This is a genomic window from Anabaena sp. PCC 7938, from assembly GCF_049315035.1.
Taxonomy (GTDB): Bacteria; Cyanobacteriota; Cyanobacteriia; order Cyanobacteriales; family Nostocaceae; genus Anabaena; species Anabaena cylindrica.
This window is the reverse complement of sequence record NZ_CP186034.1, coordinates 229792-287462: the sequence shown is the minus strand read 5'-3', so window position 1 is coordinate 287462 and position 57671 is coordinate 229792. Positions and strand designations below refer to the sequence as shown.

Below are 57671 nucleotides of genomic sequence, written 5' to 3'. Positions count from 1 at the left end.
TTCTGCTTTCCTGTTTCTTTCCTACTCTACAATGAGTGAAAAACTCTTTGCTCGGTACTCTTTCCTCAGTACTCAGTTTCGTCTGCCTGCTAATTCGCGTTACTATGCAGTTTTCAAGGTTCTGGCTGGTTTTAATCCAGCAGTCTGACAAATAGTCAGTTGCTGTCTCTTTTCCAATGTGGAGGTTAGCGGACTCGAACCGCTGACATCCTGCTTGCAAAGCAGGCGCTCTACCAACTGAGCTAAACCCCCATCCAATAATTTGTAATCCTTTATTTCCTAATTCATAATTTTTTGATTACAAATTAAAAATTAGTAATTACTAATTATCTTCAGGTGGGCCATCCTGGACTCGAACCAGGGACCTCACCCTTATCAGGGGTGCGCTCTAACCACCTGAGCTAATAGCCCTTAATGAACCAAATCATAGTTTGAAAGCCATACTTCAATGATTGTGACCGACCTAGGATAGACCAATTAAGAATCTAATTACTGATTGTTTTCGATTTCTCAATGGATTAGGTCTCCCTAAAAAGGAGGTGATCCAGCCACACCTTCCGGTACGGCTACCTTGTTACGACTTCACCCCAGTCACCAGTCCTACCTTAGGCATCCCCCTCCTTTCGGTTGGGGTAATGACTTCGGGCGTGACCAACTTCCATGGTGTGACGGGCGGTGTGTACAAGGCCCGGGAACGAATTCACTGCAGTATGCTGACCTGCAATTACTAGCGATTCCTCCTTCACGCAGGCGAGTTGCAGCCTGCGATCTGAACTGAGCTACGGTTTATGAGATTAGCATCACATCGCTGTGTAGCTGCCCTTTGTCCGTAGCATTGTAGTACGTGTGTAGCCCAAGACGTAAGGGGCATGCTGACTTGACGTCATCCTCACCTTCCTCCGGTTTGTCACCGGCAGTCTCTCTAGAGTGCCCAACTTAATGCTGGCAACTAAAAACGAGGGTTGCGCTCGTTGCGGGACTTAACCCAACATCTCACGACACGAGCTGACGACAGCCATGCACCACCTGTGTTCGCGCTCCCGAAGGCACTCTCTCCTTTCAGAAAGATTCGCGACATGTCAAGCCTTGGTAAGGTTCTTCGCGTTGCATCGAATTAAACCACATACTCCACCGCTTGTGCGGGCCCCCGTCAATTCCTTTGAGTTTCACACTTGCGTGCGTACTCCCCAGGCGGGATACTTAACGCGTTAGCTACGGCACGGCTCGGGTCGATACAAGCCACGCCTAGTATCCATCGTTTACGGCTAGGACTACTGGGGTATCTAATCCCATTCGCTCCCCTAGCTTTCGTCCCTCAGTGTCAGTTACGGCCTAGCAGAGCGCTTTCGCCCACCGGTGTTCTTCCTGATATCTACGCATTTCACCGCTACACCAGGAATTCCCTCTGCCCCGAACGTACTCTAGCTCTGTAGTTTCCACTGCTTTTATCATGTTAAGCATGACTCTTTAACAGCAGACTTACATGGCCACCTGCGGACGCTTTACGCCCAATCATTCCGGATAACGCTTGCATCCTCCGTATTACCGCGGCTGCTGGCACGGAGTTAGCCGATGCTTATTCCTCAGGTACCGTCATTTTTTTCTTCCCTGAGAAAAGAGGTTTACGACCCAAGAGCCTTCCTCCCTCACGCGGTATTGCTCCGTCAGGCTTTCGCCCATTGCGGAAAATTCCCCACTGCTGCCTCCCGTAGGAGTCTGGGCGTGTCTCAGTCCCAGTGTGGCTGATCATCCTCTCAGACCAGCTACTGATCGTCGCCTTGGTAGGCTCTTACCCCACCAACTAGCTAATCAGACGCGAGCTCATCTCCAGGCAATTAATCTTTCACCTCTCGGCATATCCGGTATTAGCAGTCGTTTCCAACTGTTGTCCCCGACCTGAAGCCAGATTCTCACGCGTTACTCACCCGTCCGCCACTAAATCCCTAAGGATTCCGTTCGACTTGCATGTGTTAAGCATACCGCCAGCGTTCATCCTGAGCCAGGATCAAACTCTCCATTTTGGTTCGTTCTTCTTAAGCTCTTTCGACCGTTTTACAACCACGGTCAGGTTATTTTCTTTACTGACACAATCTCTTGTTGTATACTGGCTTTCAAACTATAATATTTTCAAGGTTCGGTGTCCCTCCGAGTCCCGCTCTCTCGCGGCTCTCTCTTTGGCACTTATTCAATATATCGAACCTTCTTTAGTTTGTCAACTACTTTGGCAAAAAATCTTTTGGGCTTTTTTCTATTCAGCTAAAATCCCTATGGAATATGGATTTTAGGCTATAGTTTTAATTTGAAGTCAAGCATAAATAATGAAGTTGTGAATAATGTGGGTGTTTTGCCGCCTTGGCTAGTGTTAGATCCGCTGTTACATGGTTGGTTATTAGAAGATATTGGTAGAGGCGATCGCACAACTGAATCTCTTTTATCTGAAAATGCAACGCCAGGACAAGCTCAGTGGATAGCGAAAGCGCCGGGAATTATTGCTGGTTTACCAATTGCGTCCAGGGTGTTCCAGCTTTTGAATGATCAAGTGAGCTTTGTAGGTCTTGTTCCTGAAGGAGCAAAATGTGAACCAGGACAGATGATAGCCCAAATTAACGGTTCCCTGGATGCGTTACTTATGGGGGAAAGGGTGGCGCTGAATTTAGCGATGAGGTTGAGTGGAATTGCAACTCTTACTAATATATATGTGGAAAAAATAGCAGATTTACCAGTTCAGTTGGTGGATACGCGCAAAACAACTCCAGGCTTGAGACTCTTGGAAAAGTACGCAACTGTCGTGGGAGGTGGGACTAATCATCGGATGGGATTAGATGATGCAGTGATGATTAAGGATAATCACATTGCTGCGGTTGGAGGTATTGGGGAAGCAGTGATTCAAATTCGTTCCCGGATTCCTTATCCTCTGACAATTGAAGTCGAGACGGAAAATTTAGGGCAAGTACAAGAAGCTTTGCAGCACAAAGCTGACATAATTATGTTGGATAATATGCCTTTAAATATGATATTGGAAGCGGTGCAGTTAATTCGCAGCCAGGATAACCGCGTAAAAATTGAAGCTTCTGGGAATGTGACTTTGGAAACTATTCGCACTGTCGCTGAAACTGGTGTTGATTACATTTCTACTAGTGCGCCAATTACTCAGTCAAGGTGGTTGGATTTGAGTATGAGAATCAAGTGATAGTTAGGCGGTGAAGATAGACAAAATTCGTATCAATTCAAATCCGACTATAGATGAGGAGTGATTATTATTTGCTGTAATCACTCCTAAAATTTAACTTTCTGAACTTTCCTGGGAAAATTTCTTATGGATAGTTCTAGTCTGTTCTCCATTAATAGAAGTTGCAGTTAACAGATAGTTAAGTAAGCGATCTGAGAAGGGAACACGAAACTGGAAAGTACCATCAGATTGAGGTTTAATGATATGACCATCAATAGTCACTGTTGCACCTGGTTCCGTTGCTCCATGAATAACTAGCTCAGTATCTGCTACAAACCAGAAATCGGCGCTAGGGCGCTGAAAAATACGAACAGTTCCAGAACGAGCTAGACACAACCAAGTATTATTGGTGACGTAACCAATTTCAGTTATGTAGTCACGATTGCTGATGGGAATAGCTACATAACAATCATGGGTTGCTTCTTCGCATTCATACTGCTGCACTAGTTGGGGAATTTGATAACTTAGATCAATACCAGTAGTATCATAAAGTCGGACTGCCAAGAGAGTAGCTCCTTTTTTCCGCAGTACTTCTTGTTGAGACTCAGAAACATACCAAGAAACATAAGCCCACTTGGGAGTACGAGGTGTGAAAACAATACTACTGTTTTCATTGATATCTGACAAACTAGGAGTTTCTAGGAAGTTAGTTTGCTCTTGTAAATCTTCTAACAAACTAGCAGTTTCTGGGATGTTAGTTTGCTCTTGTAAATCTGATGAAGCATAGTCTTGAATACTATCAGTACTAGCTAGGTCTTCTATCTCTGCGCTTGTATTCAAGGCGGACTGTTCAGTTGTGAGTTGAGGGAGATGAGATGGAATAGATAAACCTGAAGATACTTCTGCTGACACATTAGCCTTGATTTCAGCCTCATCTGCTAAAATATTGAAGATATCACCTAACTCATCTGATAACTCAAGTTCTGAATGTGTGGACTCCTCTGTTACTGGTTCTAGCTCTAATTCTGCTGGTAGTAAACCTAGCAATTCTGACAGTGAAGTACTAAACTCTTTATTTGATTTACCTGCTGTGGTAGACAATGAATTTAAGAGCGAAGTGTTAGACTCAGCATTGGGTGAATTTACTAGGACATCAAGTAATTCTGATAGTGAGGTGCTGGATTCAGTATCAGATGAATCTATGACTTCTGAGAATAAAGTTGTGCCATTTTGATTAGAAGTTGATTCTGGTTCATCAAGTAATTCTGACAGTGAGGTGCTGGACTCTTGATGAGATAGTAAGGCTGGTTCATTGAGCAATTCTGATAAAGAACCAGTGAATTCATCTGTTGGTAGTTCTATATCGAATGGTATTTCTGGAAAATTGGGGACTGAGGGATAAGGAGTATTAACAACTGCTACAGGCGCTTCTGTATCCCATACTACTTCGCCACAGTCAAGAGCTATTGTTTCAGCCAAGGTATCAAGGTTATTTGTATTACCTGCTGTAGTATTTGTTTCTTTTGCAGTTAGGGTTGCTAGACTACCTATAAAAGTTTCTGCTTCAGTAAAATTTTCTTCTGTATTCGATATGATTGTGGTCGTATTTTGAGCCAGGTGAGATTTGCCATTAGTGCTGGCGGTATTATTGATAGGGGGAATAATGGTGTATTCTGCCGATGTGGTTGGTGGAATAGTTGTGCTGGAAGTTGATGTTTCCAAGCTATCTTTTGATTGCTTTCTTCCTCGTAACCACCAGGCTAAAAAGCCTCCTAAACCAATAACTGGCAGCAATAATAACAGCATCAAAAAGATTACATTTCTGTCACCAACAGGATTATTTTCCACCGGATTCACAAACTGCTGCTCGTTACCTGCATTAGCTGTAGTAGGTAGAGTAGTGGGTGCAGGTGTAGCCTCTGGTGTGACAGTTGTAGGAGTTTCTGTTGTCAACATTTGTAATGCACTAGCTGCGATCGCAGATGCTTCTGCATCTCTAGCTGCATCTATTGTTTTTTGACCTACAGGTGCATTGGTAAAGCCGAGAAAGCTGGCTACCCCTGGACTGGGATTTTGCTTGTAAACATATACTAAAGGCTGGGAAAAGGGATATTTAGAACTATCTGGTGAGATTTCCTGTACTTTTAAAGTTCGCACATCTTGCAATTGTGAAACTTGATTAGCTATCACATAACTGATGCCATCTGTACCCAATTGTTTAATAATTTGGGCAGCTTTATCTTCGCTTACTTGGATAGCATTAGTACCCGTGGAAAATTCGCCGGATTTAAAAACTGGATAGTCACGAAAGGAATTACGAGTATCACTCGTTGAGGGATGATCAATAAACCGAATTTTACCAGATTTCCCTCCTAGTTCTGACCAGTCAGTAATTTCTCCCCGGAAAATTTTGGCGAATTGTTCACTAGTCAAACTTCCTTGAAAGGGATTGTTTGCACCAACTATAATTGCAATTTTTTCTCGGCGTAAACGCACTTGCTCTAAACCTTGCAGTTTTTCTTCTGGGGTTAGTCCGCGTGCGATCGCAGCTATATCAATTTTACCATCTAGTAAAGCTTTGAGTGCAGCATCAGTACCATTGACTCCCAATTCTACCTGCGTACCAGAAAACTGTTTTTCAAAGTTATCTTTCAGGCTTTGGTTGATCATCGCCAAGTTTATAGAACCATCAATCCGTACTATGGTTCCATTCTCTACTGTTTGCGGTTGAGGGAAAGTGGTAACATCAGGTGCTGATTCTGCCGATACAGGTGCTGACACCAATAGATTTGCTGTCAGTGGGGTGGTAGCTAAAGCCAGCGATAACGCCAGACGAATGATTACACTATCTTTTTTTTCTTCTTGCCACATATGCCCCTTATCAAGGTAAAAGAAATTGTCAAGCAGGCTATTACTCAAGATGTTCTTTTTTATAGAGGAGACGGGCTAATTATACATCCTTGTTATCGCTTTCCCCAGTAACTATAGCAGAGTGCTGATTCCTGTGAGCGGTAGCGGGGCATTTAGCCAGTGCTGAGTATAAAGTTATTTTTTGTAAGGCTTTGAGTAACAAACACTGTTCTAGCATTTAGTGACTACAGCTACAAGTTTACTTAAATGAATCTATACTGCTGTCTATGTGATTTAATATGACAGCAATATTCTACGTTGATGATTTTTAATCACCATTTAAAGTCTACACTTAGGTTCTCAAAAAGGATGAGGTTTAATTTTCAACTTTACCATGAGGACGCTGAATAATAGTTTCCACTACTCGTCGCTTCACCTTGGGATCAACTCCTACTAAGCGCACATATTCACCACTGTATTCAGTTAAACAAGATTCTAAAGTAGAAATAGCATCTGATTCAGCATCAATCTGAACATTACCACAACTTTGCCAAGAACCAGTGCGAAAGCGGCGTTCATCTACGTGTTCAATGCCAATTTTATAGCCCTGGGCTAAAATTTGACGGACTTGTGCTTGTGTGTCTAAGGTTAAATGGGTGATTGATGTTGCTGCTTGGGGAATTGGTGGTTGAATAGGAGGTGTTTCTGTGAAATTTGACCCTGGTTGAGAAGCTTTACCTCGGTTTAAACGATTATATTCATCAACCAAATGAGAAGTTTCGACTCGTTTTTGTTCACCTACCATCAATTTACCGGACTCGATTAAATGCGATAGGTTGAAATTAGGCTTTTTAAACTCAGGTGGCCCTTCCAAACTGTTAACCACCCGCTTGGATATTTGCTCAAAACCAACTTGATGAATAAAATTGCGAATTTGTTGATCATAAATGCGCGATCGCAAAGAACTAAAAAAATCAATGGCTTGATTTGCAAAAGTATCAACTAACTCTTCAATTTCCCGCTGCGAAAATCCATCAGGTGCAAAAATTCCCCCCACTATCCCTACTTTGTCATCACGGTTGGGTTCCCAGTAGAATTTCTCCATTCGTCCATCACGAATTAATGGAGCATAAAGGGTGCTAAAGTCATTACCTGTGACAATAATCGGTACACGATGCAAAGGAGTTGAATCATAACTTCCAGGCAACTGCACATCTGTGGGATTATCAGCAATATTCATCAGTGTGGCATTTACTAACTGCGTATTAACGGTATATTGAGTACCTTCGTCAAAACGTCCAGCACCTGCATCTAAATCATTAATCATCAATACACACATTTTTCCACGTACTTTGATTAATTCTGCTGTTTCTCGATAACGCAGACGAATTAACCGTGCTGGATCTCCTGCATCTGGACTTTCCAATTCTCCTCCAGATATCAGCGTCACCTCAATCCCCATTTTTTCAAAGGCTAACTCACACTGGAAAGTCTTTCCCTCTCCTTTGCGTCCGTGAATGCCTAAAATTAAGGGAACTCGCACACCAGGAAGATGTAAGAAATTTTTGGTAATGTGAACAGCAAGTTTATCAAGAAAGCTGGGAGCGATATAGTAACTCATAAAAATTATCACTAGAGATGGCTTATGAGAATCATCGTAAGTTTTTTTGGCACATATTGCTTATTTATCTTCAGCAGGGTCGGGAATTTGTACAAATATAAGTTTCCCCGATTTGTATAATTAAGTCCAATTTTTATGCTTTTAATTGGGTGGTGGAACAAAATACTGATATTGGCTGATGCTGCCATAATTGGATAACAAATGCTGATATCATCCAAGAATAATCAATTTTAACTATATGTCTTTTTTTCCTTACAAAATGCTGTAATGTAATTAATAACACTTTTACAACAGAGAGAAATGGTTATTAATATGCAGATAAATAAACTGGTGATTGCATCTTCTATCTTAATAACTAGTCTGACTTTACCTAATAGTGCGCTTGCACAAAATCGTGGTACTCCAGGTAAATTTGATTTTTATGTACTAGCTTTATCTTGGTCTCCTGATTATTGCGCTAAAAATGGTAGTCGTGATCCACAACAGTGCAACCCAGGGAAGAAGTATGGTTTTGTCTTGCATGGTCTTTGGCCACAGTACCAAAAAGGTTATCCTGCTAACTGTTCAACTGAAAAATTACCCCCATTAGTTAAGCAAAAGTTTAGAGGTTTGTTTCCTAATGAAAGACTTTTTGAGCATGAATGGGAAAAACATGGAACTTGTTCAGGTCAAAAACCTTTAGAATATTTAAATTTATCTAAAAAGTTAAAATATTCTCTTGCCATTCCTACAGCTTATAATCGTCCTGACAAACCTTTTCGTACTACAGTTCAAGATTTAAAAATTGCCTTTGTGAGTGCTAATAAGAATAAATTTACTGCTAATGGAGTAGCACCTTATTGTTCTGATTCAGGTAGGTTTTTGCAAGAAGTTTTCTTTTGCTATTCTAAAGATGGTAAACCTGGAATTTGTAGCGAAGAGATTTTGAGACGTTCTCGGAGAAGTTGTGGACAAGCTAATTTTTTGGTGAGAAATGTTAGGTAAAATCGAGGGTGGAATTTCCCCACCCCTACAGGTTTTGTAATTTACTGACTTTATAGCCTTTCCCACTCTAGTTAGATGCAAAATTACCCCTCCCCAACCCTCCCCTTGGTAAGGGGAGGGTGCGCGACAGCGCGGGTGGGGTGTATTTCATGAGCTTGGGAATTGCTATATCTAATTGATACAAGGGACTTACAAATAAAAAATATAGCGGTTATCGGTTGAATGAAATACAAGAACCCCTCCCCGCAAGCGATGAGGGGGCTATGATGTAACTCATTCAAATACCTACCGCTATATCCCAAAAATAATGCAAAATAATCTTAATTATTACGAAATATTACAATTATGTCCTATATTGAGATTTGCACCCGTGTTTTGGGTGTCTATCTGCGTACAACTGTAAAATTATTGTCACCCATGAGTCAAATAATCTGGATAGCACGACACGCCAACCGAATTGATTTTGTCAACCCTGATTGGTTTCTCACGGCCGAGAAACGCTATGATCCGCCTTTATCAGATGATGGCATGGTACAGGCAGAACAGTTAGCAAAACGACTCAAAGGTGAAAAAATATCCCAGATATTTGCTTCTCCATTTCTGCGAACAGTGCAAACAGCTAATGCGATCGCAGAAAAACTAGATTTACCGATTAAACTGGAAACAGGCTTAAGTGAGTGGCTGAATCCAGAATGGATGACTGAAGAACCAGAAAGACTCTCAACTCTGGCTTTAGCCGCATTATTCCCCAGAATTGACACCAGTTACACGTCGCGCATTGCGGCACAATATCCCGAAACCCATGAAAAAGTGCGGGAACGTTCTGGACAAACAGCAAGATGTTTAGCATCTGAGTTCTATCCAAATGATATTCTACTGGTAGCCCATGGTGCTTCGGTACTGGGTGCAGCTATGGGATTAGTAGGAGAAATTGCCAAAACAGAAGTAAAAGCGACTTTATGTTCTTTAGTTAAAGTAGTGCGTCAAGAATCAGAATGGTTGCTAGAACTAAAGGGAGATACTTCCCATTTAAGCAAAATAGAGGAAGTAGTCCGATTTATTTAAATCTCTAAACTAGGGATTTTAAATTAATAGCAACTTGATACTCAGCAAAAAAACTAACTGACTGATATTTTTTATGACATTGCTACTAGCAGGAGACATCGGCGGGACGAAAACAATTTTGCGATTGGTGGAATCCTCAAACTCACCAGCGTTAAATACCCTGTATGAACAGAGTTACCGCAGTGGAGATTTTCCCGATTTAGTGCCGATGGTACAGCAATTTTTGGCAGCAGCTAAATCCTCAACACCAGAAAAAGCCTGTTTTGCGATCGCTGGCCCAGTGGTAAAAAATACTGCTAAACTAACTAATTTAGCCTGGTTTTTAGATACAGAACGTTTAGCCCAAGAGTTAGGAATACTTTCCATCATTCTCATTAATGACTTTGCCGCAGTAGGTTATGGCATTTTTGGTTTAACTAAACAAGATTTGCTGACTTTGCAAGCTGGTAAACATCAACCAGAAGCACCTATGGCGGTTATTGGTGCGGGAACTGGGTTAGGACAAGGATTTTTAATTAAACAGGGAAATCAGTATCAGGTTTTTCCCTCCGAAGGTGGACACGCAGATTTTGCACCCCGGAATGAATTAGAATTTCAACTTTTAAAATATCTGTTGGATAAACATGATATTCAACGGGTTTCTGCCGAAAGAGTAGTTTCCGGGTTGGGGATTACTTCGATTTATCAGTTTTTGCGAGATAGAAAGATAGCCACAGAATCCCCAGAAATTGCTGAAGTTGTGAGAAATTGGGAACAAGAAGCGGGACAACAAGAAAAAACTGCTGATCCTGGTGCGGCTATTGGTAGTGCAGCCTTAGCTAAAAGCGATCGCATTTCCGAACAAACCATGCAACTTTTTGTTGAAGCCTACGGTGCAGAAGCCGGAAATCTGGCTTTAAAACTCTTACCCCACGGTGGATTATACATTGCTGGTGGCATTGCCCCTAAAATCATGCCTTTAATGCAAGATGGTAGTTTTATGTTAAATTTTACCCAAAAAGGGAGAATGCGCTCCATCCTCGAAGAAATCCCTGTTCACATAATTGTTAATCAACAAGTAGGATTAATTGGTGCTGCTTTGTGTGCTTCTAGGTTATAAACAGCAGCAACCTGGTGACACCCTTTCCCTCATGTTTGCCTCACTTGGCTTATTTTAGGTGATTTTGGGGTAGTGAGGGAATATAGATGATTGATAAGTTTTTGTCAGGCGATCGCACGGTAAATTTGAGATTTTACGGTAATAGGAAGCTGAAACCCTTGCACAGTAAGTATTACCGTGGCGTTAACTTTACATCTTCTGATTTCAAAGATGGACGCATACACAAATAAATCAACGCCCCAAATAAAGGAATCAAAGCAAACAACCAAAACAATTGATTATCTTTCCAGCCTCGTCGCGTCATATCATCTCCTAATACAGCCGGAAATAATAAACTCAACATACAAAAATCTAAACTCATGACATGAATAAAACGGCTAATTTGCCATTGTTGGATAAAATCGCTCCAGTTTCCTTGGAAACTATATATAAATAAAATACCTGCACTTAAAGTTAATAAAATTCCAGTTATGCGAGAGTCAAATATTTTGATCAATAAATTTTTTACACCTATAAACTCTTGATTTGGTTCTCTTAAAGCTAAATAAGGTAAAAGTGCAAAAGCCCCAACTGCAAATGAAGCTGTAGCAAACGGCCAAGCGCGTATTTTCTGCCCTCTACCATCTATAAATAATACGGAACTATAGATTAGAGGCCAAATACCCATGATATTAAATAAGGCAATTATTATAGGATTAATACCTTGCCAATTACCTGTAGACAGATTTTTAATTAATTCTAAACTCTCTGGAAAATTATCAGGAGGAGAAAAGAAAAAGGCATAGGAAATAAATCCTAGCCACAAGAAACACAAAGAAATTTTTCTCAACATGATTTAGGTAATTTAAATAAAGGCTTCTGAGAGATAATTTGCTGCTGCGGCTACAACTGCAATCGCTTTATTATAACTTACATATCCCTATTTATTAAAGAAATCTGGAAGAGGCATAAAAATTTACTGATTATTATCAAATCTGAAGAATTACAAATTAATACATTACCAAAAACCGAAAAATGCAAATCGTTAAACGCAATATTGAATTAAGAGTTGATGATAGTTTAATGCGGGTTTATCTTGCTTCTCCTAAACCAGAGGGCAAATATCCAGGAATTGTTTTTTACAGTGATATTTATCAGTTAGGTGATGCCATAATTCGGTTAGTTAATTATTTAGCAGGATTTGGTTATATTGTCGCTGCACCAGAGATTTTTCACCGGATTGAACCTGTAGGTTCTATAATTGAACCTAATGATATTGGCAGAATGCGCGGTAATGATGATGCACGACGCACATTAATTTCTGAATATGATGCTGATACTCGCGCTGTGATTGATTTTCTCAAAAATGACAATTCAGTTATTGCCGATAAAATCGGAACTTTGGGTTTTTGTATTGGTGGACATTTAGCTTTTCGTGCTGCTTTTGCAAGTGAAATTAAAGCTTGTGTCTCTTGTTATCCTACGGGTGTTCCTAGCGGTAAATTAGGTCAAGGAGTAGCTGACACTATTGACAGATTTGAGGAAATTAAAGGAGAAATGTTGTTGGTTTTTGGAACTCAAGATCCACATATTCCTGAAAATGACCGACAAACGATAGTTAATGCTTTGGAAACAGCCAAAATACCTCATCAACTTTTCTCTTATGAAGCGGAACATACTTTTATGAGAGATGACGGTTATCGTTATGATGCTGTTGCGTCTACCGCTGCTTGGGGAGAAATAATTGCTTTTTTGGAACGGAAATTTAAAAATTAATTATCAATATAGATCCTGGACTTTTTAAAGAGGTCGAGGATCTTGTTGTTTGTGTAACATAATATTTGTTAGACTATAGATTTAAGCCAGCAAAATTTATTTAATTTATTTATGACTTTCTCTCCTCCCCTGATTTTTCAATCAGATCCTCCTCTTCCCCCTTGGGAAAACCTACCAACAATGTATGATTTACCTAGTGAAAATCCAGAGGAACCCGGTTTGCCAGACGAATTTCATTTTTTACAACCTTTACTTTTATACCTAACCTTTCAACCTATAAACTGGATTTCAGAACTTGTTTATAGTGCTGCTGATTTGAATCTTTATTATGATCTTGAACATCCTTTATGGTATAAACGTCCAGATTGGTTTGGTGTCGTTGGAGTTTCCAGATTATTTCAAGGTAGAGATTTACGTTTAAGTTATGTCACTTGGCAAGAAAAAGTAAATCCTTTTGTGGTGGTTGAATTATTATCTCCTGGAACAGAAGATGAAGATTTAGGTAATAAGGAAAGTCAAAAAGATAAACCTTCAACAAAATGGGAAGTTTATGAACGCATTTTGCGAATTCCTTATTATATTGTTTTTAGTCGCTATACCAATGAACTCCGCGCATTTCATTTAGTTGGTGGTCATTATGAACCTATGAATTTGATTGCAAATCTTTTACCAATGCCAGAATTGGGTTTAAGTTTAGGACTGTGGGAAGGTTCATTCCGAGGTATTTCTAAGTTGTGGTTAAGGTGGTTTACTCTGGAAGGAGAATTAATTCCTGAACCAACAGAGGAAGCGACGGAAGCAAAAAGAAAAGCTGCAAAATTAGCAGAAAGGTTGCGTCAGTTAGGCGTTAATCCCGATGAATGGGATGATGATTAATAGTTAATATAGCAATTCCTAAGCTTATGAAATACACCCCACCCGCGCTGTCGCGCACCCTCCCCTTACCAAGGTGAGGGTTGGGGAGGGGTAATTTTTTATATCACGCTTAGTGGGAAACGCTATATACAAATCCCCGATTTCTTAAAGAAAGTGAGGATCTCGATTTTACACTAATTCATCAGGATTGATACCTAACGCTGTTAATTTTTCTGCTAAGAGTTGGGTTTTTCTTTTTTCTGCGGCTAAAGCTGTTTCGGTTTGTGCTAGAAGTTCGCAAATTTCTACATAAGAAGAAAATTTATTTCCGTCTGGACGATAAATTTGTAATTCTTTACCAGATAAATCAAAACGAATTCCTAAACGAGGACTTACCCAATTTTCCAGTGAAGGAATTAAATCTAAACCATCTTCTCCCCTTAACCAACCTCTTAATTGATTTTTTTCAGGATTGTAAATATAGTATTCTTCTACTTCATAACGTTCATAAAATATCAGCTTTCTCTCCATTTCGTCTTGGGAATTACTAGGAGAAAGAATTTCAAATACTACTTGGGGTGCAATTCCTGCTTCTTTCCATTGTAAATAAGAACCGCGTTTATTTTTTGGTCTACCAAATACTACAAATATATCTGGTGCATTAACAATATTATTTTTACCTTCGAGGGGATACCAAAATAAATCACCACCTACAAATACATTAGAATTATCTGCAAACAACCAATCTAAATTTTGCTGAATTACTAATATCCAGCGAAATTGTTCTGTATTATTAGCCATTGGTTGTCCGTCGCTGTCTGGGTAGATTATTTCTGATTGGGTTAGAGGTAGCGGTTGAGTAACCATAACTTTAATCAGTTAATTGCTTACTTTGTCTCTATTTTAGCATTTCATAAATTTAAACAGTATGATTAGGGCGGGCAAGATACCCACCCCACAAGAGTATTTTATGAAATAGTTTTAATCATTAATTGACAACAAACCGGGGGGAGGAGTGATTTCAACTCGACGGGTTTCTAAATCTACAACAGGAACAATTTCCATGACAAAAGGAATCAAAACTGTTTTTTGTTCTTTTTCCGTTGTTGGTTCTTCGTTATTAGTTGTAAAAGCAGGATCTAATTTAACTTCTAATAAATCATGACCTGAAGGTAGTAAATCTACAACTGTTCCTACAAATTGGCCAGATTCTTGCATGAAGACTTGCAACCCTATCAAGTCTAAAACATGATATTCACCTTCGTCTAGTTCTGGACGATCGCTTATCGGCACAAATAACCGACAGTCACGCATATTTTCTGCACCCGTGCGATCGCTCACTCCCTCCAATTTAATCACATATAGATTCTTACCATCAACATATCTCCCATCTAATAATTCCACTGGTTGCGGTTCCATATCACCTGGACGCAATAACCAGCGTGTTCCCGGTTCTTCAAAGCGTTCAGGAAAGTCGGTATTAGGATAAACCCGCAACTCCCCAGCTAAACCTTGAGGTGAGACAATTTTACCAATCTCCAACCAATCATCGAGGTTGGGGGCTGGGGACTGGGGACTAGGGACTGGGGACTGGGGCTTAAGAATTGGAGATTTTGGAACTTTCCCCCCTGCACCCTGCACCCTGCCCCCCTGCTTTCTTTTCTTCGCGTTCTTTCCTGCGGAACGCTTCGCAAATGCGTCTTCGCGGTTCATTTCTCTTACACACTCACAGCCGCAACTTGATAAACTCGTTCAGCAACCTTAGCTAAACGCTGCATACCGATAGTAATTTCCTCATCACTACCAGTCAAACTGATTCGCAGACATTGATGTTTATGTTCCCATTCCTCTTTCAAACCAGGGAAGAAACTACTACCAGGAACAACAATCACACCAACTTTCTTTAATTCCTGGTAAAATTCCCAGTCAGTCATGGGTAAATCTTGCAACCACAACCAACCAAAAATTGCTCCTTCACCACGATGTAAGAACCAAGGTAAATTTTTAGGCATCGCTGCTTCTAAAGTGCTTTCTAACACATCAAACTTTTTCTGATAGAAAGGACGAATTACGGTTTCAGCAATTTGGGCTAATGCACCTGATTCTATCGCACGGGATGCGATCGCTTGACCATATCTCGAAGAATGAATCCCAGTATTTGTTTGGAAACATTCCAAAACTTGAATTAGACTTTCATCACCAATCGCTATCCCAATTCTTTCCCCTGGTAATCCTGCTTTCGATAAACTCATGCAATGTATAATATTCTCACCAAACACAGGTGTCATCTCCGTAAAATTCAACGCTGGGAAAGGTGGCGCATAAGCCGAGTCTATCAACACAGGCACGTTATAAGGTGCAGCTAAATCAGTGATTTTGCTCACCTCATCATTAGTTAAAACATTACCTGTAGGGTTGCAAGGACGGGAAAAAATCACGCAACCAGTGTTTTCTGTAATCGAAAGTTGGTTAAAATCAGGACGATATTTAAATCTGTGTGCCGCTGTATCAATATCCAGAGTAGGTTTATAGGCAACTAAAGCCTCTGGGAATAAACACACACCACCATAACCAGTATAATCTGGACTTAATGGTAAAACGATTTCTTTTAAATCGCCATCAACAGTATATCCACCGAAAGCATTCGCAGCGTAGAAGTATATAGTTTGACTACCAGCCGTAATTAAAACGTTCCGATCTGTTAAATTTAACCCATAACGCTGGTTAAAATCCTTGACAATTGTATTAATTAATGGTGCATAGCCCTGGCTAGAACCATAACGACAAACAACTTCACCATACTCAGAACTAGCTAATAAATCTGCCGTGCAATCCCGCCATAACTGTTCTACCTCTGGTAAAATCAACGGGTTTCCCGCACTCAAATTATATAATTCCTGCCCCGCACTAGCTCTGAGGGTTTCGTTAATATCTTTCATAATCGCTCTCACGCCAGTTAAGTTGGACATTTGAGCGCCAATTTTAGTAAGGGCAGGTTTCATAGGTTTGTTACAGACTAGATTAATCGCAAATGTGGATAAATTATTGGCTGGTTGCAGCTAAGACAAAATTTATTATAGTTGCCAAAACAGCTACTGCCTTTAACCAATCTAAACCAGTGAATGCGATTTTAACAAAATCCGGTAGTTACAAAACTCCCAAAAATAATAAAGCCCCACTTGTGAGGTGGGGGGTTTCTCTTGTAATAGGTACTAATGTACTATACATAGAATCACTTGACAAGCAATTATTGAAAATATTCCCTAAAATCTTCCCAAACTCATCTCCTCTCTGTGACTCTGCTCCTCTGCGTGAGATAAAATTACGTAAATCCTCACAAATAGGGAGAAATAAATCTTGGAAGTCAAAGCAGCAGTAGCTTACACCGCAGGTAAACCCCTAACTATGGAAACTGTACAATTAGCAGCACCACAAGCCGGAGAAGTATTAATTGAGATTAAAGCCAGCGGGGTTTGTCATACTGATGCTTTCACCCTGTCTGGTGATGATCCTGAAGGTTTATTTCCAGCAATTTTGGGACATGAAGGTGCTGGTGTAGTTGTAGAAGTGGGGTCTGGTGTCAAGAGTGTGAAACCAGGAGATCATGTCATTCCTTTATACACGCCTGAATGTCGTCAGTGTGATTATTGCTTAAGCTTTAAAACTAATCTCTGTCAAGCAATTCGCACCACCCAAGGAAGAGGGGTCATGCCTAATGGTACTAGTCGCTTTAGTATTGGTGGAGAAATGATTCATCACTACATGGGTACATCCACCTTCGCTAATTACACAGTATTACCAGAAATTGCCGTTGCCAAAATTCGGGAAGATGCCCCTTTTGACAAGGTTTGTTATATTGGTTGTGGTGTGACAACGGGTATAGGTGCGGTTATCTATACAGCTAAGGTAGAACCTGGTGCAAATGTGGTGGTGTTCGGGTTGGGTGGGATTGGTTTAAATGTCATCCAAGGGGCGCGAATGGTGGGCGCAAATATGATTGTGGGAGTTGATATTAATCCCAGTAAACGAGCTTTGGCTGAAAAATTTGGGATGACACATTTTGTTAATCCTCATGAAGTTGCAGGTGATTTAGTTCCTTATTTGGTGGATTTAACTAAAGGTGGTGCTGATTATTCTTTTGAATGTATTGGTAATGTCAATATCATGCGTCAAGCTTTAGAATGTTGTCATAAAGGTTGGGGTGTCAGTGTCATTATTGGTGTTGCTGGTGCGGGTAAAGAAATCAGCACTCGTCCGTTTCAATTAGTAACTGGAAGGGTTTGGAAAGGTTCGGCTTTTGGCGGTGCAAGAGGGCGTACAGATGTGCCGAAAATTGTCGATTGGTATATGGATGGTAAGATTAATATTGATGATTTGATTACTCATGTGATGCCGATTGAAAGGATTAATGATGCTTTTGATTTGATGCACAGGGGGGAGTCTATTCGCAGTGTGGTGACTTTTTAAGTTTTTGTCTCACGCAAAGGCGCATTCGCCGGAGGAGTTCCCGCAGGGTAGGCGCAAAGGAAGAAAGGAACGACAAGAATTAAGAAATGGTATGAGTGTTTTAATTCAGCAATGAGTTTCCGATTTATATTTTAAGATTTTGGAGTGAGAAATCATTGGTAGATATATCAGTAAACTCTCCTAATTATTGGAGTAAGCAAGATGCTTGTGAGTTGCATGAATTTTCGGAGTTATGGAATACTTTAATGGAGCAAGGAATGGAAGATGTTGAACTAAAGAAAATTCAGCTAATATAGGGAGTAAGTTTAATTATAATTAATTCAAGTTCACCAGGTTTTAACTATGCAGACACCAAAAGCGAAAGAATCCGCAGTAAACCTGAATGATCATCTTTATGAAACAGATTTTTACGCTTGGACTCAACAACAGGCTAATTTATTACGTTATCAGCAATGGAATCAAGTTGATTTAGCTAACTTAATTGAGGAAGTTGAATCTTTGGGGAGAAAGGAACGCCAAGAATTAAAAAGTCGTTTGAGTATTTTAATTGGACATTTACTAAAATGGGAATATCAATCATCAAAACGTAGTCGCAGTTGGTTAGCAACTATTCGGATTCAACGGCGAGATTTGATAAAATTACTGAATGAAAATCCTAGTTTGCAGTCTTCTCTAGAATTAACTCTTCAGGAAGCTTATGAAAATGGTAGGGATTTAGCATCAGGAGAAACAAATTTACCATTGTCAACTTTTCCTCTGCAATGTCTATATTTATGGAAAGATTTAATTAACTTAAACTTTTATCCTGGTGAATCGGCAAGTGATGATTTGATGGAATAAATTGTCTGAATCAGGATTTACAGGATTTACAGGATTTAAGGATTTACAAGATTTTGGTATTTTTCACATCGGGTAAATTAACCTTGCTGAATCAAACTCTCTGTGCCTCTGCGCCTCTGCGTGAGATAAAATCATATTGACGATATAATTGCAATGTTCAAGGATATGTGAAATCTATGATGTTAGATTACAATCCCCTTGCTTGTATGCCTTCATCTGAGGAACTACCTGATTCAGATGAAACACCTGTGGATAATGAATTACAAGATTTGATTCCCGGTTTACTCAAAGCTATTTTAGCTATGGCTTGGGCTGAACGCATGGACTGGTTTTTTGGTGTGGATATGGGTGTTTATTATGATCCTTATCAACCAGCAATTGTCCCTGATGGTTTTCTCAGCTTAGGGGTAGAACGGTTTTATGATGAAAATCTTCGCCCTAGTTACGCGATTTGGGAAGAAGAAAAAGTTCCTATTTTGGTTTTAGAAGTTGTTTCTCAAACTTATCGTGGTGAATATTCTACTAAAAAAGATGCCTATGCTAATTTAGGTGTTTTATATTATGTGGTTTATAATCCCACTCGTCGCCGTAAACCCCAGTTGGAAGTTCATAAATTAGTTAAGGGTATGTATCAATTACAAGATGGTAATCCTGTCTGGTTGCCGGAAATTGATTTAGGCATTGGTATAGAACGGGGAACTTATCAAGGTATTACACGGGAATGGATGTATTGGTATAACCAACAAGGAAAACGCTTTTTAACACCAGAAGAACAGGCTAAATTGTCCCAACAACGCGCTCAATTATTAGCGGAACGTTTACGGGCTTTGGGTGTAGATCCTGATAGTATAATTTGACAGGGGTAACATAAGATTATAGTGGGAGTCAAGTTATTAGCGATCGCATCATCATGACTAATCTTAAGCTATTATCAGAATCTAAATGCTTTGATGGCATACTTGGCTTCTACTCTCATTTCTCCACCACCTGTAACAGTGAAATGCGCTTCGCTGTCTATCAACCACCACAAGTAAATCAAAAACCCCTACCAGTACTTTATTTTCTTTCTGGCTTGACTTGCAAAGAAGATAATTTTATGGTCAAAGCAGGGGCGCAAAAGTGGGCATCTGAATACGGTTTAATACTAGTTACACCAGATACGAGTCCGCGTCATACGGGCATTGTGGGTGAAGATGATGAATGGGATATTGGTACAGGTGCGGGCTTTTATGTAGATGCCACAGAGGAACCTTGGCGATCGCATTATCAGATGTACAGTTATGTTATCCAAGAGTTACCATCTATAATTAATAGCAATTTTCGCACCCAACCTGACAGACAAAGCATTTTTGGTCATTCTATGGGGGGACATGGGGCGCTAGTTTGTGCCATGAGAAACCCAGAACAATATAAATCAGTATCTGCCTTTGCACCTATTGTCGCACCTATGGGCTGTCCTTGGGGTCAAAAGGCATTTAGCCTTTATTTGGGTAATAATCAAGAAAGTTGGCGTGATTATGATGCTAGTGAATTAGTTCAAAAAGTAGGATATCACAGTCCAATTCTAATTGACCAAGGAACAGCGGATAAGTTTTTAACTGCACAATTGTTACCAGATATATTTGCACAAGCTTGTCTCAAAGTCAATCAGCCACTCAACTTGCGTTATCAACCAGGCTATGACCACAGTTACTATTTTATCTCTAGCTTTATAGGCGATCACATACACCACCATGCGATCGCTCTACATTGGTGACAAATTAATACTGAAAGTCTTTTGTCAAGAGGCTTTCGGATAATTTCTTATTTTTTTTAACTTGTCACCATGCGATCGCTCTAGGGTTGATAGAATAGTTGTATAGAATTGAGAGCGATATCCTCTACTTAACGCGAAGGATTACCCTGGTTAGGACTACCCGCTACAGAATCCTCTCCAGCGGCTTCTGGTGTGGCAGTAGGTCTAGCATCACTTTTTTCAGCATTACCAGTCTTGCGAATATCCTCTTGTAAGGGAGTCTGATAACCACCTGAAGCCGTTGGTGTACTCTCTTGATCATCAGATTTTTTCTCTTGTTTTTTAGCTTTTCCGCTCATGATTAAATTCCTATTATTCTCGATACCATCTTAGTCAGTTAAGAAGTACAAATATATCTATCTACAATCTAGTTATGGTAAATTTATTTATCTGTCTTAAGCAATATCCCTAACTCCGTCATTCAATACTTTCAGGAATATACAAAAACCGCAAATTCAAATGTGACTCATGAAAATATAGCAGTGTTTTGTGTTAAGACTTGAATTAAACCACACAAACCCAGAGGAAAAGAGTTGATAATGAGTCTGGTTTGGCAGGCTGATTTTTATCGTAGTCCGCTGCGAGATGCAGCAGGGCAGATATTATGGGAGTTGTTGATTTGTGACGCAACTCGTAAATTTGAGTATGTAGCTACGTGTCCCCAGTCACAAGCAAATTCAAATTGGCTAACAGAACAATTTCAAACAGCAGGTGCGGAAAAATTACCTGAGATAATTCAAGTATTTCGTCCTCAGTCTTTAGGCTTAATTACCGCTGCTGGAAATAACTTAAGTATTAAAGTTGAAGCCACCCGTTGCACTTTAGCCTTAAAACAATGGTTGCAAGAAAAGCAATATCCCATAGCAGTTGATAAACCACCACCAGCACCATTACCAGAAAACCTCTGGGGAGAAGAGTGGCGTTTTGCCACAATTCCCGCAGGTGATATTGTCGATGAATTTACAGAACGTCCAATACCTATTTTACAAATACCAGAATTTTTGAAACCGATTAATCTGGGTTTAGCCTCAACAGTTCCCGTTCCCGGTGTAGTAATTTATGGTGGACGGCAATCTATGCGTTTAGCAAGATGGTTACAAGAAGCCAATCCTGTGAGTTTAAATTATATCGCCGGTGCGCCAGATGGTTTAATTTTAGAAGCTGGTTTAGCAGATAGATGGATTTTGGCAACTTTTGAAGATGAAGAAGTTGCAGCCGCAGCAAAAGTATATGCACAGCGAAAACAAGTAAGTAAAGGATTGCATTTTTTATTAATACAGCCAGATGATTCAGGCATGACTTACAGTGGTTTTTGGTTGTTGGGAGGAGAAGATTAAAAGTAAGGAGTCAGGAGTAAGGAGTCAGGAGTCAGAAGGAAGGATAAGAATATTTTTTTCTTCTGTTCCCTCTTCCCTGCTATATTAAAAATTCTGTGTCCTGAATCCTTACGGTTTCACACAACAAACAAAACAACGAGAAGATGCAAAAAGCTATTTTGTCAAGAAGTCTACCGATTAATCAGGTGAGTTTTTTTGCTGATTTCCTATTAGCTGGGATGGTTTTTGGCCCCCCTATTGCTCCTTTTTTAGCTGCGTCTGGTGTGTTTTTGCTGCCAGGTATTGCGGATATCATTTATTTTATGGGTAATCATGTATGCCCGCAACCTACCCTTGGTTTGGAGTTAGCACCACCTTTTATTATGGCAGTATGTATGCGCTGTTATGGGACGGTAACAGGATTATTAATTACTCGGATTTTGTATGCTTTAACTAATGGGAAAGGTGTTTTTTGGTTAAGCCAATATGGTTGGACTGGTGCTGCTTTTGCTAGTGTGTTAATGATGGCTTATCCGGTGGAATTAGCAGCGCAGATTTTCGGTTTGTGGGATTTTAATAATTATATTGTTACTCCTTTTGGTTTAATTACTGGTTTGGCTTGGGGTTTATTTACTATGCCGATTTTGCATTTTCGTAGGTTATAAAAATTGAGTTAGCTGAAATTCCTAAACATATCTCAGAAAGCCAAGTTTTAATCACTTTTACAGAAACTACAACACCAGAAAATACTGGTGTAAAAAATTCAACCGAAGAATTATTTATTCCCCTACGTGGTAAAGTTGAGTAAAAAGAATTTATTTCTTTCTTTCTCCTCTTCCTTTGCGCCTCTGCGCGAAACCCTTCCTTACTTAACAGTTTTAAACCACTCTGTCACCCCATCAGCTAAAGTCTTCGCCATTTTCTTCTGTTCTTGGGGGTCTACTATCTCTTCAAACTCATAAGGGTTACTCATAAAACCCAATTCTAATAATACCGAAGGTGCAATAGAGGGACGAGTTAAAGCTAAATTATTCCAAAACACGCCATAGGAAGGTTTGCGGAGTTTGTTAACTGCGTAATTATGTAAAAATACTGCGAGATTATGTGCTTGAGGATGATACCAAAAAGTACCGAAGCCTTTGGTTTTTTCCGCATCACCATTATCAGGTAGAGAATTATAATGGACGGAAAGTGCGATCGCAGGTTGTTCTTTATTAATTATCTCCTGACGTTCTACCAAAGACACATCCCGATCATCTTCTCTTGTCATCACCACCTTTGCACCGCGCTGCACCAACTCATCCCGCAGTAACTTAGAAACCACCAAATTCACATCTTTTTCTGGATAACCCGTTGGACCAATTGCACCAGATTCTTTACCACCATGACCCGGATCAAGTAAAATCTTGATGCCAGATAAGGGCTTTCTATTCTGAATATTCGGTGCATGACGCAGACTCAATACTAGGGTTGTGTTGTCGTATTTTAGGTTATAACCCCACTGTTGGAGCTTTTTGAGGTTAAAGGTGTATTTAATCTGATTGGGAGTCACCTGTTGCCAATCCAGGCGAGAAATCAGGGGGTCATCATCCAGACGAATTGTATCTGTTTGGGCAGTAGTATTGTAGAGAGTGAGAGCAAAAGTGCGATCGCTCTGTTCCACACTTACAGGCACAGGCACTTGCAAGGGAAAACGCATCTCCGTTACTCCAGCTAATTGACGATAGCTCACACTGCGAATTACTGTTTGTGGGGGAACTGCACCGGGTATAATTTTGGTTTCTTTACTATTAATCCAAGCCCCATAATCTAACCGTAACCAATCACCTTCTGTACCTGTGACAGTTGCCCTTGTACCTTGAGGTAGGGGTGTCAGTCGAGAATAATCGGTACTTGTCCCCGTCCGTGCTACACCTGATGCGGCTATTACCTCAGCGACGGCTAACCGTTCTGGGGCGAGAATTTGCACTTTTCCCGAACCAAGTTGGGTGATAGTCTGACCCCTCAATGTCAAACTAAATAAAGGTTTTCCCAAATCCCCAGGATTTGCGACTGTTGTACAACCTTGGTATTTACTAATATTAGAAATAGTAGCCTGATTACGCCCGGTTAAAATGCTGGAATTAGCGGGTAATTCTGCTTTTGAAGGTTGGGGTAAAAGATTAACAGTTTGACTAGCCAACTTCACAGAAACATTAGCTTGAGGAGGTGCAACAGCACTAAAACAAATCAGTTCTCCAGGCAGTCTAGCAATATCAACAGCGGGTGTCAGTGAATCTTTAGCAAAACCTAAATCTGGTAACTGAGGTTGAGTAGAAAGCCTTGTTACCTTAATCTCTCGTTCCTGATTTTGGTAGCGAACTTTAAATATATTTTCGCCTAACTGCAAGGGGAAACTAGGAGAAAAATGACCAGCCTTGCTACGATTAACAGATTTACCATTGATCAAAACCTGTCCATCTGCTGGTGCTGTACCAATAAAAAATATTTTTTCTGTATTAGTTTGGTGATTGGCTGGAGGATAAACCACTAAAAGTGATGGTTGTGCTACAGCAACGGAGGAGGGAAAAATAAAGCTAAATGATACTAATCCTAAAAGTTTTTTCACAGCAAAAATACAAAATATTTATAGTAGGGGCGAAGCATTCGGGCGATCAATTATCAGTTTCTGGCAAAGGCTATTTTCCGAATGCTTCGCCCCTACTTTTTCACCATCTTAAACCACTCAGTCACCCCATCAGCCAAAGTTTTAGCTAATTTTTTCTGTTGTTGAGGGTTGACTATCTCCTCTAACTCATCAGCATTACTCATTAAACGAAATTCTAATAACATTGCAGGTGCAGCAGAGGGACGAGTCAAGGCTAAATTATTCCAAAATACACCAATGGAAGGTTCACGGTGTTTGTTAACTACATAGTTATGTAAAAATATAGCGGGGCTGTGTGCCTGGGAATGATACCAAAAACTAACCAAACCCCTGGTTTTTTCGGCATTACCATCATCAGGTAAAAAATTGTAATGGATAGAAAGTGCCAGTGCAGGTTCTTCTTTATTAATTATCTCCTGACGTTCCACTAAAGAAACATCTCGATCATCCTCCCTTGTCATCACCACCACTGCACCATGCTGCACTAACTCATCCCGCAGTAACTTCGATAACACCAAATTTACATCTTTTGCCAAATACCCCTTCATTCCACTTGAACCAGATTCTTTACCACCATGTCCTGGATCGAGTACAATTTTGATGCCAGATAGAGGCAAGTGTTTTCTGTTGTGAATATTAGGTGCATGGCGCAAACTCAACACTAGGGTCGTGTTGTCATATCTCAGCTTATAACCCCACTGTTGAAGCTTTTTGAGGTTCAAGGTGTACTTGACCTGATTAGGAGTCACCTGTTGCCAATCCAGGCGAGAAATGAGGGGGTTATCATCCAAACGAATAGTATCTGTTTGGGCAGTGGTATTGTGAAAAGTGATACTAAAAGTGCGATTATCGCTCTGTTCTATACTCACAGGCACAGCCACTTGTAGGGGAAATAATATCTCTGTCTCACCTGCACGCTGACGATATCCGACACTACGAATTACTGTTTGTGGCTGCACTGCATCTGGTATAATCTTAGTCTCTTTGCTATTAATCCAAGCCCCATAGTCTAAGCGTAACCAATCGCCTTCTCTACCTGTAACTTTTGCCCTTGTTCCTTTTGGTAATGGTGTCAGTCGAGAATAATCAGTACTAGGGCCAGTACGAGTCACACCTGATGGTGCTGTCACCTCAGTAACTGGCAATTGTGCAGGTGTCAGAATTGAAATTTTGCCCTGACCAAGTTGAGTAGCAGTATTACCATTCAATGTCAAACTAAATAAAGGTTGTCCTAAATCGGCAACTTTGGCCACTGTTGTACAGCCTTGATATTTGCTAGGACTAGAGGTAGTTGGCTGATTTCTTCCCGTCAATACGCTGGAATTAGCAGGTAATTTAGCCTGTGACGGTTGTAGCGACAAGGGAATTATTTGATTAGCCACCTTGACAGAGACACTAGCTTGAGGAGGTGCAATAGCCCCAAAACAAATCAGTTCTCCCGGTAATCTAGCAATATCGACAGCAGGAGTTAGAGAATCTTTAGCAAAGCCTAAACCATCTGGAAATTCTGGCTGAGTAGAAGGCCTTGTGATTTTAATCTCTCGTTCCTGATTCGGGTAACTAGATTTAAATACATTCTCCCCTAACTGCAAAGGTAAACTGGGAGAAAAATGACCAGCCTTGCTGCGTTTAATCGGTTTACCATTGATGAGAAGTTGTCTATTTGCTGGTGTTATACCGATAAAAAAGATTTTTTCTGTACTGGTTTGGTAGTTGGTAGGGGGAAAAACTACTAGAAGAGAACTTTGTGCTAAAGCCACGGAGGAAGTGAAGAGAAAGTTAAATACTACTAATCCTAAGACTTTTTTCACGGCAAAACACAGAAGATTTTACGATGGTGACTGTGAGACAATGAGTAATAAAGGATAAAGAATGAAGCATGAAAAAAAAGCCCATAAATCGGAACAAAACACGTCGATTTATCCTGGGGTTACAATTCATCCTTCATACTAATGCAAGTAGGCAGAACGCAAAAGGGATGACAGCTTGTTTGAGCAGCTTTTAAACCTTTTTTAACTAGTTAGTTACTTGTGCTATGTTTCATTAGCCTTCGGGTATAGGCTTTATCTTTCCACAGACGGGATGTATTTTTAGAAGTTACTAGAAATTGAAAATACTATGACTAAGTTTATCTTTGTAACTGGAGGCGTTGTTTCCAGTATTGGTAAAGGCATTGTAGCAGCAAGTTTGGGACGATTGCTGAAATCGCGGGATTATTCGGTATCTATTCTTAAACTTGATCCCTATATTAACGTCGATCCAGGTACGATGAGTCCCTTTCAACATGGAGAGGTTTTTGTTACCCAAGATGGTGCAGAAACAGATTTGGACTTGGGACATTACGAACGCTTTACTGATACTTCAATGTCCCGATTAAACAGCGTTACTACTGGCTTAATTTATCAGTCAGTGATTAATAAAGAACGCCGTGGGGACTATAATGGCGGCACTGTACAGGTAATTCCTCATATTACTAATGAAATTAAAGATCGGATTCTAAGAGTTGCTAAAGAAACTAATCCTTCAGCCGTAATTACTGAAATTGGCGGGACTGTGGGTGATATTGAATCACTGCCATTTTTAGAAGCAATTCGCCAGTTACGCAAAGAGGTAGGACGGCAGAATGTATTATATATGCACGTTACCTTGTTGCCTTGGATAGCTTCAGCCGGTGAGATGAAAACCAAGCCAACACAACATTCTGTGAAGGAACTCAGATCAATAGGCATTCAACCAGATATTTTAGTATGTCGGAGCGATCGCACTATCCCTGTCGGCTTAAAACAAAAACTCTCAGAATTTTGTGATGTCCCAGTAGAATGCGTCATCACTTGCCAAGATGCTAGTAGTATCTATGAAGTACCCTTGATTTTAGAACGGGAAGGACTGGCACAGCAAGCTTTAGATTTGCTACAAATGGAACAACGTCAACCGAATTTGACGCAATGGGAAACAATGGTAGAACGGATGTATAGTCCTAAACACAGCATCGAAATTGCCATTGTTGGTAAATATGTGCGTTTAAGTGATGCTTACCTATCTGTAGTCGAATCCCTACGCCATGCGGCTATTGCTACTCATGGTGATTTGCGTTTGCGGTGGGTGAACTCAGAAGCGTTGGAAAATGAACCACCAGAAAACTATCTTGCAGGTGTTGATGGTATCGTTGTTCCCGGTGGTTTTGGTAGCCGAGGCATAGATGGTAAAATCGCGGCAATTAAATACGCACGCGATCGCCAAATCCCCTTCTTAGGTTTATGCTTAGGAATGCAATGTTCTGTGATTGAATGGGCGAGAAACGTCGCCGGATTAGTCGATGCTAATAGCGCCGAATTTGATCCTTACACCAGCGATCCAGTTATTAACCTATTGCCTGAACAACAAGATGTAGTAGATTTAGGTGGAACAATGCGTTTAGGTCTTTATCCTTGTCGCGTTATACCTGGCACACTAGCCTTTGATTTATATCAAGAAGAAGTAATTTACGAACGCCACCGTCACCGCTATGAATTTAACAACGTTTATCGCAATCCATTGTTAGATTCTGGCTATGTTGTCAGTGGAACTTCTCCAGACGGGCGTTTAGTCGAAATTGTCGAATTACCCAATCATCCATTCTTTCTTGCTTGTCAATTTCATCCAGAATTTCAATCCCGTCCTAGTAGTCCCCATCCTTTATTTAAAGGATTCATGCAAGCTACCATTTCCCGTACTCATCCCACCCCAACCACACCAAAGCCAGTCCAAGTTTTTTAATTACTCACACCCTCACCGATTTTAAAGCCCCCGCTGCACCGTTTGCAGTGGTGGGTAGCTTACCTAAAAATACAAAATGTAGCAAAAATCAGAATTTGGGTAAAATTACTTTAGGAGATACAAAAAAATATGTAGTCTGTGTTGAGGCAATTTTGTGGCTTACTGGGTAAAAATACAAGATCAGAGGAAAGAATACATAATTAATATTGACCATGTAAATACTTTTTGCTATGAAAAAAACGGTAGAATTACCTTTTGGTTACCCAATAGTTATATACCTATAGTTATTAACCCACACAGTAATTGGGAAGATTATCAGAAGATTTCCAAATATATAGAGTACGCCCAAGGAGTAGAATCAGACAATGCTTATTGGGTAAAAATAACATACGAGAGAAAAGATTATGTAATTAATCTTAACTACATTAGTTCTTTCTGTCAGGAACAAAATGGTAGATTAACCTTTTGGCTACCAGATATTAATTTTCCCATTATTATTAACCCCACAAATAATGCAGAATCTTACGAAAAGGTGATTTACTTCCTGGAAAAACACACAGGATTTTGTTTTGGTAACGGGTAATTGGGTTATTAACTTCCCCTGATCACCAATCACTCCCCTATCTAGATCTTCGTCAATGCTAATTTAGCAGCACCTACCATTCCCGCTGAGTTACCCAGTTTTGCTGGTAAAATCTGTAAACCTAGACGTGAAGTAGGCAGAACACGCTTTTCAATTTCTGCTTGCATTGATGGTAAAAAAAATTCAAAACTGGCACTGACACCACCACCAATAATTACTGCTTGTGGTGTGAGAACATATATTAAACTTGTTAAACCAATTCCTAAATCCTTACCATATTCTTGCCAAAAATTCAATGCTTGGGCATCTCCAGCTTGGGCAAGTGCGCCTAATTCTGCTGGTTCTTTACCAGTGCGACGACGAATAGCAGAAATTGCAGTATGCTGTTCCAAAGAACCTTGATTACCACTACTACACATTGGTCCATCGGGATTTAAGGTGATTAAACCTAATTCTGCTGCTGCACCTTGATGACCAACAAATAATTTACCATCAAGGATAATTGCACCACCAACTCCAGTCCCTAAAGTTAGTAAAATCAAATTTGGGAAATTGCAGCCTGCACCTAACCAAGCTTCCCCTAAACCTGCACAGTTAGCATCATTAGCTAAAATAGTTGGTTTTCCAGTTTTTGCTTCTAACCAATCGGCTAAAGGTACATCATGCCACCCTGCCAAATTAATAGCAACTTTAGCAATACGTCCAGTTGCGTCAGCAGGGCCAGGAGTTCCTACACCTATAGCTATAGTTTGATTATCTGGGTCAATTTGAGATATGGCATCTACTATTGCAGATAATACGGCTTCTGGTGTTGCCGGTTGGGGAGTATCTACAATTAAAGATTGTAAACAATTACCATCTTCTGTAAATCGCCCCAGTTTAATTGCAGTTCCCCCCAAATCAATACCAATTACTTGATTACCCATTACGATCGCAGATTTTCAGGATTTAATGATTTTTGCTAATAATTCGTACATTAGCAACCGGGTATGAACTGTTACTCACTTGTTGCCAATTTGTCACAGGTGCGCCTTTTAAAATACCAGAAAGGGCGACAGAAAGCATTAATCCACCAGCAGCAGCAGCAATCAAAGAAATGTTATCTTTCACACTAATCTCTTGTATTTGTTAGTTGTAGTTTGCTAGTTACAGGGGTGTAGCACTGCTGAACCCCTACAGTCAGTTAATTGTTAGTTCTGTTTAGATGATTAATAATCAATGACTATTGCTTATTTTCTCTTCTTAAACGAGGATTTACAAAGTCGTTTAACCCTTCACCAAGTAGTGATAACCCTACAACCATAATTGTCATTGCTAAACCAGGGAAAAGGGTAGTCCACCAGATGCCAGTGGGTAGTGCTTCCAGAGCTTGTTTTAAATCATATCCCCATTCGGGGACTTCTTCAGGCAATCCTAATCCTAAAAATCCTAACCCGCCTAAAACTAATATGGCATCTGCGGCGTTGAGAGTAAAGAGGACGGGAACGCTTTGAATGACATTAAAAAATAAATAGCGTGACAGGACAACCCAGGTAGAAGCGCCCATTGCCTGTGCAGCTTCGATGTAGACTTCGGTTTTGACGCTAACGGTGTGGTTGCGAACTACGCGATAATATTGGGGGATGTAGGCGATACTAATTGCGATCGCAGCATTCAAGATTCCTCTCCCCACCACAAATGCCAGTGTTACGGAAAGCAATAATCCTGGTAAGGTATAAATGCTATCCATCAGGAATAGCAACATTTTATCTAATTTTCCCCCCAAATAGCCACTTACCATCCCCAACGGTACACCAATTACCATACTTAATGCAGTAGCCAAAATCACTACTTGCAGCGCCGCTTGGACACCAAATATAGTCCGAGAAAAGACATCATAACCTAAACGACTCGTACCAAACCAATGTTTAAGTGAAGGTGCTTCATGAATAGAGTTAGAGAGAAATTCTTTAGGATTTTGTAGCCACCCCCAAGCTTGTAATACAGGTGCAAAAAAGGCTAAAAATATAAAAAATAAAGTCATAGCTAAACCTATCAGCATAAATCGCTGGGATAGGTTAGATTTAGCAAAATTAAAAAAACTCGGTGTTCGGCGTTTTGTAATGGTCATGGGATATTGTTGACTGGGGCTTAAGACTCGTTCCTAGTCTCTGACTGGGAATGTAGATGTTGAGGCTCTGCCTCAAATAAGCTAGAGTGATAGAGGCAGCGTCTTCTGTAATCCATTCCCCAGCAGAGCCAGGGAACGAGAGACAAGAGAAATATCACCCTACAAATTACTTTCAATCAACTGTCGATACTCGCTTTTTTGTTTGACACCCTTAACTTCTTTGACCAATTCCTGATCTTTAAATAACTGCACCGTTGGAGTTCCTGTCACTCCGGCATTTTCCGCAATGTCTCTATCTTTATCAATATCAATTTCGACAAAGTAGATTTTACCATCAAATTCATCGACTACCTTATTTAAAATAGGTTTGAGAGTGTGACATGGACCACAACCAGGAGAAATGTATTTAACGAGAAGCAAGCGATCGCTATCATGGAATAATTTTCTTAAAGCATAACCACCTTCGTGGCGTGTAGCTTGCAAATTAAACTCCGCTTCCGTTTCCGTTGTCTGTGTTTCTGGCTGAGGTTTTAATTCATTATCAGTTGTTTCTGGTAGATGATGGAACTCATGGATTAAACCCTTTGATGATAACCATCTTTCCGCTAACATTGCCGCCATACAACCAGTACCCGCTGCTGTAATAGCTTGCCGAAACTCATGGTCTTGCACATCACCGGCGGCAAATACACCATCTATACCAGTTTCTACACCACCGTGTTTAGTGACAATGTACCCTACCTCATCCAGTTCTAATTGTCCCTTAAATAAGCCTGTATTGGGCGTATGACCAACAGCATAAAATAACCCTTTTACAGGTAATTCTCTCACTTCCCCAGTTTGATTATTGTGGACTTTCACCCCCGACAGGAAATCATTCCCAAACACATCCACCGCTTCTGTATGCCAATGTATCTGAATTTTCGGATTACTCAAAACCCGATCTTGCATAGCTTTAGAAGCCCGCATTTCCTCAGAACGCACCAATAAATGTACTGAAGAACCGTATTTAGTTAAATAAATTGCTTCCTCTGCTGCTGAGTCACCCGCACCCACAACCGCTAACTCTGCACCTCGAAAAATCGAAGTTGCACCATCACAAATCGCACAAGCAGAAATACCCCGACTCCAAAATTGTTGTTCGCTAGGTAAACCCAAACGTTTGGCTGTTGCACCTGTAGCAATAACTATACTATGTGCCTTTACTTCCCTTTCTTGGGAACAGATAATAAAAGGACGCTGACTCAAATCAACAGAAATCACATCCTCAGTATATAACTCCGCCCCCCAGCGTTCAGCCTGAGCCTTCATATTATCCATCAAATCCGGGCCAGTTATCCCTTGAGGAAACCCAGGAAAATTCTCAACCTCCGTCGTTGTCATCAGTTGTCCCCCCGGTAAACCCCCCGCTTGGAATCCTTCAAAGACAACAGGTTTTAAATTAGCACGTCCTGCATAGATAGCGGCTGTATAACCGGCGGGGCCAGAACCGATAATTACCAAATTTTCTACTGTGGAGTTAGTCATATATTTATCTGAACTCATAACGACTACGCCTAATTAATTTAATATAGCATAAATTTAGGGGATACGTAAACAACAAGATATCTTGTTCCCAGTCTCCAGCGGGGAATGCCATCACAGAGGCTCTGCCTCTTGCCACTAAAGGCAGAGTATTCTAGAATTCATTCCCAATACAGAGTATAGGCAACGAGAAAGTCCTGATGGTGATATAAATTTAGACTATTGGGGCATACTGATATTGATCTGTATATCTGCCAAAAAACAACTAGAAATGTAGAGACATTTCCTCAAATATCTCTATATATAGCGGTATGCATTTGAATGAAATACATTATAGCCCTCTCATCGCTTGCGGGGAGGGGTTTATTATATAGCAATTCCCAAGCTCATGAAATACACCCCACCTGCGCTGTCGCGCACCCTCATAATGAAGCGAGATTCTTTATAGGTAAAATTGTCACATGAAATACACCCCACCTGCGCTGTCGCGCACCCAACCCTTACCAAGGGGAGGGTTGGGGAGGGGTAATTTTGTATCTAACTAGAGTGGGAAAGGCTATATCTCACTCAACCGAGAACCGCTATAACCAATAAATATCAACAAGTATCATAATCAACTTACCATTAAGAGGCATTACCATGACAAATTCAACATCAGATTTATGGGCAAAAATTCGCCAACAATTTGATAGCTCCCCCTATCCCACAATCCCCTTAGATAAATCTCCTAAAAATGATCTTGATTTACTCTACATTCATAACTTAGTTACACCTTACTACTTAAGGAACCAAAAAGTTATAGATACCAAAGACAAAGTCATTTTAGATGCTGGATGCGGTACTGGTTATAAATCTTTAGTTTTAGCCGAAGCAAATCCTGGTGCAAAAATTGTCGGTGTTGATATATCTGAAGAGTCGGTTAAACTTGCACGGCAGCGTTTGGAATATCATGGTTTTGATAATGCTGAATTTCATGTTTTGTCAATATATGATTTACCCAAACTAAATTATCAATTTGATTATATTAATTGTGATGAAGTTCTCTATCTTTTTCCTGACATAGCTGTGGCTTTGCAAGCAATGAAAGCCGTATTAAAGCCGGAGGGTATTATTCGCAGCAACCTACATAGTTCACTTCAGAGAGTAAATATTTTTCGCGCTCAGAAAGTCTTTACGCTGATGGGTTTAATGGATGGCAATCCAGAAGATTTAGAAATAGACATAGTCACTGATATTATGAAAGCTTTAAAGGATAATGTCAATCTTAAAGCTACAACGTGGAGTCCTGGCTATGAGGGAGAGGATAGAAAAGAGACTATTCTCATGAACTATTTATTTCAAGGAGATAAGGGTTACACTATTAATGATATTTTCTCAGCTTTGAGGGTTGCTGATTTAGAGTTTATCAAGATGACGAATTGGCGACAATGGGACTTGATGAATCTATTCAAAGAGCCAGATGATTTACCTGCTTTTCTAGGAATGAGCTTACCGGAAATCTCCATAGAAGATAGTTTACATTTATTTGAACTTCTCCATCCTATTCATAGGCTGCTAAATTTTTGGTGTGGTCATCCTCAAACAGCACCTACTATTGTCCCTTTTTCCGAATGGACTGACTCTGATTGGGAAAATGCAACAGTATGTATACATCCTCAGTTCCAAAACCCTAAATTCAAAACAGACCTCATTGCTTGCATAAGTATAGGTAAAACTTTTTCTGTCCGTAAATATCTCGCTTTAACAGAGGAATTTGTCTATATAGATAGCTCAATGGCTCTTTGCTTGCTACCTGTTTTTGACAAACCCCTACCAATGATGTCCCTAGTGGAGCATTGGCAAAAGTTTAGACCGCTTGATCCTCTGACAGCAGAACCTACAGATCAAGTCAAGGTTTTTCAAACATTACAAAAGCTGTTACAGGTTCTAGAGGATTTTGATTGCATTATGTTAGAACGTCAATCTTAATTCTATGTTTCAGTCAGATTGGTCGTGCCATGCCAAATTTTCTACCAAACACTAAATAGCTGTAAGCCTTAATAAATAAGCTTTTTAGTCTATTTATTCCATCTAGTAAAAAAAAAATTCGTGGAGTGATATGAAACTGATCAGATGTGGGTAAGTTATTAGCACAAGGGAACAAACAATACTTCACCCCAAGGAAAACTACTATGAAAACTGAACTGAAAGCTAAATTTATCCAACATCTCCTCGGCAAAAAAAATAACAACGAAGGTTTCACCTTAATTGAACTGTTAGTTGTAATCATCATTATCGGTATTCTATCAGCGATCGCTCTACCTTCCTTCTTGAACCAAGCTAACAAAGCTAGAGAATCTGAAGGTAAGCAATATGCTGGTTCTATGAACCGTGGTCAGCAAACCTATTACTTAGAAAACCAAACCTTTGCTACCGATATCACTCTCATGGGTTTAGGTATTGCTACTGGTACTACTAACTATACTTACAAACTTGAGAAATCTGCTGGTGGTGCTTTAACTGCTGCTGATGCTTTGGTTGCTGTACTTAACGTTGCAGAGCCTGTGAATGCTGTTAACTTGAGAGCATTTATCGGTGTTACTGACTTGATTCAATCTGGTGGTGCAACAACAACAACTGCAATTCTATGTCAGAAGAAAGATGCAGGTGCTTATGCAGCTAGTGGTGTAAGTGTTAGTGTGACAGCCGATACAACCGCACCAAAATGTGCAGGTACTTTCAAAGCAATTGAGTAGTCAGATATATGAAATGGATTTAAAATTTACTGAATGTTAAATCCATTACTATAGACAATTTGATATTACCAAACAAAAGTAGGCATTCTTTTACCTACTTTTTATTTTATTTTTACTACTTTTCATTCTTGTAGTTATGAATAATTTTGAATCTTTAAAAAAACAAGCTTTTACAAATTTCTATACAGGTGAATATCTCCAAGCCTCAACACTTTATCAAGAATTAATTAATCAGCAACCAGAAGTTAAAGAATGTCACTGGTATTTAGGATTATCCTTACTGTTACAAGGAAAAGAAGCAGAAGCACAAACTAGTTGGATGTTAGCAGTTTTTGATGGAGAAGATGCAGAAATTGAACAGTGGACTTATGAATTAGTTACAGTTTTACAAACAGAAGCACAAAGACAGGACGAATTACAAGAATATAAATTTGCTTGGGTTATTCGTCAACATCTTCGAGAAATTATTCCTGGAGATATTAACAATATTTTAGAATTAATCAAACTATCATTAGAATTAGAAAATCTCACAGAAGAAAATTTTCAAGAATTAGAAATTATTGGAATTTTAAATTCTGACTTAGAAGAAATAGATAGAGAATTGTTATTTGCTGTCCTACAAAAAACTCTCAAATTAATCTGGAGTGAAGCTTGGATATTAAGTTTTCCCCAAGCTTGTATTTCTTATCTAGATAATTTACAACTTACTCATACTGTAATGTTAACTGCTTTGGAAGCAGCTTATACGGGACATAGGTTTGATTTAGCTATTAAATATGCTGAATTAGCTTTAGCAATTAATTATCCTAACCCGGAAGTTATTTCGGAAGTTTTGAGTCATTTAGCAACTTTTCATTATGAACTAGGTAATTTTGATCAAGGTATTGATATTAGTAAAAAGATATGTAATTTAGCTGAAAAGACTAATGATTTTATTAATGCTTACGTAATGTTATTACAGGGTTTTCTACGTTCTGGAGGAAGGTGGTATGAAGCTTTACCAATAATTGAGAAATATGAAAGTTATTTACATCAGCTAATTAAAGAACAACCAAACTTAGAGAGAACTAGAATTTATCGCTTATTAAACTGTACATATTATTTACCCTATATTCGTGATACACCTAGAGAAAATAGATTCTTGCATAATCAAGTCTTGCAAGTTTGCCAAAACAATATTCAAATCTATGCTCAAGAACAGTTTAATCGTTATTCTCAATCTCATTTTCAAAGAATTAAAACACCAAAAAAACAATTAAAAATAGGTTATCTTTCCCACTGCTTAAGAGAACATTCTGTAGGTTGGTTAGCAAGATGGTTATATCAACATCATAATCGGGAAGAATTTGAAATTTATACTTATTTTGTAACTTACCGTTCTCATATTCATGATTTCTTGCAAGATTGGTATGAGCAGAAATCAGATCATGTTAGAAAATTAGGAAGAGATGGCATCGAAATTGCTGAACAAATATATCAAGATGAAATTGATATTTTAGTAGATTTAGATAGCATGACTGCGGATATTAGTTGTGAAGCAATGGCATTGAAACCAGCACCAATTCAGGTGACATGGTTAGGTTGGGATGGTTCAGGAATACCAACCATAGATTACTATATTGCAGACAATTATGTTTTACCAGAATATGCTCAAGAATATTACCGTGAGCAAATTTGGCGTTTACCAAATACATATTTAGCAGTTGATGGTTTTGAAATTGGTGTACCGACTTTAACCAGGAAAAATTTAGAGATTCCCGATGATGCTGTAATTTATTTTAGCGCTCAAGCAGGTTATAAACGTAACCCTGATAATGTGCGGTTACAGATGAAAATTCTGAAAGAAGTACCCAATAGTTATTTTTTAATTAAAGATATTCATAAAGAAGTAGGTGTAGTGAGACAATTCTTTGAAAAAATTGCCGAAGAGGAGGGAGTAAGCAAGGAAAGATTACGTTTTTTGAATAAAGTGCCGTCATCAGCAATTCATCGTGCTAATTTGCAAATTGCAGACGTGGTATTAGATACCTATCCCTATAATGGTGCAACTACCACTATGGAAACCCTATGGGTAGGTATACCCTTAGTAACAAAAGTGGGAGAACAATTTTCGGCTCGTAATAGTTATAGCATGATGGTAAATGCGGGTATTACTGAAGGTATCGCTTGGAGTGATGAGGAGTATATTGAATGGGGTGTGAAGTTAGGCAAAGAGACTGATTTCAGGAAAAATATTCATTGGAAATTATTAAAGTCTCGTCAAACTGCATCCTTATGGAATGGTAAGCAATTTACTTGTGATTTGGAGAATGCTTATAAAAAAATGTGGCAAAAGTATATTGATGGTTAACAATAAATGATGATATAGCCTTTCCCACTCTAGTAAGATACAAAATTACCCCTCCCCAACCCTCCCCTTGGTAAGGGGAGAGTGCGCGACAGCGCGGGTGGGGTGTATTTCATAAGCTTGGGAATTGCTATATAGCTATCTGCTTTCATAAAAAAAAGTATAGTGTGATTATGTAAAGATCAAGATTAACCATCACTTAACCATTACCCTCAAGCATTACAGTGGATGAGGGATAAATTATGAAATAAATAAGAGAATTGTACATGGCAATTTCACAAGATGTTAAATTAGGTAACAATGTCACAATCCATCATCCCGAATTGGTTAATTTGTATGGATGTAAAATTGGAGATGATACTAAAATAGGCGCTTTTGTAGAAATACAAAAAGGTGTAATTGTGGGTAATCGTTGTAAAATTTCTTCCCACAGTTTTATTTGTGAAGGAGTGGAAATAGAAGATGAAGTGCTGATTGGTCATGGTGTGATGTTCATCAATGATCGTTATCCTCGATCCACAAGCAATGGTATTTTGAAGACAGAAACTGATTGGAATGTAACTCCAGTTAAAATCAAACGTGGAGCATCTATAGGTAGCGGTGCAGTGATTATGTGTGGTGTAAGAATAGGTGAAGGAGCAATGGTTGCTGCTGGAGCAGTGGTAACTAATAATGTACCTGAATACGCGATCGCTATGGGTGTACCCGCCAGAGTAACAGGTGATGTGCGGGAGCGTGAATTATGATAGGAATTGGTGTAATTGGCTACGGCTATTGGGGACCAAATCTGGTACGTAACTTTTATGAAATACCAGAAGCCCAAGTAATTACTGTTAGTGATTTCCGGCTAGATAAATTGACACAAGTCCAATCCCGTTACCCTACTATTGGTATAACGTCAAACTATCAAGATTTAATCAATGATGATCGGATTGAGGCAATCGCTGTTGCAACTCCAGTTTCATCCCATTTCGATATAGCTATGCAAGCTTTACGGGCTGGAAAGCACGTTTTAATAGAAAAGCCCATGACCGCAAGCTCTGAACAAGCATTACAATTAATTGCTGAAGCTGATAAACGCAATCTAGTTCTCATGGTAGATCACACCTTTGTTTATACGGGTGCAATTCGTAAAATCCGTGAGATTGTAGAAACTAATACACTAGGTGATACTTATTATTACGATGCTTCTCGTCTCAATCTAGGGCTATTTCAGCATGACGTGAATGTAATTTGGGATTTAGCAGTGCATGACTTATCAATTATGGATTATGTTCTACCTCCCAAACCTTGTGCTGTATCTGCCACAGGAATAAGTCATGTAAGTGGAGAGCCAGAAAATATTGCCTATATGACATTATTTTTTAATGAACAATTAATTGCTCATTTGCATCTTAATTGGCTTGCTCCAGTAAAAGTCCGACGTACACTAATTGGTGGTAGCCAAAAGATGATTGTTTATGATGATCTAGAACCTAGTGAAAAAGTCAAATTATATGACAAAGGAATTACAATCAATAATAATCAGGATAATCTGTATAAAATGCTAATTGGTTATCGCACTGGAGATATGTGGTGTCCAAAACTGGATCTGACAGAAGCTCTAAATAGAGTGGTATCCCACTTTATTAACTGTATTGAAACAGGCGATTGCCCTGTGACTGATGGTAAAGCAGGGTGGCGAGTAGTAAAAATTCTCGAGGCTGCCACTGAATCTATGAAACATCAGGGTAAATTAGTAGAATTAAACTGGAAAACATCTAATTTATCACCATGATTTCATGCTGTAAATTGGCTGCAAATGAGAAATTATCTCTACCCATCTATGCTGAGTTATCAAGTGATTTTTTAGAGATTATTGCAGAAACCATTCGTAATTGTCTTTAGTTACAAATTAATACAAGAAATAGTAATGAATATCTAATTAGCCAAGATTATATTTATAATGCAAATAAATAAGCTCCCTTTCTTTTTTAAGTCCCATGAATTACCTGATAATGGAGGAATGCCCGAAGTGCTTCCCTTCAATTTATATTTTGATGAAGAATTAAAAATGTTTAGACAGCAGGCAACCGAATCTTTAAGTAAAATACTCAGGGAAGTTTACTTAAAAGGTTCATTGGCCGAAGGATCTATTTCTAGTGAATCTGGTAAGATTTACGTCGAAAAAATAATTAACTATATCTTTTCTCATTTTAAATTTAATCAAACCTCCAGTGTACTTGAAGTTGGCTTTGGCTCAGGAATAATACTTAGAGAACTAAAAAAGAAAGGTATTAGTGATCTTACTGGTATTGAACCAGGTAATCATAGCAGAGTAGAAGGTCTTGAAGAAATAGAATTAATAAAGGGATTTTTTCCTTCCAGCCGGATTAAAAGAAGATTTGATTTAATATTTAGTTTTGGAATTTTGGAGCATATTGAAGATCCCTTAGATTTTATTGGTGAGCAATCTAACTATTTGAATGAAAACGGGAAAATAATTTTTAGTGTTCCCAATTGTGAAGCTTGTCTAATAAAAGGTGACATATCCATTTTTATTCATGAGCATTATAGTTATTTTACTCGTGAATCAATTACTCAACTTATAGAAAAAGCAGGTCTTTTTTTAGAAGATATTTCCCTTATAGAAGGTGCTTTTATTGCCACTGCCACAAAAATTAACAGTAATTCTACAAAAAATTTCATTTATGAGCAGATATTACCCAATGATTTATTCAAGCAAATAAATTTACATATCTTACGTTTAAAGCAACTTTTTGCACAATATCAAAGTTTTGAATTAGCTATTTATACTCCTATAAGAGCAATTAATTCATTATACCTAACCGGATACAACAATTTTCGTCTCATAGATGATAATAGTGAGCTTTATGATAAATACTTGCCGACTCTGTCCAAGCCGGTGGAATCTTTTCAAGATATCTTAAGCAATCCACCTGAATGTATTCTTATTTTTTCGAGAACATTTGGTGAGAGAATAAAACAAAAGTGTTTGAATGAAAAAAGTTTGATTAATACATTAATTATAACTCTTAATGATTTAGAAAGGCATAATTAATAATGTAAAAACATGAAAAAAAACATATTGGTAACGGCTACTGGTGGTAGAAGTGTGGGTTCAGGAATCCTTCATGCTTTAACAAGAAACTCTCCTGATGTTAGCGAAAGATGGAATGTGGTGGCTGCTGATGCTCATCCTTTTGCTTGGGGCTTGTATCAAACCAATGAACATACTTTGTTACCCTTAGCAAAAGATATAAATTATATAGATTCTCTCAAAACAATAGTAAACCGATTTAAAATAGATGCTATTGTACCTGGATCTGAAGCAGAAACTACGGTGCTTTCAAATAATACTAATCAATTTAAAGACTGTAAGATAGTTTGTAACAGAAGTGATTTAATGTTTTACATGAATGATAAATTTCTACTTGAAAAAAAATTAAAAAAGATGGGAATCCCATATATACCAACCTTTCCTCTAGAAGAATATGAAGCAGCTTTAACACTATTCAATTTTCCCTTTATTGTAAAACCGACTACTGGGACAGGAGGCTCAAAAGGTTTAGAACTCATTGCAACTAGAGAAGAATTAAATAAACTAATTGGATTAATTAACAACAAATCTTTTTTTTGTATCCAACCATATATTGGTGATGCCGACAATGAATATACAGTAGGTATTTTAAATGATAAAGACGGTAATCTTATCGATAGTATTGTTATGAGAAGAAAGTTAATTGGATTATCCTTACTAACAACTAAACAAATACATGATCAAGATTATGCAGTTTCTACAGGGTACTCACAAGGTTTTTTTGTGGAGGACAAAGAGGTAAGTAATTTTTGTGAAAAAATCGCGCTAGAATTTGACAGCAGAGGTCCTTTAAATATACAATTGCGGAAACATAAAGGTGCATTGTATATCTTTGATTTTCATCCTCGGTTTTCAGGTACAACCCCCATGAGAGCCGATGTTGGGTTCAATGAAGTTGATATTCTTTTAAGAAATCACTTATTTGGGGAGAAGTTCTCTCGATTAAATTATCGTACTAACGTCGCAGCTATAAGAGCCTTTGAACACGTTATTATTCCTATAGAAAAAATGTTATGACAAATCAAAGAAAAATTTTTATGACAGGTGCTTCCGGTCTTATTGGGAGCGAATTGGTAAAACAAATTTCTACTTTAGGCTATTCAGTTAATGCAATATATAGAAAAAATATTTCATTACAGCACAAAAATATTAACTGGATTAAAGCAGATTTGTCCGATATTGATGTTGAAAGTATCAAGCCATTTTTAAATGATGTTGATATTTTAATACATAATGCAGCATCAACGATTATTGGGAATACATTAGCTGAAGAAGAACGCATTAGAAAAACTAACATAGACGCTAGTGTAAAACTATTTCAATTAGCAGGTAAAGCAGGTGTTAAAAAAGCTATTTTCACAAGTAGTTTTAGTTTTATTCAAAAACCATTACCTTCAATAATTGTAGAATCTTCTCCTATTAACGCTGTTACACCTTATGGGATGTCTAAACACCTAGGTGAAAATTATCTAAAGGAATATGCAGAAAAATACGGGTTTAAATTCAATATCTTTAGAGTTTCAAGCCCAGTTAGTTTTAACTTGGCATTGATGCCGACTAGTGTAGTAAGAAAATGGATCGAAGAATCCAGAGAAGATAAAATCATAAAAATTTATGGAAAAGGAACTAGAACCCAAGATTTTGTTGCCGTTACTGATATTGCTAAAGCATTTATAAGCTCTATTGAAAATATAGATATATCAGGTACTTTTAATATTGTATCCGGCAACCAGCTATCAATGCTTCATTTAGCCCAATTAATTACAGAAAAATTTGGCAATACCTATGAATTTATAGGCAATGATACTAATGAGAATGATCGTTGGAATATTTCTATAAAAAAAGCTTCTCAACTTTTAGATTATCAACCAGAGTATACTTCAGAAACAGCAATAAAAACTTTACTTCAAAATATATAATATGAAAATTGCAATTATTAGCGATATCCATTCAAATAAATATGCTCTCGAAGCTGTTCTGGAAGATATTTCTGCTAATAATATCAATGAAGTTATTATTTTGGGTGATGTATTTGGTTATTACCCATGGGCATCGGAAACTTATCGTCTTTTATTAAGTAAAAATAATATTTCTGCTATTAAAGGAAATCATGATGAAATTGTTTTAGAGGCCTATGCTAATAATTTGAATAAACATTTAGATTATTACTTAATAGCTAGACAAAATAGAGAAGATCTGCTTATAAACGAACCATCGGCACTTGAATGGTTGTCTCACTTAAAATCAAGTAATACCCTAACGATTGATAATCATAAGATTACTTTATGCCATGGGACTCCTGGCAATAATTTAAATGGACGATATTATCCTGACAATGATATGGTTTATGATTGGTTTCCCAAACACAACGAAATTTTACTTTTAGGACATACTCATTACCCGTTAATCCGTAAAATCCAAAATGGAGGAATTATATTTAATCCAGGTTCAGTTGGTCAACCTAGAGATGGCAATATAGCATCTTCATGGGGAATATGGAATCTAAGCAATAACTTATGGGAATTAAAAAGAACAGTTTACGATACTAAATTTGCAATTGAAGCACTTATAAAGCTAAACTGGAATAAAAGGGCTATCTTAGCATTAAACAAGAATTATTCTGGGCAGTTAAAGTCATAAATTACTCAAAGTCTAAATCCAACATTAACTATGTTGCTAACAATTAAGAGATAAAGCAGATAAAACTATGATCAAAAATAAAGTGTTAATAACTGGTGGTGCAGGATTAGTTGGCTCTCATATTGCCGATCAATTAGTTAAACAAGGAGTTTCAGAAATTGTTATTCTTGATAACTTTGTCAGGGGTAAGAAAGCTAATTTGGAATGGGCAATTGCCAATGGGAATATCAACATTATCGAAGGAGATATTCGAGATCAAAAATTGCTGAACAAAATTATGCCCGGTGTTGATGTTCTTTTTCATCAAGCTGCAATTCGTATTACTCAATGTGCCGAAGATCCAAGATTAGCATTAGAAGTATTGGTTGATGGTACTTATAATGTTTTAGAATCAGCGGTTAAGTCACAAGTTAAGAAAGTTATCGCAGCTTCTTCCGCTTCTGTTCTGGGTATGGCAGAGGAATTTCCTACTACTGAATCTCATCACCCTTATAATAACCGGACTTTTTATGGTGCAGCCAAAACCTTTAATGAGGGTATGTTACGCACATTTAATGAAATGTATGGATTGGATTATGTAGCATTACGCTATTTTAACGTTTATGGTACAAGGATGGATATTTATGGCGTTTATACCGAAGTATTAGTTAGATGGATGGATCGTATTATAGAGGGAAAACCACCGCTTATTTTTGGTAATGGATTACAAACAATGGATTTTATTTCAGTGGAAGATATTGCTAGAGCAAATATTTTAGCTGCTCAAAGTGATATTAGGGATGATGTTTTTAATATTGCTAGTGGGATAGAAACTAGTTTGAATGATTTAGCTTTTAGTCTTTTAAAAGTCATGAAATCTGATCTTAAACCTGAATACGCAGATGAAAGAACAGTTAATCCTGTACAAAAAAGATTGGCTGATACTAGCAAAGCTGAAAGATTACTAGGATTTAAAGCTGAGATTTCTTTAGAAGAAGGTTTAACTCGTTTAGTTGATTGGTGGAAAACAACGAAGAATTTTTTATAACCTATCTAAATTTTAGTTAGGTTTTAAATTCATATTTTTGATTAAAATATACTCTTGCTTTTTCTAAAAAATTCACAGTTATCTTACTCTATTTTCTATCCACAATAATTTATTATGAATGAAAAATCTTATTTTATTCCTATCGCTAAACCTTTTCTAGGTGAAGAAGAAGCCCAAGCAGCAAGTCAAACAATTTTATCAGGATGGGTGACACAAGGTCCACAAGTCAAGGCTTTTGAAGAAGAGTTTGCCGACTATGTAAGTGCAAAATATGCTTGTGCTGTTTCTAGTTGCACTACGGCCTTACATTTGGCTTTATTAGCCGTAGGTGTTCAACATGGTGATGAAGTAATTACAGTATCCCATTCTTACATTGCAACAGCTAATAGCATTCGCTACTGTGGTGCTATTCCCGTATTTGTGGATATTGAACCGGAAACTTATAATATTAATCCTGAATTAATTGAACCTGTAATCAGCGATCGCACTAAAGCAATTTTAATAGTGCATCAAATGGGAATGCCCTGTAGTTTAAAGGCAATTTTAGCTATTGCAAAAAAATATTCTTTACCAGTCATTGAAGATGCTGCTTGTGCGATCGGTAGTGAGATATTATGGCAGGAGAAATGGGAAAAAATTGGTAAACCTCATGGAGATATTGCCTGTTTTTCCTTTCACCCTCGTAAAGTGATTACCACTGGTGACGGTGGAATGCTAACCACTTCTAATCCTGAATGGGATAAAAAGTTCAGATTATGGCGACAACATGGTATGAGTGTACCAGATACCGTGCGTCATGGTTCAAAACAAGTCATTTTTGAAACCTATCCTGTTTTAGGCTATAACTACAGAATGACTGATATTCAAGCAGCAGTCGGACGAGAGCAATTGAAAAAATTACCCAATATAATCTCTCAAAGACGACAACTAGCGGAAAAATATCAAGAATTATTATCTAATATTTCTGGAATAGAACTGCCAACAGAACCATTATGGGCAAAAACTAATTGGCAAAGTTATTGTATTAAATTAGCTGACTATATTAATCAAACAGCGGTAATGCAAAAATTATTAGATCAAGGAATTGCCACACGAAGAGGAATAATGTGCGCTCATAGAGAAGAATCATATCATGATCAACCTTGGCATTGTGGTATAAAGTATAATTCTTGTAACTGTTCTCAATTAGAATGTAAAGCATTAAATATTAGTCAATATGCTCAAGATCACTCTCTTATCTTACCTCTTTTTCCAGAAATGCTGATACAAGAACAACAACAAATATGTGCAAGTATCACACAGATTATACAGACTTTATAAAGCCAAATTCATAGCTGTACAATAAGGAGAAAAAATTATGAAAATAGACTTAATTTATCTCGACTCTTCTTCCTTTCCTTGGAACGTTGGTAAAGGATGGTTGCAAACTTTAGAAAAAATGAAATTATTAGGTCAAGTATTTTCTGTAAATGAATCAAGCTATGAGATTTTATTTCAAAACCTAAAAAAAAGTACAAGTGATATCATAATAATAATAGGAGGAGATCATTATTTACCTTTTCTACATGATCAACCTCAAAAACGAGATTTCTGGCAAAATTTAGAACAGACTACTGTTTGTCTTTGCTGGGAAACTATAATTAATGCTAAATTTCCTAATACGATTGAGAAATCGGCAAGTGCTAGTTTATGTTTTGATTACTTTATTTGCTGTGATGAAAGAGACTTAAGTTTTTTTGAAAATAGAAAAAATGTTTGTTTTTCTCCAGTTTGTGTTGATGAAGATAGTTTTAAAATCAAAACTCCTATTGACCAGCGTCAAAAACAAATGTTTTTCTTTGGACAGATTACAAATTTTAATATTCCTGGTGTATATGACCAAAGAAGAGAATTATTACAGCAGTTATTAGCAGCAAGGGCAGTAGTATTTGTCAATGGATGGATTGAAACTCACAATTCACCAGATGTGTTAGTTAATCTCTACAATAATTTTTATGCAATAATTAACCTGCCTACTAATATGGGAGGTTATACACAAAGAGTTTTTGAAGCAATGTCTTGTGGAACAGCACTATTACAATATAGATTACAATCTCAACCTATATGTAGTAGTTTATTTGTTGAGTATGAAGATTATATTCCCTATGATATTGGCAATTTTCCACAATTACTACATCTTGTTCAAAATCTAAATAATTTATTTGACTTAGAAAAAATAACTAAACAAGCTAGAGAAAAAATCTTAAATTATCATACAATAGAAAAAAGAATCCAGCAAATTATTAAATTTGTACAAGATGGTGAAAAAATTGAAAATCAAATTCTTCCGGAACTAAAAGTTGAAGCAATATCAACTAATTTATCAAAATTCTCCTACGGTCAAACAAAATCAAAAAAATGTAAAATTTGTAATTCAGATTCTCATTACTTCTCTACAGCAAAAATACTTCAGAAATATGATGCTGATTATTTTCAGTGTTCTCACTGTGGTTTTGTACAAACAGAACATCCTTACTGGTTGGATGAGGCTTATTCAGAAGCAATTGCCCCTAGTGATGTAGGTTTAGTGTATCGTAATAATATGATGGCAAATATTACAGCTAAGTTGCTATTTAATTATTTCGATCACGACGCTAAATTTTTAGATTATGGCGGTGGTTATGGTCTTTTTGTCAGGTTGATGAGAGACCAGGGGTTTAATTTTTATTGGCAAGATAAATTTTGTCAAAATCTTTTTGCAACAGGTTTTGAATTAATAGAGACAATTAAATCTGAGTTGTTATTAGTTACAGCATTTGAGTTATTTGAACATTTTACTGATCCCTTGCAAGAATTAGAGGTAATGCTTAAATTAGCTCCTAATATTTTATTTAGTACATCATTATTACCGGACAATAATCCTAAACCTGATGAATGGTGGTATTATACTCCTCATGAAGGTCAACATATTGCTATTTATACAATAAAATCCTTAGAAATATTAGCGAAAAAGTATAACTTAAAGCTATATACAGATGGGTCTTCTTTACATCTATTAACTACAAACAAAAATCTACCCGAAAATTTATTTGATAACATTAAAATAGGTGAATTACTATCATCTCAAAAAGAATCTCTTTTGTATCGTGATTTCAACCAAGTTGTTAGTAAAATACTAACAATAAATAATTCATTAAATGTCGATCAACTAATAAATATTCCTGAAATAAAAACACCTATTATCCTAATTGATGGTGTATTTTTTCAACTCTATAAAACCGGAATTGCTAGAGTTTGGAAATCTCTTTTGGAACAATGGTCAAGCACTGAATTTGCCAACCATATTGTAGTTTTAGATAGGGCTGACACTGCCCCCAAAATTGATGGTATTCGTTATCGGAATATATCTCCCTATAACTATAACAATACTGAAAGTGATCACCAGATGCTTCAGCAGATTTGCGATGAAGAAGCAGCAGAATTATTTATTTCCACCTATTACACCACTCCCATTGATACACCATCTGTATTTATGGCTTATGACATGATACCAGAAGTTTTAGGCGGCAACTTAAATGAACCAATGTGGCTGGAAAAACATCACGCAATCAAACATGCATCTGCCTTTATTTCCATATCAGAAAATACAGCTAAAGACCTAAATACATTTTTCCCAGAGATACCATTAGAATCAATTACCGTTGCTCATTGTGGGGTTTCTTCTCATTTTTCCCCTGCTTCTAACAGTGAAATTAATGCTTTCAAATATAAATACGGCATCAATAAACCATATTTCTTATTAGGTGGATTGGCGGGATATAAAAACACAATTTTATTTTTTCAAGCATTCTCCCAACTTAGTAATAAACACAGTTTTGATATAGTATCTACTGGCGCAGGTAATCAATTATCTTCCGAATGGCGACGGTATACTGCTGGATGTACTTTTCATGGATTGCAGTTAAGTGATGATGAATTAAGACTAGCTTATGCTGGAGCAATAGCATTAGTCTATCCTTCTCAATATGAAGGTTTTGGAATGCCGGTAGCCGAAGCAATGGCCTGTGGTTGTCCTGTAATTACTACTTCTAATGCTTCTTTACCTGAAGTTGGAGGAGAAGCAGTAATTTATGTTAAAGATAATAATATTGAGAGTATGACTAATGCTTTATGTGAAGTACAGAAACCTAGTTTAAGACGCTATTTAATTGAAGCAGGATTGAAACAATCTCAAAAGTTTTCTTGGTCTAAAATGGCCAATATTGTTAGCGATATTTTAATTAGTCAAACTCTTAACCCTTTTAATCTTCGATATATTAATCTCATCATGTTTCCTGACTGGAATCAATCAGAAGATGATTTATATTTGCAACTTGGGGAAGTGATCAGAACCATAGCTACTGATTCTAATGCTCATCAAACAACCTTACTGATATATGTTAGTAATACCGAGCCAGAAACCGCTGATTTAATCTTATCTAGCATCGCTATGAATTTAATGATGGAAGATGAGATAGATATTACTGAAAGTATGCAAATTTCTCTAGTGGTGGAAATCAGTGAAAAACAGTGGAAAATACTTTTACCACATCTGCACAGCAGAATTGTATTAGAAGTAGAAAATCAACAAGCAATCGCTAAATTCCAAGCTGAACAATTACCCAATTTTGAAATATAAATATAACTGATGAGAAATAATTAAGGCTGCCATACTAATTTCTGCGTTAAGATGATTTAAAGATAGTTAGTTGAGTTACTAAATATAGCAGCTAACTCTAGGGATTATCGCTCTCCTTCTTCTTCGCATCCGCCAAAATAGTCTGATAATCCTGCCTGTCAGGATGCTGCTGCACCAATTTCTCCATGAGTGCGATCGCACCTTGCTTATCCCCCGACTGCAACCGGATCATAGATAGTTTCTCCAGCGCTAATTGATTGTTTGGTTCTCGCTGCAAAACCAACTCATAACCTTTTACTTGTTTTTGTAGTTCAGTCTCCACCGATTGTACTGGTGATGGTAGGGGACTTTCCCAAGCCTTTTGTATAGTAGTTACACCCCCAAAAAGCATTGAACCACAAAATGAAACCAGTCCAATATATGTAACAATTCTTTTCTTACGTTCAATCTGCTTACCACGCTTAATCAAATAGTCGTCGCTGGAAATTGCCATGCTTTAAAATTTACTGCGGCAAATACTTAACTAACCGCAATCTTTACTCTCCTAACTCTCAGATTACCCACAACCGCAGGAAAACTATCATCCATAGCTAAAGGCGCAGATCAAATATATAAAGAATTGATAACCACAGGGAAATCCCCAGAAGTTTGCTATCCTATAGACAGTGTTGAAATTCATCTCAAATTCAACACTTGCGAATATTATCATCTGTCAAAAACTGTGAAGTAGCCCGTAAATTATGGGTTTTGCCACCAAAATAAAATTTTCCCATTTCTCTGAAACTGCGCTATCATAGCAATTCTCAGGACTGGTAAATTCTGAAATTGGCTATGGCGATAGCTGCACTCTCTCTGACGGCGCTTAGACTTCTGCGTAAACTCAGTCGAATGCTTGCTTTCCTGGAGGAGTAAGGCGCAGGTATGGCTGTTCAGTACAACTGGTATTCTGTGGTCGTAATTACCGTACAAAACCGAATTTACTAGTAATTGACTAGATTTTGTTATGGTATACTAAAAAAGTTAAGACTTACTTTGCCAAATATAAAGCGCCCTACGCACCAGTAACATTTGCCAACCGGAAAGTAGTTTTAATTTAGGCATTCATCCAAATAAAATCAGTAATACATCGAGTTTATGACTCAGCAAGTAATTCACACTATGGTGAAATTGCAGCGTAACGTGCAATCACTCGTAGAATCGAATATTATCAAGCCAACCGATAGCATCTGGAAAATTGCCTTGCTATATGGTAATGACTGGCAGCATTGGAAACAGGAATTGGAAGACTTTGGCTTTAGTGTACAAGATCCAATTGCTGACCTACTAGCCGTGGAAAATTGGGACGACAACTAAATCGCTAAGTATCTAAAAACTATAAGAGCTATATCTAAGTATTTAAAGCAGTAAGGATATGGCATTATAGTTATTTGGAATACTCGCAACGAGTAAGTCATCAACACAGGTATCTTGACTAAGGCAGTAAATCATGATTCAAGCCTTACCGAAAACCAAGCTAGTAACCTTTGAGGAGTTTATTCAATGGAAACCAGATGGGGAATTCTATGAACTTCACGATGGGGAAATTGTCAAGATGAATCCACCATTGGGAAAACATGAAAGAAGTACCGGGTTTTTAGTAACAAAACTCGTAGTAGAGTTTTACAGACTCAATCTTCCCTACTTTATTCCCAAACAGGCATTAGTTAAACCACCGACAAGCGAATCAGCTTATTCCCCAGATGTTTTGTTGATAGACTCCAGAAACTTGGTCAATGAACCACTTTGGGAAAAAGAATCAACAGTAACTCAAAGTGATTCAGTCCCCTTACTTATAGAAATTGTCAGCACTAATTGGCGAGTAGATTACTATAAAAAATATAGTGACTATGAGGAAATGGGAATTAAAGAATACTGGATAGTAGATTACCAGCCTTTTGGTGCTACTAAATTTGTGAATGACCCCAAACAGCCTACCATATCAGTTTGTTCTCTAGTTGGGGATAATTATGAAATCGACTCATTCAGGGGTGATAACCTCATAATTTCACCTACTTTCCCAGAATTGAACTTAACTACTAACCAGATTTTTCTAGCTGGTAGCTGAGATTAATGCCTTAGCCAATTCTTTGGCACTTTGATAGCGATCGCGTGGTAGACTTTCCGTAACCCGCTCAATCACCTCTCTGAGTTGGGGCGTAATAGTAGGAACACTTCTGACATCAAAGCCAAAAGCCCTTCCTCTTTGACGATAAAACTTCAGAGGATTTTCCCCTGTAAGTAAAAAAATCATTGTTGGTCCGACAGCATATAAGTCTGATTGCGTGAGAGGTTGTCCTCGTTCTTGTTCAGGAGCGCAGTAACCTTCTGCACCAATTCTTGTCCCCGGTGCGGTGCCGGTTTCCTTGACAGCACCAAAATCTAACACCACCACACGATTATTAGCACTCCGCACCATCAAGTTAGCAGGTTTAATATCACGGTGAATTAGTGGCGGTTCTTGACCATGGAGATATTCTAAAATATCACAAGTTTGCACCATCCAAGCGATCGCTTGATTGGGTGTAACAGGCCCAGCATTATATATACGTTTTTCTAAATCTTGTCCATGAATTAATTCCATAGCCAAGTATTTTTTACCATTCTCTACAAAAAAATCGTAATACTTAGGAATTCCCGGATAATTAAGACATTTAAGAGCATTAGCTTCCCGTGCAAATAATTCCTGAGCTTTGGCAATTCTAGCCATATCAGCATTCATTTCCTTTAATACCAACAGTTGCGGTACACCCGTACTTAAACCTGTGGCATCCCAAGCCAAGTAAGTAGTACCCATACCTCCTTGTCCTAGAGTTCGTAAAACCTGATAATGGCGAATTTGCTGTTTAACCGAGAGCGGTTGGCCGCAGTGAACACAAAATAAATTAGCCGGAGAGTTACCTTCATGGGTACAAGCCGCACTGGGGTTTTGAATTTCCTTGTGTATTGGCTGCCAAGGTGAAGCAGTTGGTTCTGGTGTATCTTGAAGTTGGAATTTGAGTAAAGGACCTCCCTGTGCTAATTCCAGAAAAGAATCATCTGGCAGCGTACTTTTATTTATCAAAGTACCATTCAGAAAAGTACCATTTGTGCCTTGACTAATTACCTGCCAAGCATCACCCTTACTACCAGAACTAAATTGCTTAAGTTCCAGATGATACCGTGAAACCAAACTATCATTTAAAACCACGTGATTATCCACCGCTCGACCAATGCGAATCACGGTGGAACCCTCAAAGCACCACTGCTTGAGTGGAGTTTTATGTTGCGTGTCTAATAGGGTCAGAGTAACCACAATACAACCTAAAAGTTAAGAAATTCACAATCACAAATTTTCTCAAATGGAAAATTGACGATAGTTATGGAACTGAAATTGCTAACGAGTTAATTTATGGAAAATTTTGCTGATTGGGGCATACCTTTACCCGAATAAGTATACCTGTAATGTTGTCATGTCCATTGTGTTCGTTGGCTAAATCAATCAAGTCGTTTAGACCTAACTCCAGATTAACGCCAGAACTAAGTAACGGTTCCAGGTGAGTCTGCCAATGATTTTCTAATAAATCATTATCTGATAAACCGTCCGAAGCCAACAGTAGCAGCGTATCTTCACGAATCTCGAAAAAATCTACATGAGGATGGAGAAAATTTGTATCTCGTGGTCCCAAAGCTTGGGTGAGTTGGTAGGCATCTGGACGGGCATAAGCTATGGTAAAATCTACACCTTTGGCAATTTCCCGTTGACCAACTTCGTGATCTACAGTAAGTTGTTCTAATCCGCGCTTACGAGTGACACGATAAAGGCGACTATCTCCCACATGAGCAACTGCTAACTTAGTGTTTTGCATTAACAACATAACCAAGGTAGTACCCATGCGTCCAACACCAGAACGGGCATCTTGTTGATTGAGATTGTAAATCGTCTGATTAGCCAGAAAAACCGCTGCTTGGATAGTTTCTGCCGTTGGTAGTTCCTCAGAAACCCAATTTTGGCGGAGATATTGCCGCACAGTCTTGACTGCCAACTCACTAGCCACTTCACCACTAGCGTGTCCCCCCATGCCATCACACAGAATATATATACCTCGTGCTTGTAAGATACGACTTCTGGGTAATTCCAGTTTTTGCTGGCTGGTTTCAATGCCAAAATAGTCTTCGTTGTGATTGCGTTGACGACCGACATCAGTGCGTCCTGTATTTTCTACACTCTTTAACTGCATGGACAGGATCATGGTTGGTGCGTCTTCGTTTTTATCAATATCCTCCCGATAATTATCTTGCAACATAGTTGGCGAAGTAGTATTATTTGTTGCGGTCGAACTAAAATCAGCTGGGGAAGGTGGTTCTAGTTCTGTAGCTATATCTTGTAAACGCGATCGCAACTCTTCCAAAGTTTCAATCTTACCGACTTCTAAATCCTCCAAGATTTGCATAGCCGAACCCAACTGGGTGCGTTGGGACTCCCTACATATAGCGTGCCAAACCCGTCCCAAAGCCTTGATAGTTAAAGACTCTTCCTCATCTGGTGACAAATTACCCCCAGGTATTTCCAGATACAACCGTTGTAATCCCAGCGTCTGATCTTCATCCAGTCGCAGATTCGATAACTCCAACAAACTTTGGCGACAATTCACCCGTTCCAGTATCCCCCACAGTTGAATCATTTGATAACACCAGTGTAAAATCTGTAACGGATTGGTTTCCTGATCTTGCCAGGCATCTATTAACAACTGCCAATGAGAACGGTCTTCAATTAAAACAACCTGGATATTATCTTGCTGCCAAGCATCGTGAATTAGTGGTATTCCCGGTGGACGATCCGGTTGCAATGTCACATAAGCTTGAGCCAAAGGAGGAATGCCAATGACACTTACTGAAGGTACAATCAACCCCTGGGGTCCATTATCTAACACTGCCTCAATAGGTGAGATCTGATAAGGTTGGCAATCTAAAACCCTGACTTTAACCTCAGTGTTGGCAGCAAAAACCTCTGGACTTGGTAATGGTTCCAATAATTGATAACGTTGCCCCCTGTCTAAAAACGAGCCTACCGCAAATTGTGGCTGAGAGCTTGTACTTCCCTGATGTTGTGTTAATTTACCATCTTCAACTTCTGAAACAGCAACAGATGTTTCTTGGGTAATAATTGCCCACCAAATTGTGCCGCATTCAGCACCACAGTTTTGGCAGTATTGCATATCTAAAAGCACATCTGCGCTACATTGATGACAAGTCCTGTGAATTAAGGACGTGCCACATTTTTGACAGAACTTATTGTCATTAGGGTTTTCAAATTCGCAGTGAGGGCAAATCAGCATATTGGAAATTCCTCGATTTTCCTTCTAAGATGCTTTTAGCAACTAATATCCAAAGTGCCACAATTGACAATTAGCTGACCCTGAAGGCTGTGGATTCACTAGGGAATATTAGTAGCAGTATCAATTGTAATAGCCAACAGATATTCTCAGGAATAATTCTGGATTACCATCGTAGTTTTGCAAAGTGTTAAAACCGAAATTTTTTCAGGTCTTGTATTTCTGAGGGTGTGAGGTCGCGCCATTCACCTAGTTGTAGACTATTTAATTGTAGCTGGGCAATACTCACCCTGATCAATCGTAAAGTAGGAAACCCTACCGCAGCAGTCATACGTCGCACCTGACGGTTTTTCCCTTCCGTGAGAGTCATTTCTAGCCAAGCTGTAGGAATATTTTTTCTAAATCTAATCGGGGGGTTACGCTCATTGACCGCAGGTGCTTCTAAAAATAGCTTAACTTGCGCAGGTCGAGTCCGATAATTTTGAATCTCTACCCCTGTGCATAACTTATTGATAGCCTCAGCATCAGGAATGCGTTCTACTTGTACCCAGTAAGTACGTTTATGTCCAAACTGCGGGTTAGAGAGACGATGCTGTAAATTTCCATCATTGGTTAACAAGAGTAAACCTTCACTATCCCAATCTAAACGCCCCACAGCATAAACATCAGGAACATCAATATAGTCTTTCAGCGTAATGTGTTGGGGAGATTCCTGAGTAAATTGGCTGAGAACTCCATAGGGTTTATGAAAAATAATATACTTAAAGTCATTGGTCATTGGTCATTGGTCAAAACCTAATTTGCCATCATCAACTACAAATTACAACTTACGAATTACGAATTATGCCAATTTCTAAAATGGATCGCAGGTCTTTTTTATTTCTGGGGGGTGCTACCTTAGCTCAAGGACTCACACTGGCATTACCTACCACCGCCCAAACTGTACAAGTAAAGAAAAGCAAAGTCAACGGTATTCCTTTCTATCAAACTATTGTAGACCTCACTGACCCCAACACTTTCATGACCATTGGTTTGGCAAATAATGCAACTTTAGCTAACACCATGCAGAAAACCAGCGGTGATGAAGATTTTAACAACATGGTTGCCCGTTCTCGTGCAACTGTCGTTGCTAATGGTACATTTTTTGCCAAAAATGCCCAAAAAACAGTTATGGGTAATATGGTGGCAGGAGGCAAATTTCTCAAATACAGTCAGTGGGAAAACTTTGGTACTACATTGGGTTTGGGTATTGGGAATAAACCCGAAATGGTGACAGCACGAGTTGACGGAAAACCAGAATGGAATCAACATTGGTTTTCTATCACCTGTGGTCCTAGACTGTTGCGAAAAGGTCAAATTTGGCTGAACCCAACGATTGAGGGTTTTAAAGATCCTGCGGTTTTAGGTACTGGTGCAAGGACAGCAATTGGTTTTTCTAAAGATGGTACAAAGCTGTTTTTGGTTAATTTTGAAATTAATCTCAATTTACAGCAAGAAGCCCAAGCAATGAAAGTCATAGGCTGCTATGAAGCGATGAATTTAGATGGGGGAGCATCGAGAGCTTTAGCAACTAATGGTAAAATTTTAGTCCCAGCGGGGAGGAAGCTAACAAATGTTATTGTAGTTTATGATGCTAGTAATCCAGCGCCCACTCATTTCAAACAGGCGTGGGAAAGATTTCAAAAAAGTGGCGTATCCGGTAAAGGTGGAGTTGAATGGCTTATCTCATAACTAAACGGATTGTTTGGACTAAATTAGTTTGTGGGTTTTTTGGTATAGGTTTATTACCTGCACTAACTGCTTATCCTGTTTTAGGTGCAGAGCGATTAACCCTTTCTGTCGGCATTTTAGAAGAATCTATACCGATTTATTCACTAGAAAAATATGCCAAAACAGGCGAAATAGATGATGATTTAGCCGTGTATACTAAGTATGCCAATAAAACACAACTAACTCGACTGCGAACAGTTTTAGTAACTCCTATTCCCTTGAATATAGTAAATATTTCGCAATTTTTTTATACATCAATTGGTGAGAGATTATTAGAAAGATTGGGAGAAGTTATTCAAACAGAATCTCGTTTATCAGGATTCTATGCAATTAGAGCAGCACTCATTTTAGCAGCGGCAGAGCCAAATAATTTGACGCTTTTAAATATATTACGCAAATTTCCCGCCAGATCAATCTCAATTAATTTAGACCGCAGCTTAGAAATTGCAGCAACATTACAGGATTTAGTAAATAAAACCCAAAATGCAGTAGCACTAATTAATCAACAATCCCAACTAAAATCAACCCCATCTAATTTGACTTCTGGACTTTCAGCAGATATCAAAACACCAGGAAAATTTACTTGGCAAAAGCAAACTATCACACTTAATGACCAATCTCGCAACCGCACTTTTCCTGCCGATATCTATTTACCTAATGTTTCAAATCCGCGTTCAATTGTTGTCATCTCCCACGGACTTGGTTCTGATAGAAGTAGTTTTGCTTACCTCGCTGAACATCTTGCTCAATCAGGCTTTGTAGTTGCTGTTCCAGAGCATCCTGGTAGTAGTTCAGAACAATTGCAAGCTCTATTAGCAGGAAAATCACAGACAGTAACTAGCCCCAGAGAGTTTATTGATAGGCCGTTAGATGTGAAGTATTTATTAGACGAACTAACTCGGTTATCTCAAAATAACCCAGTATTTCAAGGGCGTTTAAATCTACAACAAATAGGAGTTATCGGACAATCTTTTGGTGGCTATACAGCTTTAGCATTAGCAGGGGCAAGGATTAATTTTGAGCAATTAAAAAAAGATTGCCCATATATAAACAATACACTAAATCTTTCCCTCTTACTTCAATGTTTAGCGATAAATCTACCAAATACAGAATATAATTTATTCGACCCAAGAGTTAAAGCAATAATTGCAATTAACCCTGTTAACAGTAGTATTATGGGGTCAGCTAGTCTCAGCCAAATTAAAATTCCAGTGATGATGATATCTGGCAGTGCAGATACCATTGCTCCAGCTTTACCAGAACAAATTATACCCTTTACCTGGTTAACAACACCAAATAAGTATTTAATGCTGATCAATAGTGGCACACACTTTTCTACTATTGCAGAATCACCGAATACAGTTGTGCCTGTTCCTACACAGGTAATTGGTTTATATCCCGCATTGGCACGTAGCTATGTCAAAGCTTTAAGTGTTCCTTTCTTGCAAACCTATATAGCTGAACAGCAGAGTTACCTGCCCTACTTAAGTGCAGATTACGTTAATACTATTAGTCAGCAACCGCTACCATTGAGTTTAGTTAAATCTCTGACGCTAGAGGAACTTCAAGAAGCATTTAAATAATTCATAATTCGTAATTCGTAATTCG

Annotated in this window: 48 protein-coding genes, 2 tRNA genes and 1 rRNA gene; 31 read left to right on the top strand and 20 right to left on the bottom strand. The window is 38.4% G+C overall.

Annotated features, from left to right (window positions below; all coding sequences use genetic code 11):
* Positions 1-179: 179 nt before the first annotated feature.
* The 3 genes from ACOWPH_RS01400 to ACOWPH_RS01390 all read right to left on the bottom strand — a co-directional run bounded on the left by ACOWPH_RS01400 (position 180) and on the right by ACOWPH_RS01390 (position 2021).
* Positions 180-252 (bottom strand) — tRNA-Ala (locus ACOWPH_RS01400).
* A gap of 85 nt (positions 253-337) precedes the next feature.
* A tRNA-Ile gene (locus ACOWPH_RS01395) sits at positions 338-411 on the bottom strand.
* A gap of 121 nt (positions 412-532) precedes the next feature.
* Positions 533-2021 (bottom strand): 16S ribosomal RNA (locus ACOWPH_RS01390).
* Between the two features lie 305 nt (positions 2022-2326).
* On the opposite strand from ACOWPH_RS01390, the gene nadC reads away from it, so the two are divergent.
* Positions 2327-3190, top strand: coding sequence for a carboxylating nicotinate-nucleotide diphosphorylase (gene nadC / locus ACOWPH_RS01385; RefSeq protein WP_015213637.1), 864 nt, complete (start codon positions 2327-2329; stop codon positions 3188-3190).
* 93 nt (positions 3191-3283) lie between these two features.
* Here nadC and ACOWPH_RS01380 read toward each other — a convergent pair whose 3' ends face one another.
* Together ACOWPH_RS01380 and ACOWPH_RS01375 are read right to left on the bottom strand one after the other, a co-directional pair.
* A complete protein-coding gene (locus tag ACOWPH_RS01380; protein ID WP_015213636.1) occupies positions 3284-6040 on the bottom strand; it encodes a substrate-binding domain-containing protein in 2757 nt (918 codons plus the stop codon).
* A 355-nt stretch (positions 6041-6395) separates the two neighbouring features.
* The gene (locus tag ACOWPH_RS01375) at positions 6396-7640 is read right to left on the bottom strand and encodes a ribulose bisphosphate carboxylase small subunit (protein WP_015213635.1); all 1245 of its coding nucleotides are present in this window, start codon (positions 7638-7640) and stop codon (positions 6396-6398) included.
* Positions 7641-7952: 312 nt separating this feature from the next.
* Between ACOWPH_RS01375 and ACOWPH_RS01370 the strand changes: the two genes are divergently transcribed.
* The 3 genes from ACOWPH_RS01370 to ACOWPH_RS01360 all read left to right on the top strand — a co-directional run bounded on the left by ACOWPH_RS01370 (position 7953) and on the right by ACOWPH_RS01360 (position 10788).
* Positions 7953-8624: a ribonuclease T2 family protein gene (locus ACOWPH_RS01370; protein ID WP_052334546.1), complete on the top strand. Its 672-nt coding sequence runs from the start codon at positions 7953-7955 to the stop codon at positions 8622-8624.
* A gap of 417 nt (positions 8625-9041) precedes the next feature.
* Entirely contained in the window at positions 9042-9689 is a 648-nt protein-coding gene (locus ACOWPH_RS01365) for a histidine phosphatase family protein (protein ID WP_042465834.1), read from the top strand.
* A gap of 73 nt (positions 9690-9762) precedes the next feature.
* Positions 9763-10788 carry a glucokinase gene (locus tag ACOWPH_RS01360; protein ID WP_015213632.1) on the top strand — a complete coding sequence of 342 codons (1026 nt, stop codon included), beginning with the start codon at positions 9763-9765 and terminating at the stop codon, positions 10786-10788.
* Positions 10789-10960: 172 nt separating this feature from the next.
* On the opposite strand, the gene ACOWPH_RS01355 is transcribed toward ACOWPH_RS01360, so the two are convergent.
* Complete coding sequence (locus ACOWPH_RS01355) at positions 10961-11620, bottom strand: hypothetical protein (RefSeq protein ID WP_015213631.1); 660 nt, start codon at positions 11618-11620, stop codon at positions 10961-10963.
* Between the two features lie 182 nt (positions 11621-11802).
* Here ACOWPH_RS01355 and ACOWPH_RS01350 point away from each other — a divergent pair, with 182 nt between their 5' ends.
* Together ACOWPH_RS01350 and ACOWPH_RS01345 are read left to right on the top strand one after the other, a co-directional pair.
* The gene (locus ACOWPH_RS01350) at positions 11803-12543 is read left to right on the top strand and encodes a dienelactone hydrolase family protein (protein ID WP_015213630.1); all 741 of its coding nucleotides are present in this window, start codon (positions 11803-11805) and stop codon (positions 12541-12543) included.
* A 111-nt stretch (positions 12544-12654) separates the two neighbouring features.
* Entirely contained in the window at positions 12655-13419 is a 765-nt protein-coding gene (locus ACOWPH_RS01345) for a Uma2 family endonuclease (protein ID WP_015213629.1), read from the top strand.
* Positions 13420-13587: 168 nt separating this feature from the next.
* Here ACOWPH_RS01345 and ACOWPH_RS01340 read toward each other — a convergent pair whose 3' ends face one another.
* The 3 genes from ACOWPH_RS01340 to ACOWPH_RS01330 form a co-directional block, all read right to left on the bottom strand.
* Positions 13588-14265: a Uma2 family endonuclease gene (locus ACOWPH_RS01340; RefSeq protein ID WP_015213628.1), complete on the bottom strand. Its 678-nt coding sequence runs from the start codon at positions 14263-14265 to the stop codon at positions 13588-13590.
* A gap of 114 nt (positions 14266-14379) precedes the next feature.
* Positions 14380-15111 (bottom strand): ribosome maturation factor RimM, encoded by a 732-nt coding sequence (gene rimM / locus ACOWPH_RS01335; protein WP_015213627.1) that lies wholly within the window; start codon positions 15109-15111, stop codon positions 14380-14382.
* 5 nt (positions 15112-15116) lie between these two features.
* Positions 15117-16400 (bottom strand): valine--pyruvate transaminase, encoded by a 1284-nt coding sequence (locus ACOWPH_RS01330; protein ID WP_015213626.1) that lies wholly within the window; start codon positions 16398-16400, stop codon positions 15117-15119.
* A gap of 29 nt (positions 16401-16429) precedes the next feature.
* Between ACOWPH_RS01330 and ACOWPH_RS01325 the strand changes: the two genes are divergently transcribed.
* The 5 genes from ACOWPH_RS01325 (at position 16430) to fghA (ending at position 20461) form a co-directional block, all read left to right on the top strand.
* The gene (locus ACOWPH_RS01325; RefSeq protein WP_042464726.1) at positions 16430-16777 is read left to right on the top strand and encodes a hypothetical protein; all 348 of its coding nucleotides are present in this window, start codon (positions 16430-16432) and stop codon (positions 16775-16777) included.
* Positions 16756-17865 carry an S-(hydroxymethyl)glutathione dehydrogenase/class III alcohol dehydrogenase gene (locus ACOWPH_RS01320; RefSeq protein ID WP_015213625.1) on the top strand — a complete coding sequence of 370 codons (1110 nt, stop codon included), beginning with the start codon at positions 16756-16758 and terminating at the stop codon, positions 17863-17865. The genes ACOWPH_RS01325 and ACOWPH_RS01320 overlap by 22 nt, the downstream gene beginning before the upstream one ends.
* Before the next feature lie 342 nt (positions 17866-18207).
* Positions 18208-18705, top strand: coding sequence for a DUF29 domain-containing protein (locus ACOWPH_RS01315; protein ID WP_015213624.1), 498 nt, complete (start codon positions 18208-18210; stop codon positions 18703-18705).
* A 179-nt stretch (positions 18706-18884) separates the two neighbouring features.
* Positions 18885-19562: a Uma2 family endonuclease gene (locus tag ACOWPH_RS01310; protein WP_042464725.1), complete on the top strand. Its 678-nt coding sequence runs from the start codon at positions 18885-18887 to the stop codon at positions 19560-19562.
* Between the two features lie 53 nt (positions 19563-19615).
* The gene (fghA, locus tag ACOWPH_RS01305) at positions 19616-20461 is read left to right on the top strand and encodes an S-formylglutathione hydrolase (protein ID WP_015213622.1); all 846 of its coding nucleotides are present in this window, start codon (positions 19616-19618) and stop codon (positions 20459-20461) included.
* A 128-nt stretch (positions 20462-20589) separates the two neighbouring features.
* Here fghA and ACOWPH_RS01300 read toward each other — a convergent pair whose 3' ends face one another.
* Positions 20590-20799, bottom strand: a complete 210-nt coding sequence (locus ACOWPH_RS01300; protein WP_015213621.1) for a hypothetical protein — start codon at positions 20797-20799, stop codon at positions 20590-20592.
* A gap of 240 nt (positions 20800-21039) precedes the next feature.
* On the opposite strand from ACOWPH_RS01300, the gene ACOWPH_RS01295 reads away from it, so the two are divergent.
* A complete protein-coding gene (locus tag ACOWPH_RS01295) occupies positions 21040-21837 on the top strand; it encodes a Tab2/Atab2 family RNA-binding protein (protein ID WP_015213620.1) in 798 nt (265 codons plus the stop codon).
* Positions 21838-21980: 143 nt separating this feature from the next.
* Positions 21981-22481 (top strand): DUF2085 domain-containing protein, encoded by a 501-nt coding sequence (locus ACOWPH_RS01290; protein WP_015213619.1) that lies wholly within the window; start codon positions 21981-21983, stop codon positions 22479-22481.
* A 200-nt stretch (positions 22482-22681) separates the two neighbouring features.
* On the opposite strand, the gene ACOWPH_RS01285 is transcribed toward ACOWPH_RS01290, so the two are convergent.
* Together ACOWPH_RS01285 and ACOWPH_RS01280 are read right to left on the bottom strand one after the other, a co-directional pair.
* Positions 22682-24424, bottom strand: coding sequence for an N-acetylmuramoyl-L-alanine amidase (locus ACOWPH_RS01285; RefSeq protein WP_015213618.1), 1743 nt, complete (start codon positions 24422-24424; stop codon positions 22682-22684).
* 92 nt (positions 24425-24516) lie between these two features.
* Positions 24517-26274, bottom strand: coding sequence for an N-acetylmuramoyl-L-alanine amidase (locus tag ACOWPH_RS01280; protein WP_015213617.1), 1758 nt, complete (start codon positions 26272-26274; stop codon positions 24517-24519).
* A 307-nt stretch (positions 26275-26581) separates the two neighbouring features.
* Here ACOWPH_RS01280 and ACOWPH_RS01275 point away from each other — a divergent pair, with 307 nt between their 5' ends.
* Together ACOWPH_RS01275 and ACOWPH_RS01270 are read left to right on the top strand one after the other, a co-directional pair.
* Positions 26582-28219, top strand: coding sequence for a CTP synthase (locus tag ACOWPH_RS01275; RefSeq protein ID WP_015213616.1), 1638 nt, complete (start codon positions 26582-26584; stop codon positions 28217-28219).
* 154 nt (positions 28220-28373) lie between these two features.
* Positions 28374-28802, top strand: coding sequence for a hypothetical protein (locus tag ACOWPH_RS01270; protein ID WP_015213615.1), 429 nt, complete (start codon positions 28374-28376; stop codon positions 28800-28802).
* 41 nt (positions 28803-28843) lie between these two features.
* Here the strand turns inward: ACOWPH_RS01270 and ACOWPH_RS01265 are convergent, their stop codons facing one another.
* The 4 genes from ACOWPH_RS01265 to trxB all read right to left on the bottom strand — a co-directional run bounded on the left by ACOWPH_RS01265 (position 28844) and on the right by trxB (position 32439).
* Positions 28844-29728 (bottom strand): ROK family protein, encoded by an 885-nt coding sequence (locus ACOWPH_RS01265; protein WP_015213614.1) that lies wholly within the window; start codon positions 29726-29728, stop codon positions 28844-28846.
* Positions 29729-29750: 22 nt separating this feature from the next.
* Positions 29751-29912, bottom strand: coding sequence for a hypothetical protein (locus tag ACOWPH_RS01260; RefSeq protein ID WP_015213613.1), 162 nt, complete (start codon positions 29910-29912; stop codon positions 29751-29753).
* Positions 29913-30024: 112 nt separating this feature from the next.
* Positions 30025-30912: an ABC transporter permease gene (locus ACOWPH_RS01255; RefSeq protein ID WP_015213612.1), complete on the bottom strand. Its 888-nt coding sequence runs from the start codon at positions 30910-30912 to the stop codon at positions 30025-30027.
* Positions 30913-31071: 159 nt separating this feature from the next.
* A complete protein-coding gene (gene trxB, locus ACOWPH_RS01250; protein WP_042464721.1) occupies positions 31072-32439 on the bottom strand; it encodes a thioredoxin-disulfide reductase in 1368 nt (455 codons plus the stop codon).
* A 636-nt stretch (positions 32440-33075) separates the two neighbouring features.
* On the opposite strand from trxB, the gene ACOWPH_RS01245 reads away from it, so the two are divergent.
* The 12 genes from ACOWPH_RS01245 to ACOWPH_RS01190 all read left to right on the top strand — a co-directional run bounded on the left by ACOWPH_RS01245 (position 33076) and on the right by ACOWPH_RS01190 (position 48942).
* The gene (locus ACOWPH_RS01245; RefSeq protein WP_015213610.1) at positions 33076-34404 is read left to right on the top strand and encodes a class I SAM-dependent methyltransferase; all 1329 of its coding nucleotides are present in this window, start codon (positions 33076-33078) and stop codon (positions 34402-34404) included.
* A 203-nt stretch (positions 34405-34607) separates the two neighbouring features.
* The gene (locus ACOWPH_RS01240) at positions 34608-35171 is read left to right on the top strand and encodes a type IV pilin-like G/H family protein (protein WP_015213609.1); all 564 of its coding nucleotides are present in this window, start codon (positions 34608-34610) and stop codon (positions 35169-35171) included.
* Positions 35172-35307: 136 nt separating this feature from the next.
* Positions 35308-37521 (top strand): hypothetical protein, encoded by a 2214-nt coding sequence (locus ACOWPH_RS01235; RefSeq protein WP_015213608.1) that lies wholly within the window; start codon positions 35308-35310, stop codon positions 37519-37521.
* Positions 37522-37784: 263 nt separating this feature from the next.
* Positions 37785-38264: an acyltransferase gene (locus ACOWPH_RS01230; RefSeq protein WP_015213607.1), complete on the top strand. Its 480-nt coding sequence runs from the start codon at positions 37785-37787 to the stop codon at positions 38262-38264.
* The gene (locus tag ACOWPH_RS01225) at positions 38261-39295 is read left to right on the top strand and encodes a Gfo/Idh/MocA family protein (RefSeq protein WP_015213606.1); all 1035 of its coding nucleotides are present in this window, start codon (positions 38261-38263) and stop codon (positions 39293-39295) included. The genes ACOWPH_RS01230 and ACOWPH_RS01225 overlap by 4 nt, the downstream gene beginning before the upstream one ends.
* A 168-nt stretch (positions 39296-39463) precedes the next feature.
* On the top strand, positions 39464-40579 hold the full coding sequence (locus tag ACOWPH_RS01220) for a class I SAM-dependent methyltransferase (protein ID WP_015213604.1): 1116 nt from the start codon (positions 39464-39466) through the stop codon (positions 40577-40579).
* Between the two features lie 12 nt (positions 40580-40591).
* Positions 40592-41635 (top strand): ATP-grasp domain-containing protein, encoded by a 1044-nt coding sequence (locus tag ACOWPH_RS01215; protein ID WP_015213603.1) that lies wholly within the window; start codon positions 40592-40594, stop codon positions 41633-41635.
* On the top strand, positions 41632-42537 hold the full coding sequence (locus ACOWPH_RS01210; protein WP_015213602.1) for an NAD-dependent epimerase/dehydratase family protein: 906 nt from the start codon (positions 41632-41634) through the stop codon (positions 42535-42537). Before ACOWPH_RS01215 ends, ACOWPH_RS01210 begins: the two co-directional genes overlap by 4 nt.
* Before the next feature lies 1 nt (position 42538).
* Positions 42539-43258, top strand: coding sequence for a metallophosphoesterase family protein (locus ACOWPH_RS01205; RefSeq protein ID WP_015213601.1), 720 nt, complete (start codon positions 42539-42541; stop codon positions 43256-43258).
* A 67-nt stretch (positions 43259-43325) separates the two neighbouring features.
* Positions 43326-44285, top strand: a complete 960-nt coding sequence (locus ACOWPH_RS01200; protein WP_015213600.1) for an SDR family NAD(P)-dependent oxidoreductase — start codon at positions 43326-43328, stop codon at positions 44283-44285.
* 114 nt (positions 44286-44399) lie between these two features.
* On the top strand, positions 44400-45605 hold the full coding sequence (locus ACOWPH_RS01195) for a DegT/DnrJ/EryC1/StrS family aminotransferase (RefSeq protein ID WP_015213599.1): 1206 nt from the start codon (positions 44400-44402) through the stop codon (positions 45603-45605).
* 37 nt (positions 45606-45642) lie between these two features.
* Positions 45643-48942 carry a glycosyltransferase gene (locus tag ACOWPH_RS01190; RefSeq protein ID WP_015213598.1) on the top strand — a complete coding sequence of 1100 codons (3300 nt, stop codon included), beginning with the start codon at positions 45643-45645 and terminating at the stop codon, positions 48940-48942.
* Positions 48943-49039: 97 nt separating this feature from the next.
* Here the strand turns inward: ACOWPH_RS01190 and ACOWPH_RS01185 are convergent, their stop codons facing one another.
* On the bottom strand, positions 49040-49435 hold the full coding sequence (locus ACOWPH_RS01185) for a tetratricopeptide repeat protein (protein ID WP_015213597.1): 396 nt from the start codon (positions 49433-49435) through the stop codon (positions 49040-49042).
* A gap of 641 nt (positions 49436-50076) precedes the next feature.
* Between ACOWPH_RS01185 and ACOWPH_RS01180 the strand changes: the two genes are divergently transcribed.
* Positions 50077-50295 carry a DUF4327 family protein gene (locus tag ACOWPH_RS01180; protein ID WP_015213596.1) on the top strand — a complete coding sequence of 73 codons (219 nt, stop codon included), beginning with the start codon at positions 50077-50079 and terminating at the stop codon, positions 50293-50295.
* Positions 50296-50428: 133 nt separating this feature from the next.
* A complete protein-coding gene (locus tag ACOWPH_RS01175) occupies positions 50429-51046 on the top strand; it encodes a Uma2 family endonuclease (RefSeq protein ID WP_015213595.1) in 618 nt (205 codons plus the stop codon).
* Here the strand turns inward: ACOWPH_RS01175 and ACOWPH_RS01170 are convergent.
* From ACOWPH_RS01170 to ACOWPH_RS01160, 3 genes are all read right to left on the bottom strand, one after another.
* Positions 51032-52273 (bottom strand): FHA domain-containing serine/threonine-protein kinase, encoded by a 1242-nt coding sequence (locus tag ACOWPH_RS01170; RefSeq protein ID WP_015213594.1) that lies wholly within the window; start codon positions 52271-52273, stop codon positions 51032-51034. The two genes, ACOWPH_RS01175 and ACOWPH_RS01170, sit on opposite strands and share 15 nt — an antisense overlap.
* A 94-nt stretch (positions 52274-52367) precedes the next feature.
* Positions 52368-54296, bottom strand: coding sequence for a serine/threonine phosphatase (locus ACOWPH_RS01165; RefSeq protein WP_015213593.1), 1929 nt, complete (start codon positions 54294-54296; stop codon positions 52368-52370).
* Positions 54297-54483: 187 nt separating this feature from the next.
* Complete coding sequence (locus ACOWPH_RS01160; protein ID WP_015213592.1) at positions 54484-55071, bottom strand: rRNA large subunit pseudouridine synthase E; 588 nt, start codon at positions 55069-55071, stop codon at positions 54484-54486.
* 65 nt (positions 55072-55136) lie between these two features.
* Here ACOWPH_RS01160 and ACOWPH_RS01155 point away from each other — a divergent pair, with 65 nt between their 5' ends.
* Complete coding sequence (locus tag ACOWPH_RS01155) at positions 55137-56024, top strand: phosphodiester glycosidase family protein (RefSeq protein ID WP_015213591.1); 888 nt, start codon at positions 55137-55139, stop codon at positions 56022-56024.
* Positions 56009-57646, top strand: coding sequence for an alpha/beta hydrolase (locus tag ACOWPH_RS01150; protein ID WP_015213590.1), 1638 nt, complete (start codon positions 56009-56011; stop codon positions 57644-57646). Before ACOWPH_RS01155 ends, ACOWPH_RS01150 begins: the two co-directional genes overlap by 16 nt.
* Positions 57647-57671: the final 25 nt, after the last annotated feature.

Bases quoted from the DNA above. Each gene is read 5' to 3' on its own strand.
- ACOWPH_RS01380 (WP_015213636.1), bottom strand. From the start codon at position 6,040: ATGTGGCAAGAAGAAAAAAAAGATAGTGTAATCATTCGTCTGGCGTTA.
- ACOWPH_RS01375 (WP_015213635.1), bottom strand. From the start codon at position 7,640: ATGAGTTACTATATCGCTCCCAGCTTTCTTGATAAACTTGCTGTTCAC.
- ACOWPH_RS01370 (WP_052334546.1), top strand. From the start codon at position 7,953: ATGCAGATAAATAAACTGGTGATTGCATCTTCTATCTTAATAACTAGT.
- ACOWPH_RS01365 (WP_042465834.1), top strand. From the start codon at position 9,042: ATGAGTCAAATAATCTGGATAGCACGACACGCCAACCGAATTGATTTT.
- ACOWPH_RS01360 (WP_015213632.1), top strand. From the start codon at position 9,763: ATGACATTGCTACTAGCAGGAGACATCGGCGGGACGAAAACAATTTTG.
- ACOWPH_RS01355 (WP_015213631.1), bottom strand. From the start codon at position 11,620: ATGTTGAGAAAAATTTCTTTGTGTTTCTTGTGGCTAGGATTTATTTCC.
- ACOWPH_RS01350 (WP_015213630.1), top strand. From the start codon at position 11,803: ATGCAAATCGTTAAACGCAATATTGAATTAAGAGTTGATGATAGTTTA.
- ACOWPH_RS01345 (WP_015213629.1), top strand. From the start codon at position 12,655: ATGACTTTCTCTCCTCCCCTGATTTTTCAATCAGATCCTCCTCTTCCC.
- ACOWPH_RS01340 (WP_015213628.1), bottom strand. From the start codon at position 14,265: ATGGTTACTCAACCGCTACCTCTAACCCAATCAGAAATAATCTACCCA.
- rimM (WP_015213627.1), bottom strand. From the start codon at position 15,111: ATGAACCGCGAAGACGCATTTGCGAAGCGTTCCGCAGGAAAGAACGCG.
- ACOWPH_RS01330 (WP_015213626.1), bottom strand. From the start codon at position 16,400: ATGAAACCTGCCCTTACTAAAATTGGCGCTCAAATGTCCAACTTAACT.
- ACOWPH_RS01325 (WP_042464726.1), top strand. From the start codon at position 16,430: ATGTGGATAAATTATTGGCTGGTTGCAGCTAAGACAAAATTTATTATA.
- ACOWPH_RS01315 (WP_015213624.1), top strand. From the start codon at position 18,208: ATGCAGACACCAAAAGCGAAAGAATCCGCAGTAAACCTGAATGATCAT.
- ACOWPH_RS01310 (WP_042464725.1), top strand. From the start codon at position 18,885: ATGTTAGATTACAATCCCCTTGCTTGTATGCCTTCATCTGAGGAACTA.
- fghA (WP_015213622.1), top strand. From the start codon at position 19,616: ATGACTAATCTTAAGCTATTATCAGAATCTAAATGCTTTGATGGCATA.
- ACOWPH_RS01300 (WP_015213621.1), bottom strand. From the start codon at position 20,799: ATGAGCGGAAAAGCTAAAAAACAAGAGAAAAAATCTGATGATCAAGAG.
- ACOWPH_RS01295 (WP_015213620.1), top strand. From the start codon at position 21,040: ATGAGTCTGGTTTGGCAGGCTGATTTTTATCGTAGTCCGCTGCGAGAT.
- ACOWPH_RS01290 (WP_015213619.1), top strand. From the start codon at position 21,981: ATGCAAAAAGCTATTTTGTCAAGAAGTCTACCGATTAATCAGGTGAGT.
- ACOWPH_RS01275 (WP_015213616.1), top strand. From the start codon at position 26,582: ATGACTAAGTTTATCTTTGTAACTGGAGGCGTTGTTTCCAGTATTGGT.
- ACOWPH_RS01265 (WP_015213614.1), bottom strand. From the start codon at position 29,728: ATGGGTAATCAAGTAATTGGTATTGATTTGGGGGGAACTGCAATTAAA.
- ACOWPH_RS01255 (WP_015213612.1), bottom strand. From the start codon at position 30,912: ATGACCATTACAAAACGCCGAACACCGAGTTTTTTTAATTTTGCTAAA.
- trxB (WP_042464721.1), bottom strand. From the start codon at position 32,439: ATGACTAACTCCACAGTAGAAAATTTGGTAATTATCGGTTCTGGCCCC.
- ACOWPH_RS01245 (WP_015213610.1), top strand. From the start codon at position 33,076: ATGACAAATTCAACATCAGATTTATGGGCAAAAATTCGCCAACAATTT.
- ACOWPH_RS01240 (WP_015213609.1), top strand. From the start codon at position 34,608: ATGAAAACTGAACTGAAAGCTAAATTTATCCAACATCTCCTCGGCAAA.
- ACOWPH_RS01235 (WP_015213608.1), top strand. From the start codon at position 35,308: ATGAATAATTTTGAATCTTTAAAAAAACAAGCTTTTACAAATTTCTAT.
- ACOWPH_RS01230 (WP_015213607.1), top strand. From the start codon at position 37,785: ATGGCAATTTCACAAGATGTTAAATTAGGTAACAATGTCACAATCCAT.
- ACOWPH_RS01225 (WP_015213606.1), top strand. From the start codon at position 38,261: ATGATAGGAATTGGTGTAATTGGCTACGGCTATTGGGGACCAAATCTG.
- ACOWPH_RS01220 (WP_015213604.1), top strand. From the start codon at position 39,464: ATGCAAATAAATAAGCTCCCTTTCTTTTTTAAGTCCCATGAATTACCT.
- ACOWPH_RS01215 (WP_015213603.1), top strand. From the start codon at position 40,592: ATGAAAAAAAACATATTGGTAACGGCTACTGGTGGTAGAAGTGTGGGT.
- ACOWPH_RS01210 (WP_015213602.1), top strand. From the start codon at position 41,632: ATGACAAATCAAAGAAAAATTTTTATGACAGGTGCTTCCGGTCTTATT.
- ACOWPH_RS01205 (WP_015213601.1), top strand. From the start codon at position 42,539: ATGAAAATTGCAATTATTAGCGATATCCATTCAAATAAATATGCTCTC.
- ACOWPH_RS01200 (WP_015213600.1), top strand. From the start codon at position 43,326: ATGATCAAAAATAAAGTGTTAATAACTGGTGGTGCAGGATTAGTTGGC.
- ACOWPH_RS01195 (WP_015213599.1), top strand. From the start codon at position 44,400: ATGAATGAAAAATCTTATTTTATTCCTATCGCTAAACCTTTTCTAGGT.
- ACOWPH_RS01190 (WP_015213598.1), top strand. From the start codon at position 45,643: ATGAAAATAGACTTAATTTATCTCGACTCTTCTTCCTTTCCTTGGAAC.
- ACOWPH_RS01185 (WP_015213597.1), bottom strand. From the start codon at position 49,435: ATGGCAATTTCCAGCGACGACTATTTGATTAAGCGTGGTAAGCAGATT.
- ACOWPH_RS01180 (WP_015213596.1), top strand. From the start codon at position 50,077: ATGACTCAGCAAGTAATTCACACTATGGTGAAATTGCAGCGTAACGTG.
- ACOWPH_RS01175 (WP_015213595.1), top strand. From the start codon at position 50,429: ATGATTCAAGCCTTACCGAAAACCAAGCTAGTAACCTTTGAGGAGTTT.
- ACOWPH_RS01165 (WP_015213593.1), bottom strand. From the start codon at position 54,296: ATGCTGATTTGCCCTCACTGCGAATTTGAAAACCCTAATGACAATAAG.
- ACOWPH_RS01160 (WP_015213592.1), bottom strand. From the start codon at position 55,071: ATGACCAATGACTTTAAGTATATTATTTTTCATAAACCCTATGGAGTT.
- ACOWPH_RS01155 (WP_015213591.1), top strand. From the start codon at position 55,137: ATGCCAATTTCTAAAATGGATCGCAGGTCTTTTTTATTTCTGGGGGGT.
- ACOWPH_RS01150 (WP_015213590.1), top strand. From the start codon at position 56,009: ATGGCTTATCTCATAACTAAACGGATTGTTTGGACTAAATTAGTTTGT.